55 protein-coding genes and 3 pseudogenes (1 of these 58 only partly in view) are annotated in these 56321 nt (G+C 52.2%); 31 read left to right on the forward strand and 27 right to left on the reverse strand.

The window, feature by feature from the left end:
* On the forward strand, positions 1 to 361 hold the 3' portion of the coding sequence (smpB, locus tag RDY34_RS00245; protein WP_010358325.1) for an SsrA-binding protein SmpB. 86 nt of this gene lie to the left of the window's left edge; the window shows 361 of its 447 coding nt (coding positions 87-447); its start codon lies off the left edge, out of view; it ends in the stop codon at positions 359 to 361.
* 104 nt (positions 362 to 465) lie between these two features.
* On the opposite strand, the gene RDY34_RS00250 is transcribed toward smpB, so the two are convergent.
* The 4 genes from RDY34_RS00250 to RDY34_RS00265 form a co-directional block, all read right to left on the reverse strand.
* Complete coding sequence (locus tag RDY34_RS00250; RefSeq protein ID WP_003708686.1) at positions 466 to 696, reverse strand: hypothetical protein; 231 nt, start codon at positions 694 to 696, stop codon at positions 466 to 468.
* 90 nt (positions 697 to 786) lie between these two features.
* Positions 787 to 1287 carry a YfbM family protein gene (locus RDY34_RS00255; RefSeq protein WP_239991872.1) on the reverse strand — a complete coding sequence of 167 codons (501 nt, stop codon included), beginning with the start codon at positions 1285 to 1287 and terminating at the stop codon, positions 787 to 789.
* 40 nt (positions 1288 to 1327) lie between these two features.
* On the reverse strand, positions 1328 to 2695 hold the full coding sequence (locus RDY34_RS00260; protein ID WP_003751238.1) for an FAD-binding oxidoreductase: 1368 nt from the start codon (positions 2693 to 2695) through the stop codon (positions 1328 to 1330).
* 109 nt (positions 2696 to 2804) lie between these two features.
* Positions 2805 to 3083, reverse strand: a complete 279-nt coding sequence (locus RDY34_RS00265) for a hypothetical protein (protein WP_042742373.1) — start codon at positions 3081 to 3083, stop codon at positions 2805 to 2807.
* A 477-nt stretch (positions 3084 to 3560) separates the two neighbouring features.
* Here RDY34_RS00265 and RDY34_RS00270 point away from each other — a divergent pair, with 477 nt between their 5' ends.
* Both RDY34_RS00270 and hpnC read left to right on the forward strand, forming a co-directional pair.
* Positions 3561 to 4043, forward strand: a complete 483-nt coding sequence (locus RDY34_RS00270) for an FKBP-type peptidyl-prolyl cis-trans isomerase (protein WP_003751245.1) — start codon at positions 3561 to 3563, stop codon at positions 4041 to 4043.
* 86 nt (positions 4044 to 4129) lie between these two features.
* On the forward strand, positions 4130 to 4942 hold the full coding sequence (gene hpnC, locus RDY34_RS00275; protein WP_308074291.1) for a squalene synthase HpnC: 813 nt from the start codon (positions 4130 to 4132) through the stop codon (positions 4940 to 4942).
* A 72-nt stretch (positions 4943 to 5014) separates the two neighbouring features.
* On the opposite strand, the gene RDY34_RS00280 is transcribed toward hpnC, so the two are convergent.
* Positions 5015 to 5485: a DUF1841 family protein gene (locus RDY34_RS00280; RefSeq protein WP_308073217.1), complete on the reverse strand. Its 471-nt coding sequence runs from the start codon at positions 5483 to 5485 to the stop codon at positions 5015 to 5017.
* Positions 5486 to 5569: 84 nt separating this feature from the next.
* Between RDY34_RS00280 and RDY34_RS00285 the strand changes: the two genes are divergently transcribed.
* Complete coding sequence (locus RDY34_RS00285; protein WP_308073197.1) at positions 5570 to 7411, forward strand: protein-disulfide reductase DsbD; 1842 nt, start codon at positions 5570 to 5572, stop codon at positions 7409 to 7411.
* A gap of 410 nt (positions 7412 to 7821) precedes the next feature.
* On the opposite strand, the gene RDY34_RS00290 is transcribed toward RDY34_RS00285, so the two are convergent.
* Positions 7822 to 9018, reverse strand: coding sequence for an acetate kinase (locus RDY34_RS00290; RefSeq protein WP_308074166.1), 1197 nt, complete (start codon positions 9016 to 9018; stop codon positions 7822 to 7824).
* Between the two features lie 348 nt (positions 9019 to 9366).
* Between RDY34_RS00290 and RDY34_RS00295 the strand changes: the two genes are divergently transcribed.
* From RDY34_RS00295 to RDY34_RS00340, 10 genes are all read left to right on the forward strand, one after another.
* Positions 9367 to 9666, forward strand: a complete 300-nt coding sequence (locus RDY34_RS00295; protein WP_025457793.1) for an HLGFF motif protein — start codon at positions 9367 to 9369, stop codon at positions 9664 to 9666.
* Complete coding sequence (gene ccoS / locus RDY34_RS00300; protein WP_003688317.1) at positions 9666 to 9851, forward strand: cbb3-type cytochrome oxidase assembly protein CcoS; 186 nt, start codon at positions 9666 to 9668, stop codon at positions 9849 to 9851. Before RDY34_RS00295 ends, ccoS begins: the two co-directional genes overlap by 1 nt.
* Entirely contained in the window at positions 9841 to 11151 is a 1311-nt protein-coding gene (locus tag RDY34_RS00305) for an MFS transporter (RefSeq protein WP_308184439.1), read from the forward strand. The genes ccoS and RDY34_RS00305 overlap by 11 nt, the downstream gene beginning before the upstream one ends.
* A 157-nt stretch (positions 11152 to 11308) precedes the next feature.
* The gene (gene dnaQ / locus RDY34_RS00310; RefSeq protein ID WP_308074168.1) at positions 11309 to 12043 is read left to right on the forward strand and encodes a DNA polymerase III subunit epsilon; all 735 of its coding nucleotides are present in this window, start codon (positions 11309 to 11311) and stop codon (positions 12041 to 12043) included.
* A complete protein-coding gene (gene ispD, locus RDY34_RS00315; protein ID WP_308074169.1) occupies positions 12040 to 12729 on the forward strand; it encodes a 2-C-methyl-D-erythritol 4-phosphate cytidylyltransferase in 690 nt (229 codons plus the stop codon). The genes dnaQ and ispD overlap by 4 nt, the downstream gene beginning before the upstream one ends.
* 31 nt (positions 12730 to 12760) lie before the next feature.
* The gene (ispF, locus tag RDY34_RS00320; protein WP_304675303.1) at positions 12761 to 13243 is read left to right on the forward strand and encodes a 2-C-methyl-D-erythritol 2,4-cyclodiphosphate synthase; all 483 of its coding nucleotides are present in this window, start codon (positions 12761 to 12763) and stop codon (positions 13241 to 13243) included.
* A 76-nt stretch (positions 13244 to 13319) separates the two neighbouring features.
* On the forward strand, positions 13320 to 13991 hold the full coding sequence (gene rpiA, locus RDY34_RS00325; RefSeq protein WP_118792281.1) for a ribose-5-phosphate isomerase RpiA: 672 nt from the start codon (positions 13320 to 13322) through the stop codon (positions 13989 to 13991).
* Between the two features lie 68 nt (positions 13992 to 14059).
* Positions 14060 to 14734, forward strand: coding sequence for a thermonuclease family protein (locus RDY34_RS00330; RefSeq protein ID WP_308074172.1), 675 nt, complete (start codon positions 14060 to 14062; stop codon positions 14732 to 14734).
* 15 nt (positions 14735 to 14749) lie between these two features.
* Positions 14750 to 14929, forward strand: coding sequence for a hypothetical protein (locus RDY34_RS00335; RefSeq protein WP_003708735.1), 180 nt, complete (start codon positions 14750 to 14752; stop codon positions 14927 to 14929).
* The gene (locus RDY34_RS00340; protein WP_308074173.1) at positions 14913 to 15659 is read left to right on the forward strand and encodes an amino acid ABC transporter permease; all 747 of its coding nucleotides are present in this window, start codon (positions 14913 to 14915) and stop codon (positions 15657 to 15659) included. The genes RDY34_RS00335 and RDY34_RS00340 overlap by 17 nt, the downstream gene beginning before the upstream one ends.
* Positions 15660 to 16558: 899 nt before the next feature.
* Here the strand turns inward: RDY34_RS00340 and RDY34_RS00345 are convergent.
* The 8 genes and pseudogenes from RDY34_RS00345 to RDY34_RS00380 form a co-directional block, all read right to left on the reverse strand.
* On the reverse strand, positions 16559 to 17977 hold the full coding sequence (locus RDY34_RS00345) for a sulfatase-like hydrolase/transferase (RefSeq protein ID WP_308074174.1): 1419 nt from the start codon (positions 17975 to 17977) through the stop codon (positions 16559 to 16561).
* Between the two features lie 573 nt (positions 17978 to 18550).
* Positions 18551 to 20269, reverse strand: coding sequence for an arginine--tRNA ligase (gene argS / locus RDY34_RS00350; protein ID WP_003751290.1), 1719 nt, complete (start codon positions 20267 to 20269; stop codon positions 18551 to 18553).
* Between the two features lie 91 nt (positions 20270 to 20360).
* On the reverse strand, positions 20361 to 21569 hold the full coding sequence (gene pncB, locus RDY34_RS00355) for a nicotinate phosphoribosyltransferase (RefSeq protein ID WP_308184440.1): 1209 nt from the start codon (positions 21567 to 21569) through the stop codon (positions 20361 to 20363).
* A gap of 107 nt (positions 21570 to 21676) precedes the next feature.
* Entirely contained in the window at positions 21677 to 23002 is a 1326-nt protein-coding gene (gene brnQ / locus RDY34_RS00360) for a branched-chain amino acid transport system II carrier protein (RefSeq protein WP_308184441.1), read from the reverse strand.
* A gap of 17 nt (positions 23003 to 23019) precedes the next feature.
* Complete coding sequence (locus tag RDY34_RS00365) at positions 23020 to 23865, reverse strand: segregation and condensation protein A (RefSeq protein WP_003751296.1); 846 nt, start codon at positions 23863 to 23865, stop codon at positions 23020 to 23022.
* Between the two features lie 170 nt (positions 23866 to 24035).
* Positions 24036 to 24476: pseudogene (locus RDY34_RS00370) on the reverse strand (hypothetical protein); the annotation flags it as partial.
* A gap of 392 nt (positions 24477 to 24868) precedes the next feature.
* Positions 24869 to 25054 (reverse strand): EndoU domain-containing protein, encoded by a 186-nt coding sequence (locus RDY34_RS00375; RefSeq protein ID WP_301005495.1) that lies wholly within the window; start codon positions 25052 to 25054, stop codon positions 24869 to 24871.
* 228 nt (positions 25055 to 25282) lie between these two features.
* On the reverse strand, positions 25283 to 26095 hold the full coding sequence (locus RDY34_RS00380; protein WP_308074175.1) for a tRNA threonylcarbamoyladenosine dehydratase: 813 nt from the start codon (positions 26093 to 26095) through the stop codon (positions 25283 to 25285).
* Positions 26096 to 26311: 216 nt separating this feature from the next.
* On the opposite strand from RDY34_RS00380, the gene RDY34_RS00385 reads away from it, so the two are divergent.
* Positions 26312 to 26776 (forward strand): universal stress protein, encoded by a 465-nt coding sequence (locus RDY34_RS00385; RefSeq protein WP_025456731.1) that lies wholly within the window; start codon positions 26312 to 26314, stop codon positions 26774 to 26776.
* Between the two features lie 81 nt (positions 26777 to 26857).
* Positions 26858 to 27583, forward strand: a complete 726-nt coding sequence (gene rph, locus RDY34_RS00390; protein WP_003751312.1) for a ribonuclease PH — start codon at positions 26858 to 26860, stop codon at positions 27581 to 27583.
* A gap of 62 nt (positions 27584 to 27645) precedes the next feature.
* Here the strand turns inward: rph and RDY34_RS00395 are convergent, their stop codons facing one another.
* Positions 27646 to 28230 (reverse strand): TetR/AcrR family transcriptional regulator, encoded by a 585-nt coding sequence (locus RDY34_RS00395; RefSeq protein WP_003751315.1) that lies wholly within the window; start codon positions 28228 to 28230, stop codon positions 27646 to 27648.
* Between the two features lie 291 nt (positions 28231 to 28521).
* On the opposite strand from RDY34_RS00395, the gene RDY34_RS00400 reads away from it, so the two are divergent.
* From RDY34_RS00400 to RDY34_RS00415, 4 genes are all read left to right on the forward strand, one after another.
* Positions 28522 to 30567: a TonB-dependent receptor gene (locus RDY34_RS00400; RefSeq protein ID WP_308074176.1), complete on the forward strand. Its 2046-nt coding sequence runs from the start codon at positions 28522 to 28524 to the stop codon at positions 30565 to 30567.
* A gap of 96 nt (positions 30568 to 30663) precedes the next feature.
* The gene (locus RDY34_RS00405; protein ID WP_003751321.1) at positions 30664 to 31062 is read left to right on the forward strand and encodes a hypothetical protein; all 399 of its coding nucleotides are present in this window, start codon (positions 30664 to 30666) and stop codon (positions 31060 to 31062) included.
* A 100-nt stretch (positions 31063 to 31162) separates the two neighbouring features.
* Positions 31163 to 32386: an MFS transporter gene (locus RDY34_RS00410; protein ID WP_003751323.1), complete on the forward strand. Its 1224-nt coding sequence runs from the start codon at positions 31163 to 31165 to the stop codon at positions 32384 to 32386.
* A 93-nt stretch (positions 32387 to 32479) separates the two neighbouring features.
* Positions 32480 to 33697: an aspartate kinase gene (locus RDY34_RS00415; RefSeq protein WP_036469608.1), complete on the forward strand. Its 1218-nt coding sequence runs from the start codon at positions 32480 to 32482 to the stop codon at positions 33695 to 33697.
* 270 nt (positions 33698 to 33967) lie between these two features.
* Here the strand turns inward: RDY34_RS00415 and RDY34_RS00420 are convergent, their stop codons facing one another.
* The 3 genes from RDY34_RS00420 to RDY34_RS00430 form a co-directional block, all read right to left on the reverse strand.
* Entirely contained in the window at positions 33968 to 34528 is a 561-nt protein-coding gene (locus RDY34_RS00420) for an rRNA large subunit pseudouridine synthase E (protein ID WP_308074179.1), read from the reverse strand.
* A 237-nt stretch (positions 34529 to 34765) separates the two neighbouring features.
* Complete coding sequence (locus RDY34_RS00425) at positions 34766 to 34960, reverse strand: YbdD/YjiX family protein (protein WP_002222250.1); 195 nt, start codon at positions 34958 to 34960, stop codon at positions 34766 to 34768.
* Entirely contained in the window at positions 34950 to 37031 is a 2082-nt protein-coding gene (locus RDY34_RS00430; RefSeq protein ID WP_308074180.1) for a carbon starvation CstA family protein, read from the reverse strand. The genes RDY34_RS00425 and RDY34_RS00430 overlap by 11 nt, the downstream gene beginning before the upstream one ends.
* A gap of 515 nt (positions 37032 to 37546) precedes the next feature.
* Between RDY34_RS00430 and RDY34_RS00435 the strand changes: the two genes are divergently transcribed.
* Positions 37547 to 37927: an MliC family protein gene (locus tag RDY34_RS00435; RefSeq protein WP_308074181.1), complete on the forward strand. Its 381-nt coding sequence runs from the start codon at positions 37547 to 37549 to the stop codon at positions 37925 to 37927.
* 60 nt (positions 37928 to 37987) lie between these two features.
* Here the strand turns inward: RDY34_RS00435 and RDY34_RS10610 are convergent.
* From RDY34_RS10610 to RDY34_RS00450, 3 genes and pseudogenes are all read right to left on the reverse strand, one after another.
* Positions 37988 to 38176, reverse strand: a pseudogene (locus RDY34_RS10610) (hemagglutinin repeat-containing protein); the annotation flags it as partial.
* Positions 38177 to 38210: 34 nt separating this feature from the next.
* A complete protein-coding gene (locus RDY34_RS00445) occupies positions 38211 to 38843 on the reverse strand; it encodes a hypothetical protein (protein ID WP_308074183.1) in 633 nt (210 codons plus the stop codon).
* A 157-nt stretch (positions 38844 to 39000) separates the two neighbouring features.
* Positions 39001 to 39492 (reverse strand): contact-dependent growth inhibition system immunity protein, encoded by a 492-nt coding sequence (locus RDY34_RS00450; protein WP_308074185.1) that lies wholly within the window; start codon positions 39490 to 39492, stop codon positions 39001 to 39003.
* 332 nt (positions 39493 to 39824) lie between these two features.
* Between RDY34_RS00450 and RDY34_RS00455 the strand changes: the two genes are divergently transcribed.
* The 5 genes from RDY34_RS00455 (at position 39825) to RDY34_RS00475 (ending at position 45697) form a co-directional block, all read left to right on the forward strand.
* The gene (locus RDY34_RS00455; RefSeq protein WP_308074186.1) at positions 39825 to 41258 is read left to right on the forward strand and encodes an NAD-dependent succinate-semialdehyde dehydrogenase; all 1434 of its coding nucleotides are present in this window, start codon (positions 39825 to 39827) and stop codon (positions 41256 to 41258) included.
* 109 nt (positions 41259 to 41367) lie between these two features.
* Positions 41368 to 42153: a fimb protein gene (locus RDY34_RS00460; protein WP_118783195.1), complete on the forward strand. Its 786-nt coding sequence runs from the start codon at positions 41368 to 41370 to the stop codon at positions 42151 to 42153.
* Positions 42154 to 42261: 108 nt separating this feature from the next.
* On the forward strand, positions 42262 to 43818 hold the full coding sequence (locus tag RDY34_RS00465) for a TerC family protein (protein ID WP_003710595.1): 1557 nt from the start codon (positions 42262 to 42264) through the stop codon (positions 43816 to 43818).
* Between the two features lie 13 nt (positions 43819 to 43831).
* On the forward strand, positions 43832 to 44578 hold the full coding sequence (gene surE / locus RDY34_RS00470; protein WP_003751355.1) for a 5'/3'-nucleotidase SurE: 747 nt from the start codon (positions 43832 to 43834) through the stop codon (positions 44576 to 44578).
* A 102-nt stretch (positions 44579 to 44680) separates the two neighbouring features.
* A complete protein-coding gene (locus RDY34_RS00475) occupies positions 44681 to 45697 on the forward strand; it encodes a peptidoglycan DD-metalloendopeptidase family protein (protein ID WP_308073169.1) in 1017 nt (338 codons plus the stop codon).
* Between the two features lie 398 nt (positions 45698 to 46095).
* Here RDY34_RS00475 and RDY34_RS00480 read toward each other — a convergent pair whose 3' ends face one another.
* The 4 genes from RDY34_RS00480 to RDY34_RS00495 all read right to left on the reverse strand — a co-directional run bounded on the left by RDY34_RS00480 (position 46096) and on the right by RDY34_RS00495 (position 48191).
* Positions 46096 to 46578, reverse strand: a complete 483-nt coding sequence (locus RDY34_RS00480) for an acyl-CoA thioesterase (RefSeq protein WP_101122846.1) — start codon at positions 46576 to 46578, stop codon at positions 46096 to 46098.
* 152 nt (positions 46579 to 46730) lie between these two features.
* Positions 46731 to 46892 carry a hypothetical protein gene (locus RDY34_RS00485; RefSeq protein WP_003674702.1) on the reverse strand — a complete coding sequence of 54 codons (162 nt, stop codon included), beginning with the start codon at positions 46890 to 46892 and terminating at the stop codon, positions 46731 to 46733.
* A gap of 73 nt (positions 46893 to 46965) precedes the next feature.
* Positions 46966 to 47427 (reverse strand): recombination regulator RecX, encoded by a 462-nt coding sequence (gene recX, locus RDY34_RS00490; protein ID WP_308074187.1) that lies wholly within the window; start codon positions 47425 to 47427, stop codon positions 46966 to 46968.
* 56 nt (positions 47428 to 47483) lie between these two features.
* Positions 47484 to 48191, reverse strand: coding sequence for a phosphoglycolate phosphatase (locus RDY34_RS00495; RefSeq protein WP_308074189.1), 708 nt, complete (start codon positions 48189 to 48191; stop codon positions 47484 to 47486).
* A gap of 400 nt (positions 48192 to 48591) precedes the next feature.
* On the opposite strand from RDY34_RS00495, the gene RDY34_RS00500 reads away from it, so the two are divergent.
* Positions 48592 to 49857 (forward strand): Glu/Leu/Phe/Val family dehydrogenase, encoded by a 1266-nt coding sequence (locus RDY34_RS00500; RefSeq protein ID WP_039853869.1) that lies wholly within the window; start codon positions 48592 to 48594, stop codon positions 49855 to 49857.
* A 57-nt stretch (positions 49858 to 49914) separates the two neighbouring features.
* On the opposite strand, the pseudogene RDY34_RS00505 reads toward RDY34_RS00500, so the two are convergent.
* Positions 49915 to 50100 (reverse strand): annotated as a pseudogene (locus RDY34_RS00505) (DUF4198 domain-containing protein); the annotation flags it as partial.
* 107 nt (positions 50101 to 50207) lie between these two features.
* On the opposite strand from RDY34_RS00505, the gene RDY34_RS00510 reads away from it, so the two are divergent.
* Entirely contained in the window at positions 50208 to 50417 is a 210-nt protein-coding gene (locus RDY34_RS00510; protein ID WP_002223595.1) for a tautomerase family protein, read from the forward strand.
* An 88-nt stretch (positions 50418 to 50505) separates the two neighbouring features.
* Positions 50506 to 51720: a pyridoxal phosphate-dependent aminotransferase gene (locus RDY34_RS00515; protein ID WP_308028752.1), complete on the forward strand. Its 1215-nt coding sequence runs from the start codon at positions 50506 to 50508 to the stop codon at positions 51718 to 51720.
* A 71-nt stretch (positions 51721 to 51791) separates the two neighbouring features.
* Here RDY34_RS00515 and clpB read toward each other — a convergent pair whose 3' ends face one another.
* The gene (gene clpB, locus RDY34_RS00520) at positions 51792 to 54365 is read right to left on the reverse strand and encodes an ATP-dependent chaperone ClpB (protein ID WP_308074190.1); all 2574 of its coding nucleotides are present in this window, start codon (positions 54363 to 54365) and stop codon (positions 51792 to 51794) included.
* Positions 54366 to 54624: 259 nt separating this feature from the next.
* On the opposite strand from clpB, the gene trpS reads away from it, so the two are divergent.
* Together trpS and RDY34_RS00530 are read left to right on the forward strand one after the other, a co-directional pair.
* Positions 54625 to 55635, forward strand: a complete 1011-nt coding sequence (gene trpS / locus RDY34_RS00525) for a tryptophan--tRNA ligase (protein WP_308074191.1) — start codon at positions 54625 to 54627, stop codon at positions 55633 to 55635.
* A gap of 67 nt (positions 55636 to 55702) precedes the next feature.
* The gene (locus tag RDY34_RS00530) at positions 55703 to 56248 is read left to right on the forward strand and encodes a hypothetical protein (RefSeq protein WP_308074192.1); all 546 of its coding nucleotides are present in this window, start codon (positions 55703 to 55705) and stop codon (positions 56246 to 56248) included.
* The last annotated feature ends 73 nt before the right edge of the window (positions 56249 to 56321 follow it).

Genomic DNA, 56321 nt, shown 5'->3' on the forward strand with positions numbered 1-56321 from the left:
AGTCAAGGCGATCCGTGCTGCACGCGTACAGCTTAAAGAGAGTTATATCTATTGGAAAAAAGACGCGTTTTATCTGGTCGGTTGCCATATTACCGCGTTGCCCACTGCCTCGACACACATCAAACCTGATGCCGTACGCCCGCGCAAGCTCTTGTTAAAACAGTCGGAAATCAACAAATTAATCGGAAAAACGGAACGTGCCGGTTACACCATCGTGCCGCTGGATTTGCATTTTTCACGCGGAAAAATCAAGATGGAAATCGGTTTGGCAAAAGGTAAGAAACAACACGACAAACGCCAGAGTATGAAAGAGGCGGATTGGAAACGTGAAAAACAGCGGTTGATTAAGCATACGCGCTGATGGGGGATGCGGTTTCAGACGGCATTTGAACAATGCCGTCTGACGGTTGTTTAGACAATGGTGTTGAAATACGAAACGGAAAAACAGGGCGGTTGCCCTGTTTTCTATTTGCGTAAAAGATGCGGATGACGGGAAGCGGAAAAACGGAAATGCCCGTCTTTGGCGAAATCGTAAACGTTGCTGACTGCCCTGATATGGTGGGGTGGTTCTTTTCCTTGTTTCAGACATTCGCGCGCTATTCTCCGTAATTTCCGGTTGGCAAGACGTTTGTCCTGTTTTTCGCTGACTGCCGTGGTTATAGGGGAAAAGGGGTGTTTTCTGTAACTTTTACTCATGATGGTCTCCCAGGTTGAAATACCTAGGTTTCCTTGAGTGCGATTCCGTACTTTGTCTTCATTAAAGTTTCCGTGATGTTTGAAATATATTTAGTAAATGCTGACCAGTACATTGCTATTTGAATGCCGGGCGGTTTTGTAAAAATTGCCGATTTTGTAAAAGTAGTCGGTAATTTCTTCTTTTATATCATCAATTTCATCTTCATAATCCCAAATATCGGGGTAGATATGATGCTCTTTGCACACCTGCATACTGAAATGCTCCATTGCACTTTTTATGTCGAAGCCTTCCAAAGCTGAGACGATTTCATGGATTTGGGCGGATTCGATATAAGCGGCGTATCCGTCGCCGTCCGAAATGGGTACCGTTCCGACGATTGATTCGGATAACAGATTGCCCTTTAAGGGATTTTCTGCACTTTTTCCAGTCAGTACAAAATGCAAAACATCCCACATTTTATCGATGTCGAGGCAAACGGCAGCCTCATCCTCCAAATCTTCCAGTTCTTCAAACAATTCCTGCCATTCGGTATCGGTATTTTTAAGCAAAGCCAGTTTTTCATTATCGACCAGTTGATAGGTTGCTGTCATTCCCATGATATTTCCTATAATTTCATTTTGAATTAGTTATTTATGGAAGAAGTTTGCCCGGGTTCATGATGTTATATGGATCAAGGTGTTGTTTGATGTTTTTCATCAGGGCGATTTCGGCAGGGGTGCGTACTTTGTCCAGCCACTGTTTTTTGATGATACCTATGCCGTGTTCGGCAGCAATTGTACCGTTGCAGGCAAGAACGTTGCAATAGACTGTGCTGTTGATGTCGTTTTCGTAACGATAGACTTCATTGCTGAGGATTTCGGGCAGGAAAGTATTGTAGTGCAGGCTGCCGTCGCCCAGATGTCCGAAGCAGACGATTTGTATGCCTTTGAAATTCTGTTCCAAATCTTTGGCGCACCGGCGGACAAAGTCGGCAACGCGCCCGATGGGGACGGCAATATCGTGTTTAATGCTGGTTCCCAGTTTGCGTTGTGAAGCGGAGATGTTTTCGCGCAACGCCCACATATTGATACGTTCTTGTTCGCTTTGTGCCAATACGCTGTCGGTAAAGCCTTTTTTATAAAGAAATTCGACGAGCCAATCATTAAGATTGCTGTCGGGTAATGAGTCGGTCAACTCAAGTAAAATATGCCATTCTGAATGTGTCGGCAGGGGGAGTTTGCTGAATTCGGAAGACAACTCGGCGGCAAAACGTCCGACCAGTTCAAAACTGCATAGGCGTTCGGCAAAGTGCGCTTGGGTTTCGGTCAGCAGGCGGACGGCGGATTCGATGTCGGGAATGCCGACCCAGGCGGTCGCCTTGTCTAAGGGGCGGGCAAAAAGCTTGAGCGTGGCTGCAGTGATAATGCCCAATGTACCTTCGCTACCGATAAACAAATGGCGCAAATCGTAACCCGTGGTGTTTTTGTGTAGCGGGTGAAGATGGGAAATCAGTTCGCCGTTGGGGAGGACGACTTCCAAACCGATAACCAGGTCGCGCATCGTGCCGTAACGCAATACGTTCAAACCTCCGGCATTGCAGGCGATGTTGCCGCCGATTTGGCACGAGCCTTCGCTGGCGAGACTGAGTGGAAACAGCCTGTTTGAGGCTTCGGCTGCCTGTTGGACGGTTTGGAGTACGGAACCTGCTTCGACGGTTATGCAGTTGTCTGACAAATTGATACTGCGGATGCGGTTGAGTTTGGAAAGGTTCAGCAATACGCCGTTTTCCGATACTGCCGCGCCGCACAAACCGGTATTGCCGCCTTGCGGCGTAACCGGAATGCGGTGTTCGTAACAAAAACGCATAATGGTTTGCACGCTTTCGACGCTGCGCGGCTGCAAAATGATGTCTGGTGCAGACGTAAAGCGGTTGCGCTGATCTTTTAAAAGCGTCGGAGAAGGTTCGGCAATCTCGTCTGCCGGCAGGAGTCGGGAAAATTCGGTATGAAGGTCAAGCATGTTTGTCGGAAGGGTAGGGAGAAGATTGAGGAAGGGAATCTGATGCCGTCTGAAAAATCAAAAAAGCAGGATACTGAACGTATCCTGCTTTTTTGCAAGCGGAAAATGCTTATTTTGCAGCTTCGGAAGCAGCTTCGGCAGCAGGAGCTTCAGCGGCAGGAGCCTCAGAAGCGGCAGCTTCGGCAGCAGGAGCTTCAGCGGCAGGAGCTTCAGAAGCGGCAGCTTCAGCGGCAGGGGCTTCGGTAGAGGAAGCTTCAGAAGCGGCTGCTTCGGATGCAGGTGCTTCAGTAGCGGGAGCTTCGGCGGCAGGAGCTTCAGCGGCTTTTTCTCCGCCACAGGCGACCAGGGCCAAAGACAACAAAGCAGCGGCAAACAGGGATGTTTTCATTTTAGTAACCTTTAAAATCAATTTAAATCAAATTAGGGTAAAACGGTCATTATCGACCATCATTACAAACCAAGTTGAAAATTCATTGTTGAATTTTGCGTAATTATGCACCACGAAATAGGGGATTGCAACGGTGTGCAAATGGGAAAGCAAGTTTGAATGAAAAGTTTTCTGGCGGGCGGATTGATAAATCCTGTAAAACGGTTTTGCTGTTAAAAATTCGATAGGGATGAATATTATAGAGATTAATATAATTCAGTATCTTGTATGATTTATTAAGGCAGATTGGGGAAGTCGGCAGACAGGTCGGAATGGTTTTTAAGAATGTTGTAAAAAAGTTACACCGCAATAAAATAACAAAAATTTACATTGAAATATGTGCTGTACAGTTTATGAACAGGTTAACGGTAATCGGCCGGTGCGGCGGTTGTGTTAGAATGCGCCTGTAATCAATCTGCTGTTCCTGAAAGGACAAATATGGCTATCGTGAAGAATTCCGTGGTTTCGCTGCATTATGAGATGTATGATGCCAACAATCAGCTTTTGGACAAAACCGAAGAACCGATTGCGTATCTGCACGGCGGTTACGACGGCATTTTCCCTTTGGTGGAAGAGGCGTTGCACGGTAAGGATGTCGGCGATACGGTCGATGTGGCGCTTTCTCCCGACGATGCGTTCGGCGAGCAGGATCCGGAGTTGGTCCGTATTGAAGATGTGGGCGTGTTTCCTGTTGAAGTCGAAGTCGGCATGATGTTTGAAGCCGACGATCCTGAAACCGGCGATGTTGTCGTCTATCGTGTAACCGATGTTGCCGACGGCAAGGCGGTGGTGGACGGCAACCATCCTTTGGCAGGCATGAAAATCCGCTTTAAGGCTACGGTTGAAAGCGTGCGCAATGCATCCGATGAGGAAATCGCACACGGTCATGTCCACGGTCCGCACGGTCATCACCACCACTGATTGCCGGCAGCTTGGAGGTATCTGATGCCGTCTGAAAAGGGTTTGTTCCGTTTCAGACGGCATTTTGTTTGATGGATGGAGAAGGTATGTCGGTTGGGCATTATGAGAATTTTCCCGTCGGTTCGCTGATTTTGCCGCGCAGGTTGAGGAAGCCGGTTCACGCGGTGTACGCGTTTGCACGGACGGCGGACGATATGGCGGACGAGGGCAGTATGCCGTCTGAAGCCAGGTTGGCGGGGTTGGAGGGTTTGCGGCGCGAGTTGGACGTGTTGGCATCGGGCGGCCGGTCGGCGCATCCTTTGATTGCACGATTGGATGCCGAGGCGGTTGTGCCGTTCGGTTTGGATTTGCAGCCGTTTTATGATTTGCTTTCGGCGTTTTCGCAGGATGTGGTCAAAACGCGGTACGCGCATTTCGGCGAGCTGGCCGATTATTGCCGACGTTCCGCCAACCCTGTCGGACGCATTATGCTGGCTTTGTACGGGAAAACGGATGCGGTGTGCGTGGCGCAAAGCGACGGCATCTGTACGGCTTTGCAACTGGTAAATTTTTGGCAGGATGTGGCTGTGGATTGGCAAAAGGGCAGGGTTTATATCCCGCAGGACGATTTGTTGAAATTCGGTGTTTCCGAAGGACAGATTGCGGAGGGTAGGGCGGATGCGGCGTTTCAGCGGCTGATGGCGTATGAGTGCCGGCGCGCATTCCGTATGCTGAAGGCGGGTTCGCCTTTGGCGCGCGAATTGAAAGGGCGTATCGGTTTGGAACTCCGTATGATTGTGTTGGGGGCGCAGTTGATTTTGCAGAAACTGGACGCGTGCGGCTACGATGTGTTTGCACAACGCCCCGTTTTAGATAAGAAGGATTGGTTGATTATGCTGAAACGCGCGTTGTGGAAATAATTTGGGGAAAATGAGTGCCGTCTGAAAGGGGTTGTTCCGCTTCAGACGGCATTTTGCAGGCGGTTGGTATGGTCAGGCGATTTCATGCGGGTTCAACCTGGCTTGATCTTCTGTACCCAAGCCGATGAGTTTGCGCAGTCGGGTCATGTAGAAATTGACATCCAAACCGGTGCCGTAGCGTTGCGCCGTCCACAGTGTTTCCGCCAGTGCCTCCATCATTTCGTGTTCGGCTTCCAGCCGACCGCGTTTGGCGCACAGGGTGTCGTGGATGGCGCGTATGCCGTGCGGCTGGTCTATGCCCGCCTGTTCTTGGACGGACAGATGCAGTGACATATGCAGGAAGGGGTTGCTTTCACCGTTTTCGGGCAGCCAGTCGGTGTCCAGATGGTCTTCGATGCGTTCGAGATAGCGGTGGTATTCGGGATGGGCTTCGACAATGCGGAGGGCTTTCTGTTCCAGTGTGCTCAGTTGCAGTGGATTGAGCCGCTGCTGCCACACGCGGGCGAAAAAGCGGCGGACATCGTGGGTGTTTACATCGTACATAATGTGTTCGGCAAAAATGCGTATAGGCTGGGACAATGGGGGTTTTACATAAATTAAATCTTACCGTCAACCTTACCTTTTATAATGTGGACAAATTATTTGTCTGAAACGGATTCGATTATGAAAAAACTGATTTGCCTGTTCGCCGTATTTTTGATGTTGTGCGGACGGGCTTTCGCGCTGGATGCGAACGATCTGCTGCCGCCGGAAAAGGCATTCGTGCCGGAGCTTGCCGTTGCCGACGACGGTGTGAACGTCCGTTTCAAGATTGCCGACGGATACTATATGTATCAGGCGAAAATCGTCGGCAAGACCGATCCGGCGGATTTGTTGGGACAGCCTTCTTTCAGCAAAGGTGAAGAGAAGGAAGACGAGTTTTTCGGCAGGCAGACGGTTTACCATCACGAGGCGCAGGTTGCCTTTCCTTATGCAAAGGCTGTCGGCGAACCGTATAAATTGGTTTTGACCTATCAGGGCTGTGCCGAAGCCGGCGTGTGCTATCCGCCCGTGGATACCGAGTTTGATATTTCCGGCAACGGCACTTACCATCCGCAAACCGACGAACCGGTATCTGCCAAAGACCGCTTTTTGCAGCCTTCTGCCCCAAACGGCAGCGGGGCGTTGCCGCCCCTGAAGGGGGACGAGGGCGGCGACAGCCGTTTCAAGCTGTCTTGGGATACGCTCAACGCCAATCTTTTGGCGTTTTTTCTCGCCGGTTTGGGTCTGAGTTTTACCGCCTGTATGTATCCCCTGCTGCCGATTGTTTCCAGTATCGTGGTCGGTGACAAAAAGGCGGGCAAGGCGCGGGCGTTTGTGCTGTCCGTCGTTTATGTCCAAGGTTTGGCTCTGACTTATACGCTGGTCGGCATTGTTGCCGGACTGACGGGCGCGTTGCTGACTGTATGGTTGCAGCAGGCTTGGGTGGTGTTGGCGGCATCGGCTTTAATGGTCGTCTTGGCACTGTCTATGTTCGGGCTGTTCAATATCCAGCTTCCCAACACCGTGCAGTCGTATTTCCAAAACCAGAGCAGCAAACTTTCAGGCGGTAAAATCGTTTCCGTCTTTATTATGGGCATATTGTCCGCGCTGATTGTCGGGCCGTGCGTCGCCCCGCCGCTGGCATTTGCTTTGGGCTACATCGGTCAGACGGGCGATGCGGTTTTGGGCGGTTTGGCACTTTACACTTTGGCGTTGGGCACCGGCGTTCCGCTGATTGCCATCGGCACGTTCGGCGGGCATATCCTGCCTAAGGCGGGCGATTGGATGAATGCCGTCAAATACGCATTCGGCTTCATCCTGCTAGCCGTCGCCGTTTACCTTGCCACGCCGCACTTGCCCTATTATCTCGTCGTCGCGCTGTACACGCTGCTGATGCTGGTTCCTGCCTTTATGCTGCTGGTCAACGGACGCAGGCAGAAACGCCGTCCGAAAGCTGCGGCATTCGCATTGGGCGGCATATTGCTGATAGGCGGCGCGTGGTTCGGCTGGCAGGGCGCAAACGGCAAAACAACCGCGCTGCACCATTTCCTGACCCTCAATCCGCCGGCCGAAGCAGGCAAATCTTCGGAACACGGCAAAATGTTTGCCGATACTGCCGCGCTGAAGGCGGCGATGGATACGGCGTTGAAAGAACATCCCGACAAACCCGTCGTTTTGGATTTTTATGCCGACTGGTGCATTTCCTGCAAAGAAATGGCGGCATACACGCTCAATCAGCCGGAAGTGCATCAGGCTGTCGATATGGAACGCTTTTTCCAAATCGACGTAACCGCCAACACGCCGGAGCATCAGGCGTTGTTGAAAGAATACGGTCTGTTCGGGCCGCCGGGCGTGTTTGTCGTCCGCGCCGACGGCAGCCGCAGCGAGCCGCTGCTGGGTTTTGTCAAAGCAGACAAGTTTATCGAGTGGTATGAACAAAACCGCTGATTCCGATGTTTCAAATGCCGTCTGAAGTTCTCAGACGGCATTTTTGTCAGAAAGGAAAACGGCAATATCCACTATACACACGGAAGCAGTCCAAAGATGTGAAAACTATGTGTATAAGTCGGTTTGATTATTGAAATTAAAAGATAAAAATACAATGATTAAAAAATAGGCATAAGAAAAGATAAACACAGCCGGTGTTTGCCGGTGTGTGTATCTTTTGTGGGTAAATGTTTTAAGAATATGTATTTTATAGAGAATAATAGACTGATTAAAAAATAGTCAGTCATCCGGCAGGAATGTGTGCTGGCAAACGTAATGCCTCGGCGGCGTAAAGTGCCGTATCGTTCGGACGCAGGGGGCAGAAAAAAACTGCCTCCGTTTCCGGAGGCAGTTCGCGTGAGGATAAAACCTTACAAGCCGCTCAAACGGGCGGTATCGTGGGCAATCATCAGCTCTTCGTTGGTCGGAATGACCACGGCGACGGCTTTGCTGTCGGCAGTGGTAATCACGCCGGCGTTGCCGAAGCGGGCTTTCAGGTTGGTTTCTTGGTCGATGTTCAGACCGAGGAAGCCCAAGTAGCCGATCACGCGTTCGCGGATGATGTCGGAGTTTTCGCCGATGCCGCCGGTAAAGACCAGTGCGTCCAAGCCGCCTGCGGCAACCGCCATACTGCCGATGTATTTGGCAAGGCGGTAGATAAACATATCCAAGGCCAATTTCGCACCTTTATGCCCCTTGGCGGCTTCTTCTTCAATGGTGCGGCAGTCGTTGGACAGGCCGGAAATGCCGAGCAGGCCGGATTTTTTGTTCAGCATTTCGGTGATTTGGGCGATGGTCATATTGGCGTTTTCGGCGAGGAAGCCGAATACGGAAGGATCGATGTCGCCGCTGCGCGTACCCATTACCAGCCCTTCCAGCGGAGTCAGGCCCATACTGGTGTCGCGTGATTCGCCGTTGGCGACGGCGGTGATGGACGCGCCGTTGCCCAAGTGGGCAATAACCATACGCAGGTCTTTTTTGTCTTTGCCGAGGAAGCGCGCGGTTTCGTCGGCGACGAAGCGGTAGCTGGTACCGTGCGCGCCGTAGCGGCGCAGGCCGTATTTTTCATAGTATTCTTGCGGAATGGCGTATTTGTAGGCGTGTTCCGGCATGGTTTGGTGGAAGGCAGTGTCGAAAACGACGACGTTGGGCAGGCCTTTGAAAATGCTTTGTGCGGCACGCAGACCCAAGAGGTGGGCGGGGTTGTGCAGAGGGGCGAGCGGGATGCATTTTTCGATGCCGGCAATGACTTCGTCGTTAACGAGGATGGATTCGCTGTACAGTTCGCCGCCGCTGACGACGCGGTGGCCGATGGCGCCGATGCGGCTGTCGAGGCCGTGGGCTTTGAGTTCTTCCATCAGGGCTTCGACTGCGCCGGTGTGGTCGGGCTTGGCAGACAGGTCGACTTTGTGTTTTTCGCCGTTTACTTTGAATGTGATGTACGCGTCGGGCAGGTTGAGTTTTTCGGCAAGGCAGCTGAGCAGGACTTCGCCGCTGCCGTTATCCAGGACCGCGCCTTTGAGGGACGAGCTGCCGCAGTTCAAAACCAAGATCAATTTTTGGGACATTTTCTTACTCCGGAAAGTTTCAGACGGCATTGGAATCGAACACGGATACTAACCGGATTCGTGCCGAATCCGTTTTGCCTTCCTTGACGGGAAAGTAGTGGGGCCGTCTGAAACGGTTGATAAAAGAAGCAGGCTATTCTAGCAAAAAATCTTTGCAATTGCTTGGCTTAATCGGGCGTTTGCGTGAAAATGGCGGAAGTCGGGTATTTTGACGGGGAAGGGAAAATATGCGGTTTGCCGGTGTTTTTCGAGGTTGCGGAGAGGATTCTTTGCATTTTTCCCATTCAAGCTGGTACATTCGCCCTGTTTTTAGTTGATGCCGTCTGAAAAAAGGCGGGTGGGGAATTTATGCATTATTTCAGTATTCATGACCAATCGGGACAGCATATAGGCTTCTTTGTCTTGCTTGCCGACGATGAATCGGAGGCGCGGCCGCAGAGTGGGCGTTTTGCCGTTAAATTGGAAGATGGGGCGGGCAACCATGTCCTTTCGCCGTTTGCCCAGACGGAAATTCCCCAATATTGGCGTGTCGTCAAAGACCGTATCGAGCTGTTTTTTGACGAAGCGGCCGTAGGGACTTTACGCAATGAGTATTTGAACGTGTCGGGGCAGACTTTTATTCTGACCGACCTGACCGGAGCGGTGTAATGGAAAGTATGTTTATTCTGGTGCCTATCAGCATTATTTTGGCATTTGTTATCGGCTGGTTTTTTTGGTGGTCGGGTAAAAACGGGCAGTTTGACGACTTGGAAGGGCCGGCGCACCGCATTCTGATGGATGATGATTCGACAAGTAAACTGATTGAAAAAGAGAAGGAAAACGATGGACGCTAAAAAAGGCGGTTTGGGACTGGTTAAAAGCCGCCGTTTCGCCCCGCTTTTCGGCACGCAGTTTCTCGGTGCGTTCAACGACAATGTGTTTAAAACCGCGCTGTTTGTGATGATCAGCTTTTACGGTTTGGGAAAAAATGGCGTTCTGCCTGCCGGACAGATGTTGAATTTGGGTGCATTGCTGTTTATCCTGCCGTATTTCCTGTTTTCTGCACTGTCGGGACAGTTGAGCAATAAATTCGACAAGGCTGTTTTGGCACGTTGGGTCAAGGTGCTGGAAATCATCATTATGGTGGTGGCGGCATACGGGTTTTATATCCGGTCTGCCCCGCTGCTCTTGCTCTGCCTGTTTTGCATGGGCGCGCAGTCGACGCTGTTCGGCCCGCTGAAATACGCCATCCTGCCCGATTATCTCGACGACGAAGAGCTGATGATGGGCAACAGCCTGATTGAATCTGGTACGTTTATCGCCATCCTGTTCGGTCAGATACTGGGGACTGCGGTGGCAGGTGCGCCGCCTTATATTGTCGGGATACTGGTTTTGCTGGTCGCCGTCGGAGGCACGGCCGGCAGCCTGCTTATGCCGTCCGTACCCGCCAAGGCTGTCGATACCCAAATCGAGTGGAATATTGTCCGGGGTACAAAATCCCTGCTTCGTGAAACGGTGCGGTACAAACCCGTCTTTACCGCCATTATCGGTATTTCGTGGTTTTGGTTTGTCGGCGCGGTCTATACTACGCAACTGCCGACCTTTACCCAAATCCATTTGGGCGGCAACGACAATGTTTTTAACCTGATGCTTGCTTTGTTTTCCATCGGTATTGCCGCCGGTTCGGTACTGTGTGCCAAGTTCAGCAGAGAACGGCTGATGTTGGCTTGGGTAACGGTTGGTGCGTTGGGTTTGACGGTTTGCGGCCTGGTTTTGGTGTGGCTGACGCACGGACACCGTTTTGAAGGGCTGAACGGCATTTTTTGGTTTTTATCGCAAGGATGGGCATACCCCGTCATGCTGGTGATGATGCTGATCGGCTTTTTCGGCGGCTTCTTCTCCGTACCGCTCTATACTTGGCTGCAAACCGCCAGCAGTGAAACTTTCCGTGCCCACGCTGTTGCCGCCAACAATATCATTAACGGTATCTTTATGGTTTCCGCCGCCGTTTTGAGTGCGGTACTGCTGTTTTTGTTTGACAGCATTTCACTGCTGTATCTGATTGTCGCCTTGGGCAATATTCCGTTGGCGGTATTTTTGATTAAGCGCGAAAGGCGGTTTTTAGGCGCGGCGGCAATCGGGGAAAAACGGTAAATGCCGTCTGAAAAAATCGTCCCCAAAATACACAATACGCCTGCCCAATGTTGTGAACACGCTGTGAATAAGTGGGTTTGTGCATTGAAATGAAAATAGAAAAATACGCTGCCTAAAAAATAGTCAGCAGATGGAAAATTTGAAGAAAGAAGCAGATATGATTCAACGCCAAATCATCCTCGATACCGAAACCACCGGCCTGTATGCCGACGGCGGCGACCGCTTGGTCGAGTTTGCCGGTCTGGAAATGATCAACCGCCAAATGACCGACAAAAACCTGCACCTTTATGTCCACCCCGAGCGCGATATGCCCGAAGAGGTGGCACGCGTCCACGGCTTGACGATAGAGGTTTTGGAAGGGAAAAACGCGCCGCCGTTTGCAGAGGTCGGCAGGCAGATTGCCGATTTTCTGCGCGGTGCGGAACTGATTATCCACAATGCCAAATTCGACGTGGGCTTCCTCAATATGGAGTTCCGCCGGATGGGGCTGCCGACTGTCGAGGAACTCGGCTGTACCGTTACCGATACCCTGGCGATGGCGCGCGAGATGTTTCCGGGGCAGAAAGCGAGTCTGGATGCTTTGTGCAACCGTTTTTCCGTCGACCGCAGCAAGCGCGTCCTGCACGGCGCATTGATTGACTGCGAACTTTTGGGCGAGGTCTATCTTGCTATGACACGCCAGCAGTTCGACTTGATGGGGGAGACCGCAGAGGAAAAAATGGAAACCAAACCCGTGGCGCATACCGAAACCAAACGCAGCGGCAAACTGAAAGTCATCAGGGCGGACGAAAACGAGTTGGCGGAACACGGGCAATATTTGGACGGCTTGGGCGAAGCCTGTATTTGGCGTAAGGAAGCCGTGCCGTCTGAAAACGGCGGGGAAAACGCATGAAACGCAAAAATATTGCCCTGATTCCCGCTGCGGGCATCGGGGCGCGTTTCGGTGCGGACAAACCCAAGCAGTATGTCGAAATCGGAAGCAAAACCGTTTTAGAACATACGATTGGGATTTTTGAACGGCATGAGGCCGTCGATTTGACCGTCGTTGTCGTCTCGCCCGAAGACACGTTTGCCGATAAGGTTCAGACGGCATTTCCACAGGTTCGGGTGTGGAAAAACGGCGGACAGACCCGCGCCGAAACTGTCCGCAACGGTGTGGCAAAACTGTTGGAAACCGGTTTGGCGGCGGAAACCGACAATATTCTGGTACACGATGCCGCCCGATGCTGCCTGCCGTCTGAAGCCCTGACGCGGTTGATAGAACAGGCGGGCAACGCCGCCGAAGGCGGAATTTTGGCAATTCCCGTTGCCGATACGCTCAAGCGCGCAGAAGGCGGACAAATCAGTGCCACTGTCGAGCGGACGAGTCTTTGGCAGGCACAAACGCCGCAGCTTTTTCAAGCGGGTTTGCTGCACCGCGCATTGGCTGCGGAAAACTTGGACGGCATTACCGATGAAGCCTCCGCCGTCGAAAAATTGGGCATCCGCCCTTTGCTGATACAGGGCGACGCGCGCAATTTGAAACTGACGCAGCCGCAGGACGCATACATCGTCAGGCTGCTGCTCGATGCCGTCTGAACTTCAATTCAAACCATCAGGAACACAAACGATGACAAACATCCGTATCGGACAGGGCTACGATGTCCACCAACTGAGCGAAGGCAGAAAGCTGATACTCGGCGGAGTTGAAATCCCATTTGAAAAAGGACTGCTCGGACATTCCGATGCCGACGCGCTGCTGCACGCCGTTACCGACGCGCTGCTCGGCGCGGCAGGTTTGGGCGATATCGGCAGCCATTTCCCCGACACCGCCGCAGAGTTCAAAGATGCGGACAGTCGCGCCCTTTTGCGTGCGGCGTATCAAAGCGTTCAGGCGCAGGGTTGGCAGGCGGTCAATGTCGATACGACCGTGATTGCACAGAAACCCAAACTCGCGCCGCACATTCCGCAAATGCGTGCCAACATCGCCGCCGATTTGGGTATCGATATTTCGTGCGTCAACATCAAAGGCAAAACCAACGAAAAACTCGGTTATCTCGGGCGCATGGAAGGCATAGAGGCGCAGGCGGCGGTATTGCTGGTACGGATTTGAACGCGGCGGGCAGGACGTGCAAAAAAATGTTAAGATGGCGGCTGTTTGTTGATACGGTTTCCCAAAGGACAAAAATATGACGACACAAGACGAACTCAAGCGCATCGCCGCCGAAAAAGCAGTCGAATTCGTACCCGAAAATGAATATATCGGCATCGGTACCGGCTCGACCATCAACTTTTTCATCGAAGCCTTGGGCAAAAGCGGCAAAAAAATCAAAGGCGCGGTATCTACTTCCAAAAAATCCAGCGAACTGCTTGCCCAGTACGACATTCCCGTCGTTTCTTTGAACGAAGTGTCCGGTTTGGCGGTCTATATCGACGGTGCGGACGAAGTCAACCACGCCCTGCAAATGATTAAGGGCGGCGGCGGCGCGCACCTCAACGAAAAAATCGTCGCCAGCGCGTCCGAAAAATTCATCTGCATTGCGGATGAAAGCAAATATGTTTCACGTTTGGGCAAATTCCCACTGCCCGTGGAAGTCGTCGAAAGCGCGCGTTCGCTCGTGTCGCGCCGCCTGCTCGCTATGGGCGGACAGCCCGAACTGCGTATCGGCTACACCACGTTTTACGGTAACCAAATCGTCGATGTCCACGGCTTGAATATCGACAAACCGCTGACGATGGAAGACGAAATCAACAAAATCACCGGCGTGCTCGAAAACGGCATATTCGCCCGCGATGCCGCCGACGTGTTGATTTTAGGTACGGAAGAGGGCGCGAAAGTCATCTATCCCTGCCAAGGGTAATCCTGACGTTAAGATGCCGTCTGAAATCCGGTTCCGATATGTTCAGACGGCATCGGCATTTGAAAAATATGCAGATTAAAAAAATCATGAAATGGCTTCCCGTCGCCCTGTCGCTTTTGGGCGCGTTGGGTTATACGGGATACGACAGCGAGCTTGTCCGTACCGGTATTGCCGTACTGAATGAATTGGGTGTAGAGGAGGGTGCGGGTAGGTATGAAACACCCGTTCGCCGACGGGCATCGGCAAAATCCGGGCGCAGCTACACAGGCACGGTGTCCAAAGTCTATGACGGCGACACCCTGCACGTCATCGACGGCGACGGCGCGAAACACAAAATCCGTATGGCGTATATCGATGCGCCGGAGATGAAGCAGGCTTACGGCACGCGTTCGCGCGACAACCTGCGCGCGGCGGCGGAAGGCAGGAAAGTCAGCGTGCGCGTGTTCGATACCGACCGCTATCAGCGCGAAGTGGCGCAGGTTTTTGTCGGCAAAACCGATTTGAACCTGATGCAGGTGCAGGATGGGGCGGCGTGGCATTATAAAAGTTATGCTAAAGAACAGCAGGATAAGGCGGATTTTGCCGACTATGCCGACGCTCAAATTCAGGCGGAAAGGGAACGCAAAGGATTGTGGAAAGCTAAAAATCCGCAAGCGCCGTGGGCGTACCGCCGGGCAGGCAGGAACGGCGGGGGCAATAAGGATTGGATGGATTCCGTGGGCGAATGGTTGGGCATTTGGTAAAGACACCGCACGGCTTTGAACGGCAAATGCCGTCTGAAAACCGCGCGTCCGGCATTTTTGCGGAAACGCGCAACCGCCGTCTGCCGCGATAAAAAAGTTCAGGCGGCGGTTTTTACGGTAAAATGGCGGATTATTTTGAAATGGCGGCAGTTTCGCCGGTTTTTGATACGGACACTATATGGATTTTCGTTTTGACATTATTTACGAATACCGCTGGATGTTCCTTTATGGCGCACTGACGACACTGGGGCTGACGGTCGTGGCGACCTCGGGCGGTTCGGTATTGGGGTTGCTTTTGGCATTGGCGCGCCTGATTCACTTGGAAAAAGCCGGTGTGCCGATGCGCGTGCTGGCGTGGGCGTTGCGTAAGTTTTCCCTGTTGTACGTTACCCTGTTCCGGGGCACGCCGCTGTTTGTGCAGATTGTGATTTGGGCGTATGTGTGGTTTCTGTTTTTCGTCCATCCTTCAGACGGCATTTTGGTCAGCGGCGAGGCGGCAGTCGAGCTGCGTCGGGGATACGGCCCGCTGATTGCCGGTTCTTTGGCACTGATCGCCAACTCGGGGGCGTATATCTGTGAGATTTTCCGCGCGGGCATCCAGTCTATAGACAAAGGGCAGATGGAGGCGGCGCGTTCTTTGGGTATGACTTATCCGCAGGCGATGCGCTATGTGATTCTGCCGCAGGCATTGCGCCGTATGCTGCCGCCTTTGGCAAGCGAGTTCATCACGCTCTTGAAAGACAGCTCGCTGCTGTCGGTCATTGCCGTGCCGGAGTTGGCCTATGTTCAGAAAACGATTACGGGCCGGTACTCGGTTTATGAAGAACCGCTTTACACCGTCGCCCTGATTTATCTTCTGATGACGACTTTCTTAGGCTGGATATTCCTGCGTTTGGAAAAACGTTACAATCCGCAACACCGCTGATTGGAGTCATATCAACAAAAAGCCGCCCCGGTATTCATTTGAGGCGGCTTTTTTGTGGCAAATTTATAGTGGATTAACAAAAACCAGTACGGCGTTGCCTCGCCTTAGCTCAAAGAGAACGATTCTCTAAGGTGCTGAAGCACCAAGTGAATCGGTTCCGTACTATTTGTACTGTCTGCGGCTTCGTCGCCTTGTCCTGATTTTTGTTAATCCACTATAAATTCAAAGAGAAAACGCCCTATGCCGTCTGAAAGCCTTTCAGACGGCATCTGTCAGCCTCACGCAAGAGGGAATCTCAGTTGTTTGGTTTCAATTTTTTGGGGTGATGTATGAGCCGTCATTCCCGCGCAGGCGGGAATCCTGTCCGTTCGGTTTCCGTTGTTTTTGAGTTTCGGTTTTTCCGATAAATTCCCGTGGCTTTGGATTCCCGCTTTCGCGGGAATGACGAATCCATCCATACGGAAACCTGCACCACGTCATTCCTACGAACCTACATCCCGTCATTCCCACGAAAGTGGGAATCCAGAACGTAAAATCTGAAGAAACCGTTTTATCCGATAAGTTTCCGCACCGACAGACCTAGATTCCCGCCTGCGCGGGAATGACGGCGGAGGAGTTTCAGTTATTTCCGATAAATTTCTGTGGCTTTGGGTTTCTGGATTCCCGTTTTCGCGGGAACGACGGCGGAGAAGTTTCGGTTTTTCCGATAAATTCCCGTGGCTTTGGATTCCCGCCTGCGCGGGAATGACGGTGGATGGTTTCTGTTTTTTTGATAACTTCCTGTGATTTTGGATTTTTGGATTCTTACAAAGCGACGATGAAAAAAGTGGGCTTGAGGGGGTCGGCCTGTCTGCAAAATGCCGTCTGAAGGCTGTTGGTGCGTTCAGACGGCATTGTTGTTATTTGATTTTGAAGTGCAGCCAGGCGACGTGCCCCTGTTTGAGGTAGCGGAAGGTTTCATTGAGGTTGCCGACGGGCGGCGGATGGTCGCCGACGATGATGACTTCCGTGCCTTTCATTTCGGGGCGTCGGATTAAATCCGCCAGTTGGTCGAAGAATTGGGTGTGCAGGCTGAAATTGCGGCAGAGGTCGGTTTCGGCGGGCAGGCCGTATTCGGTGCATTTGAGCCTGTGGTTGAAAATGTCGGATTCGGGATAGTCGGCGTGGCTGGTCAGCGTCATCCAGTAAAACAGTCCCTTGTCGTGTTTTTTGAAAAATGCCGACACTTCGCCGAACAGCTCGCTGTCGCACACGCCGCTGAAAATGGCGCAGGTTTTTTTACCGATCAGGTTTTCGGCGGTTTTGATTTCTTGAAAGCCCGCCCTCGGATACCAGCTGAAGCGGTCGTAAAGCGAACTACCCGCGCCGTGCATCGCAAAGGTGGCGTAACCTTCTTGTTTCAAACGGTTGGGGAGGCAGCGGGCAAATTTTTCGTCGGGCGCGCGGCGCAGTGCAAACCCGCGCAAACCGCCGTAGGCGCACAATTCGCGCATTTCGCCTTCGACCGTCGCGCCGATAAAGGGAAAACTGCCGCTTTCCCAAACTGAAAAACGGTCTTTTTGCGCCAGCAGTTTGGCAAAAGTGGCGTTTTGAAGTTCGGGATTGGCCGGCAGCCCCCAAGATTCGGCGACGATAAAGAGGATTTTTTGAGATTTCGGCTCGTTCAGATGCGTGGCGGCACGCTGTTGATTGCCCAAGGGGAGGAAGACGGGATCGACCAGGCCGGCGGTAATAAAGTCGGCATTCTGGCTGACGGTGTAGAGCATCGCCTGACTTTTGGCGTAATAGAAGTTGTTTGCGCCGAAGATATTGGCCATCCGCCCCCGGTCGTAGTAACTCAAATGGCCGGTGAAATAGCCGGCTGCCGCCACAACGGCGGCGCAGACGGCAAGGTGTCGGAAGTCGGTTTTGGCGGTGGCTTTCTGCAACACAAACGGCATCGCCAGCATATACAGCAGCAACAGCCCGGTCATTATCTGATAAGGGGCGGGGGCGGTCAGGATGAAGGGGACGAGGTTGATGGCGCCGATGAGGTCCATAAAAGGGAAAAGCTGGATCACCATCATCAGCCCGTCAAACAAAACTGCCAGCCAAAACGCCAATACGCCGGTAATTTTGACGAAACGCCAAGGCAGGGCGATCAGCAGCGCGGCGGGAAGGTAGTCCAAATTGACAATCGGGCGGGCGGTGGCGGTCAGCAGTGCCAAAACCCAAAACATCGCATTGGGAGCCAGCAGTATCAGCAGGGACAGCAGCAGCCGTTTCGGCAGGAATGGCGGCAGCGTCCATTGTTTGGAGAGCAGGGCGTGAATATTCATCGTATTTCCTTTTCGGTTGAAACCCCGCCACTCGGACATCTGTCCTTCGGGGCGGCAGGATCAGACTTTATTTGGGAGGCGTAACCCCTTCCAAATCAGGGCAACACATAGGGCGGTGCTTTATGTGTCGTCCTGTGTGTTGAAACATCTGCATTTCTTTCTGAAACAGGGGTATTTAAAACAGAGAACCGGATGGCGGAACGATGCCGTCCGGGCGCGAAAGTGCAGCACAGTGCGGCAGGGGGCGCGCACGCGTGTCGGGGAAAGGAAAACAGGGAAAAGAGGCGGGCTGAAACCCTGCCTGAAGAAAAGGCGGATTTGAGGGGCGGGAAAAGGGGAATGCGCCGCGCGGAAAGTGCGTGCGTCGGCAGGAAGGGGGTTATAATTTTTTGCTTGCTTGCTTGCTTGCTTGCTTGCTTGCTTGCTTGCTTGCTTGCTTGCTTGCTTGCTTGCTTGCTTGGCGTTTGTTTGTTTCGCATTTTGGGAGGGGCGGCGGATACGGTGTATCGCGCCGCTTTTTTCAGATTCGGATAAGGATGGCGAGGCTGTTGTCCGCAATCGGGCGGTGCGGTTTTACATTACGTCCAACACATCGATGCCCAGCAAATCCAAGCCTTGTTTCAGCGTGTCGCCGGTGAGCTTCGCCAGTTGCAGGCGGCTGTTGCGGCTTGCGCCTTCGGCTTTGAGTATCGGACAGGCTTCGTAGAAGCGGCTGAACAGGGTCGCAATTTGATAGAGGTAGGCGGCGAGGTAGTGCGGATACGCCGTGTCCGCCACGCTTTGCAGTACGTCTTCAAATTTCAGCAGCTCGGCGGCAAGCTGTTTTTCCAGCGGTTCGGTCAAAACGGTTGGCGCGGTTGCGTCCCATTCACCGGCTTTGCGGAACACGCTTTGCACACGGGTATAGGCGTATTGCAGGTAGGGGGCGGTATTGCCTTCGAACGAAAGCATGGCGTCCCAGTCGAACACATAATCGCTGGTGCGGTTTTTGCTCAAATCGGCGTATTTAACTGCGCCGATGCCGACGGTTTTGCCGATTTTACCTGCTTCGTCTGTGCCCAATTCAGGGTTTTTCTCTTTCACCAAAGCGGTGGCACGTTCAACGGCTTCAGTCAGCAGGTCAACCAGTTTTACGGTGTCGCCGCTGCGCGTTTTGAACGGTTTGCCGTCTTTGCCCATCATGGTACCGAAGCCGATAAACTCGGCTTTTACATCTTCCGGCAGATAGCCTGCTTTGCGGGAAGTGGTAAAGAGTTGCTCAAAGTGCAGGGCTTGGCGGTGGTCGACGACGTACAGCAGGCGGTCGGCTTTCAGACGGCCTATGCGGTAGCGCAGACACGCCAAATCGGTGGAAGCATAAAGGAAGCCGCCGCCTTGTTTTTGCACGATAAATGCGGCAGGTTCGCCTTCTTTGTTTTTAAACTCGTCCAAGAACACGACTTTCGCGCCGTCGTCTTCGACTGCCAGGCCTTTTTGAACCAAATCATCGACTACAGGTTGCAAATCGTCGTTGTATTTCGATTCGCCTGCCACGTCTTCGGGGCGCAGCTTCAAACTCAGCGTGTCGTAAACGGCTTGGGCGTGCGAGAGCGAAATATCGACAAACTGTTTCCACAACGCCAAAACGGTTTCATCGCCGCCTTGCAGCTTCACAACGTATTCGCGTGCGGTGTCGGCAAAGGTAGGGTCTTCGTCAAAGCGCACTTTGGCGGCGCGGTAAAATTGCTCCAAATCCGCCAGCTCGAATGCGGCATTGTCTTTTTGCTGTTCGACCAAATAAGCGACCAACATGCCAAACTGCGTACCCCAGTCGCCGACGTGGTTTTGGCGGATAACGGTGTTGCCCATAAATGCCAACACGCGCGAAATGCTGTCGCCGATGATGCTGGAACGGAGGTGTCCGACGTGCATTTCTTTTGCCAGATTGGGCGAAGAATAGTCGATGACGACGGTTTGCGGTTTGTCGGTTTTCGCTATGCCGAAACGTGCGTCGTTCAAGGCCGTCTGAATGTTTCGGGCGAGGAATTCAGGACGCAGGCGCAGGTTGATGAAACCCGGACCGGCGACTTCCGCGCTTTCGATGACGGCGTTGCCCGCCAATACTTCGGCAACTTTTTGCGCCAATTCGCGCGGGTTTTGTTTGGCTTTTTTTGCCGCACCCATCACGCCGTTGATTTGGAAATCGCCGTGTTCGGCATTTTTGGTCGGCTGCAAGACAACGGGGCTGCCGGCGATGCCTGCGGCGGCAAAGGCGGCGGCGGCTTCGTGTTCGACGGTTTGATGTAGGTTCATGAAGTTCGGTCTTTCGGTTAAATTCAAATCAGGCGGTATTTTAAAAGATTTTATGCGGCAGAAACAGGAATTGTGCGCTTTTTCTGCCGGTTTACGGCGTTTCGGGTTCGGGTACGTCGAACACTTGGCGCAGGTAGGCGAGGAAGGTGCTGTTGTTGGTCATGGTTTTGCCCGGAGAGTCGGACAGCTTGGCGACGGACTGCCCGTTGCATTCGACCAGTTTCAACACGATATTCAAAGGCGTATGCCCCATATCGTTGGTGAGGTTGGTGCCGATGCCAAAGCCGGTTTTGAAGCGGTCTTTGAAATATTGGTGCAATGCCCAAGAGCGTTCGATGTCCAGCCCGTCGGAGAAGGTCAGCATTTTGGTCCGGCTGTCGATTTTGAGTTTTTTATAGTGCGTGTAGGCTTTGTCCCCCCATTCGTAGGGGTCTCCGCTGTCATGCCGCAAACCGTCGAAGAGCTTGGCGAAATAAAGGTCGAAATCGCGCAGGAAGGCATCCATGCCGACCACGTCGGTCAATGCGATACCGAGGTCGCCGCGGTATTCGTGTACCCAGCTTTCAAGCGCGGCTTTTTGGAAATTCCGCAATTGTACGTCGAGGGCCTGGAATGCCTGCAGGAACTCGTGCGCCATGGTGCCGATGGGGGTAATGCCGAGTTTTTTGGCGAGATAAACGTTGCTGGTCCCGCGTACGATGCCGGGGGCGGCTTCAAGCAGGGTGCGTATGACGTGTTCCTGCCATGGGAGGTTGTAGCGGCGGCGTGTGCCGAAGTCGGAAATCAGGAAGGGCGGATCGTCCGGATTCTGTGTGGCGGCTATTTCTTTCAGACGCGCGGCTTTGGCTTGAAGCCGGCGTTCGCCTTCTTCTATGACTGCAGGGGTTTCCAGGCGGCGGAAGTAAAGTTCATTGACTATGGCAAGGATGAAGATTTCAAAGAACATCGCTTGAATCATGGGGCCTTCGATACGGATGTTCAGACGGCCTTCGGCATCGGTGCCGACTTCAACAAAGCGGCGTTGGAGCTGGAAGAGTTCGAGATAGTCGACAAAATCGCTTTTAATGAAACGCAGGCTGCGGAGGTAGCCGAGTTCGTCATGGGTAAAGCGCAGTTGGCAGAGTGCGTCGAGTTCGGCTTCCAAGTCTTCCTTGATATCGGCAAGCGGATAGGGAGTCGAGGCATTGCGGCATCGGAATTCGTAAAGGCTGTGTGTCTGCGGAAACTGGTGCAGAACCACTTGCAGCATAGTGAATTTGTAGAGGTCGGTGTCAAGAAGTGAATGTATGATGCCGGTCATATGGCGTGTCTCCCGATTTCTGGTGGCGGCTTAGGACGTATTAGAACACATCACATTTACCCTGTGTACCGAAAATGCCGTCTGAAGGTCTTTCAGACGGCATGGTTTCAGGATTTTTTCCTTACGGCCGCATTGAGCAGGCAGCCTAAGGCAAAGCAAGTTAAAGAGGGAATAATCCAGCCCAGTCCTATGCTGTATAGGGGAAGGGCTTTGTCGATGGCTTTTGCTGCCGTTTCGCTGAAACCGAAGGCGGTTTTGTAGGCATCGAGCAGGCCGACCGCCAGTGCGGGCATCATGGTGCAGAAATAGACGATGCGGCTACCGCCGAACAGCCTGTCGGTCAGGGTCAGCAGGATGAGTACGATGGTCAGCGGATAAAGCAGCATGAGCATGGGGACGGAAATCTGCAGGATGGCTGACAGCCCCTTGTTTGCCAAGACGATGGAAACCAGCGTATTGATGATGACGAAGGTTTTATAGGAAATGCCTGGACAGAGGCGGTTGAAGTATTCGGCACACGAAGTAACCAGACCGACCGCCGTGGTCAGGCAGGCTAGCAGTACGATGATGCCGAGCAGCAGGTTGCCGCCCAGTCCGAAATAGTATTGTGCCGATTTCGACAATACCAGCGCACCGTTTTTCTGCAAACCGATTCCCACCACACTGGCCGCCCCCATATAGCCTATCAGCAGGTAAACCGCAGCGAGGCAGCCTGCAGCCATCAGACCTGATATGGCGGTGGTTTTCAGCAGGTCCGAACGGTTGTCGACACCCATGGCGCGGACGGCGTCGATAACGATAATGGCAAATACGAGCGAGGCGAGGGCGTCCATCGTGCCGTAGCCTTCCAAAATGCCTTTAATCATCGGGCGGCCGGCAAAATCGCCTTGTGCGGCAAGCGGTGCGCCGATGGGGTTGAGTGCGGCATAACCGACCAATACGGCGATAGTCAGCAGGAGTGCGGGCGTCAGGATTTTTCCGATGCGGTCAACCAATTTGCTCGGAGACATCGAAAGCCAGTAGGCCAGGCCGAAAAAAAGCAGGCTGAATACTGCCTGAGCCATATTCGGGGGAAGATTGCCGATCAGCGGTAAAACGCCGATTTCAAAGGAAACTGTCGCCGTTCGGGGCAGGGCGAACAGCGGGCCGATGGCAAGGTAGAGGGAGGCGGCAAACGCTATGCCGTACCAGGGGGCGACACGCGAGGCGAGTGCTTCGACATCACGGGAACCCGAGTAGCCGATGGCGATTACGCCCAATAGCGGCAGGCCTGCGCCGGTCAATAAGAAGCCGGGCATGGAAATCAGCCAGTTTTCGCCTGCCTGCTGACCGAGATAGGCGGGATAAATCAGGTTGCCCGCACCAAAAAACAGGGCAAACAGCATCAGTCCGACCGCCCATAATGAGGCTTGGTTTTGTTTGCTTGTCATCATGTTCCTTTTTAAATAGGTCAATCCGGTGTTTCTGTCCCGGTCATGCCGTCTGAAGGCGTTTCTTGATGATTGAGGCTGATTCGGATTTCTCCGAAACCGACTTCCTGCACGATTCTGACCAAGCCTTCCTTTGCAAGCTCTAGCAGCGCGATGAAGTTGACGACCACGTAAGCCGCACCCTGTTCGGGATTGAACAGGTCGTGAAACCTGCATATTCCGTGTCCGTTCAAACGGCGCAGGATTGCCGCCATTTGCGCGCGCACGGAAAGGGTTTCTTGGATTACTTCGTGGCTGCGTGTGTGTTTTGCCCGAGAAAGAATGCCCAACCATGCCCGCGTCAAATCGGCGATGTAAACCTCGGGCAGCTTCGTCTCGACGGCAATTTCCAGCGGCAGGTAAGCCCACGCGAAATCCCGTCCAGCTCGGGGCAGCGCGTCCAAACCCTGCGCCGCCAGCTTCATTTGCTCGTAGGCAAGCAGACGGCGCACCAGTTCGGCACGCGGGTCGGCTTCTTCGTCTTCGACGGCTTCGGTACGCGGCAGCAGCAGGCGCGATTTGATTTCAATCAGCATTGCCGCCATCAAAAGATATTCTGCCGCCAAATCAAACTGGTAGGCTTCCATTTGGGCGATGTAGTGCAGATACTGCCCGGTAATTTCCACCATCGGAATATCGAGAACATCGATATTCTGTTTGCGGATAAGGTAGAGCAGCAGATCCAAAGGGCCTTGAAAACTGCCCAATACGACTTTCAGCGCGTCGGGCGGGATAAACAAATCCTGCGGCAAATCGGTAACGGGTTGGCCGAATACCCATGCGACGGTGTGCTCGGATGGTGCAGATGGGGCAGGGATGGGCGGCATGGCGTGAATCGGTAAGTGGATTTTAATATAAGTTTACAAAAGAAAACAATCTGCCGGCATTCACGCGTAATGTGGTCGGGCAGATGTTCAGACGGCATTATAACGGCTTTTAAATGCAAATGTTTTGAAAAGGAGCAGGTTGTGAATACGGTTTTGCTAAAACCTCTTAATTAATATAAATGTCTGAATTTTAAGTTTCTTGAGACAATATAATCAGTACTGGCTCTATCTATATAACCAGTAGCTTCTTTTACTTCAATATTATCTACATTACCGTATATTACAGGTAGCGACCCATAAATGATAAATTTATTCCCCAAAATTTTTTTACTAATTGATATATCATCTTCCATAAGTAATTCAGCGTAATTTTTAGCTCTTACTTGAAATCTAAACAATATTTTTCCTGCGTAAATTCTCGCATATGTGGGAGAGTTTATACCATAATCTTTGTATAGATGAACAATAGAAATACATTGTTTATCTATGCAATAATAAGCTACTTTTTGTTGGTCAAGATAACGGCAATATATGTAATACATACTGCAAAGTATTACCACTAATAATGTAAAACTTGTTCTTAGGATACATATTTTGCGATAACGTATCTTACCCTGCGCTTGCTCAAATTCGGTGGTATAATTTTTCTTAATAAAATTAATACATTCTTTTAATTTTTCTGTAAAAATTTTTGTTGATATCACAGAAACAATTTCATCAGTTAGCAAGCTATCTATTTGTACTATGTCGCCATTAATAATGACCCCAAAATTTTCTCTATATTGATAAATTTCTTCTTGTGATGATGCATTTTCTTGTATTTCTTTTAATAAAGATTCTGACATTTTTAATAAATGCAAAACTCCTACTCCACCATCATCCATTAAAAAACTACCTAGCCAAGCTAAATTATCATTAGTTTCAAAAACACCAAACCTATCATTACTTCCATCTTTGAAAAAATCTTTAGTAAATATTAAACTCATACTTATTTCTTATTAATTTACATTTTAGGATAAACAGTAATATTTGGTTCTAAATAACCTTCAACTTTTACACCATTTGGTGTAATGCCTTTCCATATTCGAGTAGGTTTTCCACCGCGCAATTCTATACTAATTGTTTTATTTGCAAATGCATGTTCAACTTCATTTTTGATGCGAGCACCATCCCATGATTTTGGAAACATTGTTGAAATTCCACCATTGTTTGTTTTTGGAACCCATCTTCTGGTATATACCATATACTACAAAAAATATCGGAATAAGCATTAGTAATAAAAATGAAAAAAATAACTAAATTATTAACGAATTCCATTAAATAGCTCTCCGATACTTGGTATATTATTAGGAATCATATATTTTATGTTATTTTTTATCCGTATCCTTTTTTGTCCTAAATCATAACCATAGTTTGTTCAAATGCCGTCTGAATCCTGTTTCAGACGGCATTGCTTATTTTTGCCCGCGATGTGTTCCACCGCCGCCTGTGCGCAATACAGTCCGAACGAAGCGGTAACGAGCATACTTGCACCATAGCCCGCGCATGACAAGCCCTGAGGCGCGGCATCGGCAGAACACGCCGCACCCGATTGCGGCGGTGTGATGTTTTCGGTTGAGAACACGCACGGCACGCGCATTTTTTCCTTAGTATCGCGGCTGAAGCCGTAGCGTTTCCGCAAGGTATAGCGCAGGTTGGCAAGCAGGGGGTCGTGGGTGGTGCGGCTTAAGTCGGCGGTTTGGATCAGGGCGGGGTTTTTCTGTCCGCCCGCGCCGCCGCTGATGATAAAAGGCTGACGGTTTTTCACAAAATAAGCCGCCATTGCCGCTTTGACGCGCACTTGGTCGATTGCGTCGATGACGAAATCAAAACCTTTTCCGAAGTATTCCGGCAAATTGTCTTCGGTAACGAAATCTTCAATTTCAAATACTTCGCATTGCGGATTGATTTGTGTAATACGTTCGCGCAAGGCGGTAACTTTTGCTTTGCCGAAGTCGCCGGTCAGGGCGTGCAGCTGGCGGTTGACATTCGATTCGGCAACGTTGTCCAAATCAATCAAAGTCAAACGTCCGATGCCCGTCCGCGCCAAAGCCTCGACCGCCCACGAGCCGACACCGCCCACGCCGATTACGCAGACGTGTGCCTGTGAAAAGTGCGCCAAGGCAGAGTCTCCGTAGAGTCTGGCGATGCCGCCGAAGCGTCGCGAAGAGGTCAAAGCGTTGTCGGACATGGTCGAATCCTGCAAGATTGCGTCAAATCAAAAAGTGAACGAAAGCCGGCAAAAAATGCCTGACTGCACGGAAGCGGCATATTATACTGGAAAGCGGTCAGGCTGTTCGGCTGTTGTATAAAGCCCGACGGCGGGTCTATAATGAAACGGCGCAAACTGTCTCTGCGCCCATCCGACAAGACGGCACCGCGAGGCGGTGCAAAAGGAGAATACGATATGTACAAACATCTGGTCGTTGCCGTTGACGGCAGTGAAACTTCCATCAATGCCCTGAAACATGCCGCCGAACTTGCAGGAATCAACAGCGCGCGCTTGACTTTGGTGCACGTTGCCAATCCTGCCGAATATATGGCGCTTGCCCCTGAATTTTTGCAACACGAGAGTTACGAGGCAGCCGCCATTGCACAAGGTAACGAGGTTTTGGATGCCGCCGAGCGCACCGCCCGGGAACTGGGTGTGGAAAATACCGTTAAACACCTGCTGGTTGCCAATAAGGGTGCGCGCGAAATGGCGCAGGATTTGGTCGATTATGCCGATGAAAACGGTGCCGACCTGCTGGTGTTGGGCACGCACGGGCGCACCGGCCTGATGCACCTTTTGATGGGCAGTTTCGCCGAAACGGTAATGCGCCAAAGCCACCTGCCGCTTTTGATTATCCGCAGCAAAGCCGAAGAGGCGTAGAAATTTTCAGTTTGAAGGCCTTAAATGTGATTTTTCATATTTAAGGCTTTTTAATTTATCTGTTTTTAACGGGAGGGCAGTATGCCTGATTACATCCGCACCTCACGCGCCGCCGACAGCCTGCGCGATATCAAAATCACCCCTCATTTCCTGCCGCATACGGACGGTTCGTGCCTTATTGAATGCGGCAACACCAAAGTCATCTGCACAGCCTCCATAGACGAAAACGTCCCGCCGTTTTTGCGCGGTAAAAACCAAGGCTGGGTAACGGCGGAATACGGGATGCTGCCCGCCTCAACCGCTTCGCGTATGCGCCGCGAAGCTTCGGCAGGCAAACAGTCGGGACGCACACAAGAAATCCAACGCCTTATCGGACGGTCGCTGCGCGCGGTCGTGGATATGGAAAAACTCGGCGAACGCCAAATTTTGATTGACTGCGACGTGATTCAGGCAGACGGCGGCACGCGCACGGCTTCGATTACCGGTGCGTTTGTCGCGCTGCAAATCGCCGTCGGCAAACTGGTTTCAGACGGCATATTGACCGAAAACCCCATCCGCGAAGCCGTTGCCGCCGTATCCGCAGGCGTAGTGAACGGCGTGCCGCTTTTGGATTTGGATTATCCCGAAGACTCCGGTTGCGACAGTGATGTGAATATCGTGATGACCGCATCGGGAAAAATTATCGAAATACAGGGAACGGCGGAAGGCGCGCCATTCAGTTTGGAAGAATTGGGCAAACTGATCGGACTGGCGGAAAAAGGCATAAGAGAGCTGGTGCGATATCAGAAAGCTGCTTTGAATATTTGACATAGTATTTTTAGAAGAATACGACCATCCGGGAATAGTGTGGGGTTTCCGGATGGTTTTCTTTATTTGTCTTGTTTGCCTGTCAGGCCGTACAGAAGCATACCTAATATGGTCTCCAGTAATTTGTCTGGTTTGTTTGAATACAAGGTTGTCAAGGTGGGATGACGCATCAATATATCCGCTTGACGGATGAACAGGTCGATGAGTTCTACCGGCAAATCGGGCTGTATCAGGCGGCGTTGTTGCAAGGTGTGGAAGAAACCGCGCATAAAGGCGTATTTTTCTTCGTTCAATTCGTGGAAAAACCGCTCCAGCTCTAAATCGGTATTCTCCTCGATGTCGCGCAGGAAGTCGGCTGAATAAAGCTCGTCGAACGATTGCCGTTGCAGGGAGAATACGGCTTCGGCGGCTTCGTGCAGGCTGCATTGCCGTGCGAGCAGTGCCTCAAATTCGGCACGGACGCGGTTTTTCTGCTCGGTAACGATTTCTTGCAAGAGCGCGTTTTTGCCGCTGTAATATTTGTAAAAGGTAACGCGGCTGACGGTGGCCTCGGCGCAGATGCCGCTCACGGATACGGCGGAAAAGCCGTGTTCGCGGAACAGGCGGCGGGCGGTTTCGATGATGGTTTGTTGTTTACTGGTAGTCATATAGGCAGAAGGGATTTGATTTTTTTTATAAAAGGTGGTTATTGAAATGATTTGAAAGTCGGATGCTTCATAATATATGGTTGCCCATTATATTTTCCTACGGTAGCAACAAAAACAGCAAGTTGATTTTAATGATAAACACTTGCATTTCTATTTTTTATTTCTTATACTTTACATTAATAGTTCGTTTTATGTAAATCTGTAAATAATAGATATTTACATACTGCCGGAGCGGTTGGATTGCTTGATGTTCAATCCGCTCCAACGTATGCCGTCTGAAAGGATAAGGAAATGCAGAAACCTACCCTCCGCCGCCTGCCGCTGCTGCTTGCCGCCGCTTTCGCCTCCGAATGGATTTATGCCGTCGATGCGGTGCAAGACGCGGAAAAAGTGCAGTTGGAAGAAGTCGTCGTCACCGGTGAACGCACCAACCGCAGCGGCTTTGAAACCGGCACGTCCAACCGCGTTTTCTCCACGCCGAACATCGACCGCAGCGGCCACAACCTTTCCGCAACCGACCTGCTCAAACAGACTGTGAACACGGTGGACTTGGGCGGCGGCAACGATTTGCCGACTGTGCGCGGCGTGGACGGCTCCGGCCCTGCCGTCGGTGCGGTGGCGTTTTTTGCGGGCACGCGGCCGCGCCTGAACCTGTCCATAGACGGCCGCTCCGCCACTTACAATGAATTTGCCTTCGGCACGCAGTCGCTGTGGGACATGCAGCAAGTGGAAGTCTTGCGCGGGCCGCAAAGCCATGTGCGCGGGCAGAACGCGGTGGTGGGCGCAGTGGTGATGCGTTCCAAAGACCCGACCGACGAATGGGAAGGCGCGCTGCGCTTGGGTTTGGGCAACCAGAAAACGCGCAACATCGCCGGCGTAGTGTCCGGTCCGATTGTGAAAAACAACCTTGCCTTCCGCTTGAGCGCGGAGCGGCAGCAACGCGAAAGCTATGAGCCGTTCGTGTCCTATGAGCCGACCGGCAATCCGCGCCGCGTGGAAAACTCCAACGTGCGCTTCAAACTCCTGCTCACGCCCGAAAACCATCCCGATTTTTACAGCCGCCTGACGCTGAACCACATCCGTTCGCGCGCGCCGCAAAACGAAATCATGGGCAACACCGCCAGCCGCCGTTTTTTAAAAGAAAAGCCCGTGTTCGTAACCGGCTCGACATCGGGCATCTGGGACGTATCGTGGCAGCTTAACGACTATCTGAAACTGGAAAACAAACTGGTTTACGGCCGCTACCACAACGAGCGGCTGCACCTGCCGATGACCGTCAGTCCGCAAGGCGTGCCCGCCGAACTCAAAGGCCGCGAACTGCAATGGGAGCCGGTACTGCATTTTTCCAACAAAGGCCGTCTGAAAGGCCTTGCCGGGCTGCACTACTTCCGCAGCAAACAAGATGAATGGGTGGACATCCGCAGCGTCGGCGGCCGCAACACCTTTGACGACCGCAACAGCGTGCGCGCCCTGTTTGCCGAAACCACATACAGCCTCAGCGAAAAATGGGACATCACGGCCGCCGCCCGCCTTGAAAAAGAAACGCACAAACGAAGCGGCGGCAGCGGCGCACTGCACCTTGATTTAGACAAAGGCCAGACCGTGTTCCTGCCAAAAATCGACATCGCCTTCAAACCCACCAACCAATGGGTCAGCGGCATCAAAGCCGCGCGCGGCTATAACCCTGGCGGCGCAGGCATCACCTTCGGTCGCCCCGTCGTAACCTACACTTATAAACCCGAATATGTGAACAACTACGAGTGGTACACCCGCTGGCGCAGCGCAGACCGTCGCCTGCAACTCACCGGCAACCTGTTCCTGAACCACTACCGCGACATGCAGCTTCCCTTCTATCTCGGCACCAATTCCGTCATCATCCGAAACGCCAAAAAAGTCCACACCTACGGCGCAGAACTCGCCGCCGACTGGCAGGCGACCGACAGCCTGAAACTCACCACCGGACTGGGACTGCTCAACACCAAAATCAAAAGCTATCCCGACAGCGGCATCGAAGGCAACAAACTCGGCCGCGCGCCCAAATACACCGCCAACATCGGCGTGAAATACCTGAACGACAAAGGCTGGGAAGCCGGCGGCGACGTGCGCTTCTACGGCGGCTACTACTCCGCTGCCGACAATGCCGAATCAGGCAAAATCGGCGCATACAACCAAGTCAACCTCTACACCGCCTACAACTTCAAACAAGGCCGCGTCTCGCTCTACGCCGACAACGTGTTCAACCGCCGCCGCCCCATATTCATTTCCAGCACCGACCGCCAAGACGCACTCTACCAACGCCCCAGAAGCGTAGGCGTGAGCGCGGAATGGAAGTTTTAAATGAAGCTGAAATGATAGAGGCAGTCTGAAAAAACATAGGTCGGACATTTATGCCCGACCTACCGTTTATTCCTCCAAAACACCCAAAGGAATCCCATGCACTACTTCACCCCCGCCAAAACCCTGCCCGAAGGCACCATCTACCTGACCGACCTGACCCACGTCGCTGACTTCGCCGACTGGCTGGCCGAATTCGAAACCCTGTTAAACCAAAACCCCCGCTTCACCACCGTCTGCACCCCAATGCGGCGGCAGGTAAGCGATGAACAACGCATTGCCGACCGCAAAACTTACATCGAATGGATAAAGGCACATCGGCCGCAACTGTCCGAACGCTGCGCCGCCATGCTCCTTATCGAACCCGACGCGGCGCAACTGGCGTTCTTCCGCGAACAATCGTCCAAACTCGGCCTCGCGCTGGGCGTGAACTACATCGTAGAAGCAGATGAAACAACTGCCCTGCTTCGCGCAGAAGAAGCGTTGAAGGCCGTCTGAAAAGATACTAAACCTATTTAAATACAAATCAAGTATTGCCACCCAATATGTTCAGACAGCCTTGTCCCTTTATTTGCCTCATCTTCAAAAGAATCATGTGATGTCCGACAATCAGACTTCCCCAAACTCACGCGACTGGCTGCTGCTTATCGGCGGCAGCACTTACAAATTCACGCTAACCGGTTTTTATCTGGTCGCGCTGGTCGCTATTTTGAAAAATCACAGTTACAGCCTGAACCAACTGAGCTGGATACATTTAATCGGCGGTATCGAAGCGGCGAAGGTATTGTTTGCCGCGCTGATGGAGCGGCGGCCGGCAGGGCGGTTCGGTCGGTTTCGCGGCTGGCTGCTGGCGGCGACGCTGGGGCTTTCGGCAGTGTTCGGGCTGATGGCCTGTACCGACATAACGCAGAACTTCGCGCTGCTTTTGACCTGCTGCGTACTGCTCTCGGCGATGTCGGCGGTGTACGGCTGCGCGATGCTGGGTTTGTCGTGCATCGTCCTGCCGCACCGCGAACGCGGTTTCGGCGGCGTGATTCAGACGATGGCGGCGCGCGGCGGTAAGATGATCGGCGGCGCACTGGTGTTGTGGCTGTATCAGGAATACGGACAGACGGCGGCAGCGGGCTTTATGCTTACGTTCAGCCTGCTGATGTTGCTGCAACTCTTGTACTACCGCGAGCCGGAAAGTCCGACTGCGCAAGGCAGTTGGACGGCGTTGGCAGCGCGGCTGGTTTCTTTTTGGCAGCAACCTGAAACAGGCTGGCGGTGGCTGGTTTTGCTGTTTGCCGTTGCCGCACCTTATGCGTTTATGGCGGCAACTTTTGTACCCAAACTGGCGGATTTGGGCTTCACTCCGAAACAGACGGGCGGGATTCTGGCGGTGGGCATTCCTGTTGCCTGCCTGATTGTGACGCCGCTGTCGGGCTGGTTTTCGCGCAATTATCCACGCCGCAAACTCGTGTTCTTGCTCTACGTGCTGCAACTGCCGCTTTTGGCGTCCATGACCGCCATCGATACGCTCGCACGTGTCCACCCTTGGCTGCCGCCCGCGCAAATCATCGCCCTGAGCCTGAGCTACACGCTGCTGCTGCCGGTGATACTGGCGTTGGTGATGGACAAATCCGACCATGCCACCGCCGTACTCGACAGCAGCCTGCAATTTTCCGTGGTATTGCTTAGTAGCTATATATCCGGATTTGCTGCACTCAAGATAGCCGTCATATTGGGTTATGGAAGAGTTTATTGGATGGGGGTAGTGCTTGCTGTATGTGTTGGTGCCATTCTTTATGCATGCAGGGGGATTTATTCGAATACTCTGTAACGGTTCTTGAATTTCAAGTAAAAAATAGTAATAATAAGCCCTTTTCCAGCAAACCATGCTGCCCGACCAACCCTACACAAGAAAGCACGAAACATGGCGTTAATCGTACATAAATACGGCGGCACATCCGTAGGCTCGCCCGAACGCATTAAAAACGTAGCCAAACGTGTCGCTAAAGCCCGCGCCGAAGGACACGATATCGTTGTTGTCGTATCCGCGATGAGCGGCGAAACCAACCGCCTGGTTGCGCTGGCGCACGAAATGCAGGAGCACCCCGATCCGCGCGAATTGGACGTTGTCCTCTCCACCGGCGAACAGGTTACCATCGGCCTTTTGGCAATGGCATTGAAAGACATCGGCGTGGATGCCAAAAGCTACACCGGCTGGCAGGTCGCCCTCAAAACCGATACCGCCCACACCAAAGCCCGCATCGAAAGCATCGATGATGAAAAAATGCGCGCCGACCTCGCTGATGGCAAAGTCGTCATCGTCGCCGGCTTCCAAGGCATCAGCAGCGAAGGCGATATTTCCACGCTCGGACGCGGCGGTTCCGACACTTCCGCCGTTGCGCTCGCCGCAGCCCTTAAAGCGGACGAATGCCAAATCTATACCGATGTAGACGGTGTTTATACCACCGACCCCCGCGTCGTGCCCGAAGCGCGCCGCATGGATACGGTAACGTTTGAAGAAATGATCGAACTGGCCAGCCTCGGTTCGAAAGTTTTGCAAATCCGTTCAGTAGAATTTGCCGGAAAATACAAAGTGCGCCTGCGCGTACTGAGCAGCCTGCAAGACGGCGGCAACGGCACCTTAATTACCTTTGAAGAGGACGACAATATGGAAAGAGCTGCCGTAACCGGTATCGCATTCGATAAAAACCAAGCCCGCATCAACGTGCGCGGCGTACCCGACAAACCCGGCGTCGCCTATCAGATTTTGGGCGCGGTCGCCGATGCCAATATCGAAGTCGATATGATTATCCAAAATGTCGGCAGCGAAGGAACGACCGATTTTTCTTTCACCGTACCGCGCGGCGATTACAAACAGACTTTGGAAATCCTGTCGGAACGCCAAGACAGTATCGGCGCGGCCTCTATCGACGGCGACGACACCGTGTGCAAAGTCTCCGCAGTCGGTTTGGGTATGCGTTCGCACGTCGGCGTAGCCGCCAAAATCTTCCGTACACTTGCAGAAGAAGGCATCAACATCCAAATGATTTCAACTTCTGAAATCAAAGTTTCCGTATTGATTGATGAAAAATATATGGAACTGGCAACCAGGGTATTGCATAAAGCCTTTGATTTGGGCTGATGTTTTACGGTTTGAAACGGACAACGGCACTGCCTTTATCGGGCAGTGCCGTTTTGTCTGCCGCCCGAACGTTCGGACGACATATTTTTAATCCTCCCGACGGAGAAAACCATTTCTGCTTTTAAAATTTGTAGCTCATCGTGATTAAAGATGTTTCAATCGGTAAAAAATTTGAGGCCATCTTAGATAATTAGAATAATCCCTTGCTTTACTAATTGTTTTAAGCGTTAAGCGGCAGGGGCAAAAGGATAATGGCAGGACAGTGCGGCTTTATGGTCTGAACGGGGCGTATGCCCATTCCCCGGGTTTTAAATCCAAATCAAACAGTTTCAGTCTGCCGCTTGCCACTCTGATCAGACGCAGGCAGGGATAGCCCGCCTTGGCGGTCATTCGCCTGACTTGGCGGTTTTTGCCCTCAGAAATGGTAATTTCAATCCAAAAATCGGGAACGGTTTTGCGGACGCGTATCGGCGGGATGCGCTCCCATAACGAATCTGCTTCGCCGTGTTTCAAGATGCGGACGGTTGCCGGACGGGTAACGAAATCGCCCAAGTCTATCCCTTTTCTTAGGCTTTCCAATCGGCTTTCGTCGGGCAATCCCTCCAGTTGCGCCCAGTAGGTTTTGGGGTGTTTGAATTTGGGGTCGGTAATTTGTGCTTGAAGTCTGCCGTCGTCGGTCAGCAGAAGCAGCCCCTCGCTGTCGGTGTCGAGCCGTCCGGCAGGATAGAATCTGGGCAGGTTGATGAAGTCTTTGAGGCTTTTGTGTTTTTCGTGCGGTGAAAATTGGCAGATAACGCCGTAGGGTTTATTGAAGATGATAAGGTTTTTCATGGTTTGTTTACCGGCATTTCATTAAGGGTTGCAAATCCGCCTTTCGGAGCGGCGGTAACAGAGGGGCGGAAAGGGGCAACACACTGACTGTGCCGTATGGTTATTTTTGTGCGGAGAAAACACGGTTTGCCGACGGACGAACCTGCCCGATATGGCGACCGTTTGGCTTGCGGGGCGGGATTTCAGCATAAAATGCCGTCTGAAATTGGTTTCAGACGGCATTTGTTTCAAGCAGGTTTAACAGCAGCGTCCGCCGTTTGCGCCGCAGCGGCGTTTGCGGCAGTAGTCTTGAAATTGCAGCTTGGTCATCACGGGGGCGTTGGGATTATGTTTGCGCTGCTGTGCAACGTAGTTTTCATAATCGGGCACGCCTGCCATGAGGTTGGCGGTCAGTTTGGCGGTTTCCCACCAAGCAGCGAGTTTACGCTTCACCTTGTGCCTCCGGCTGTTTGCCGTCGCGGTACACCGCCGGGATTTCTTTGGCGGTCGGCCAGCCGACTTTGCGTGCTTTGAGGGCGGTACGCAAACCGTACGCGGCGACAATCACGACAACTGACAAGAAGAGAATGGTCAGACCGGCATTAATCTTGTCGTTGAAGATGATTTGCGCCATTTCGCCGATGTCTTTAGCAGGCGCAAGGACTTCGTTTTTAGCCAATGCGTCGCTGTATTTGCCGGCATGGGCGAGGAAGCTGACGCGCGGGTCGTTGTGGAACAGTTTTTGCAGACCGGCGTAGCAGGTTACAAACAGTACGCCGACGGCGGGAACGAGTGCCACCCAGACATAACGATCGCGTTTCATCTTAATCAACACAACGGCGCACATAATCAAGGCTACGCCCGCCAGCATTTGGTTGGCGATGCCGAACAAAGGCCAGAGCGAGTTGATGCCGCCCAGCGGGTCGGTTACGCCGGTGTAGAGGAAGTAGCCCCACAATGCCACGGCGAAGAAGGTCGCAATCAGGTTGGCAGGGATGGAGTCGGTGTTGCCGAAAGGTTTGTAGAAGATGCTGCCTAAGTCTTGAATCATAAAACGTGCGACGCGCGTACCGGCATCGACGGCGGTCAGGATGAATAAGGCTTCAAACAACAGGGCGAAGTGATACCAGAACGCCATCATCGCCTCGCCCGGAATCAGGCGGCTCATAATGTGCGCCATACCGACTGCGAGGGTAGGCGCACCGCCCGCACGGGAAAGGATGGTGTTTTCGCCCACTTCCTTAGCGGTGTGCAACAGGGTTGCCGCATCGACAGGGAATTGCAGCTTGGTGGTAATCACTTCGGCGGCGGTATTAGCATCCGTACCGATCAGGGCGGCTGGGCTGTTCATGGCGAAGTACACGCCGGGATCGAGCGATGCGGCGGCGGCAAGCGCCATAATGGCTACGAAACTTTCCATCAACATACCGCCGTAACCGATCATGCGGACGTGGGTTTCGTTTTCCAGCATTTTCGGCGTAGTGCCGGAAGAAATCAGCGCGTGGAAGCCCGAAACCGCACCGCAGGCGATGGTAATGAACAAGAATGGGAACAATGCGCCTGAGAATACCGGACCCGAACCGTCGATAAAGTGGGTTACGGCAGGCATTTGCAAAGCGGGATTGACGATGACGATACCCAAAGCCAAGGCCGCAATCGTACCGATTTTCAGGAAGGTGGAGAGATAGTCGCGCGGAGTGAGCAGCAACCATACGGGCAATACGGAGGCGACAAAGCCGTAAATCATAATCGCCCAAGTGAGCTGGATGCCGTCAAGGTCGAACCAATGCCCGATGGAACTTTTCGCCACATCTTCGCCGTAAATTACCGCCAGCATCAGCAAAATAAAGCCAACGATGGAAATCTCGCCGATTTTGCCCGGACGGATATAACGCGTGTAGATACCCATAAACAGGGCAATCGGCATAGTGGCGGCGATGGTAAACGTACCCCAAGGGCTGTGAACCAATGCTTTCACAACGATCAACGCCAACACCGCCATAATGATGACCATAATCATCAAAATACCGATGGAGGCAATCACGCCGGGGACAGTGCCGAGTTCCTGTTTCACAATATCGCCCAAAGACTTACCGTCTCGGCGCATAGAGACGAACAAGACCATCATATCCTGTACCGCACCGGCAAATACCACGCCGAAGATAATCCACAAAGTACCGGGCAGGTAACCCATTTGCGCCGCCAAAACCGGGCCGACCAAAGGGCCCGCGCCCGCAATCGCGGCAAAGTGGTGTCCGAACAATACGCCTTTGTGCGTCGGAACGTAGTCCAAGCCGTCGTTGTGGCGTTCTGCCGGAGTCAGGCGGTTAGAATCGAGCCGCATTACGCGGTTGGCGATGTAGAGGCTGTAAAAACGGTAGGCGATGCAGTAAACGGATATGGCGGCGGTAACCATCCATACCGCGCTGACCTGTTCGCCTCGGCTGAGAGCCAGAGTGGTAAAGGATGCTAAGCCGACCAGTACCACTATGCCCCAAATGAGGAAGGTTTTGAGTGATTTCATCGAATAAATCCTTATCTCACACTGTCGGAATATGCCTGAACGGCGGGAAACGGCCGACCGCCTGCCGGCACGGGCACAAACCGGAGTCTGAATGATTGACGAAGTATGAAACAGTGCGCTTGTCGGGATTTGTGCCTTATGCCCGCATCAAACAGTGCAGGGATGCGGGCGCACAAAACGTTAAACGCCGAATAGGATTTTAACGCAAATTAGCACACTGATAGCGGTTTTTACTTGGAATTTGGAAAAAATTTACATTTTTCCGGCTAGCGGGCAGGTTCAGACGGCATCGTCAGGCAAAAGGCGGAGCCGGAAGACGGGTAAAGAAGGGGCGCGCAATCCGGATTATTGATTCATCGTGTTTCCTTTTCGGTTGAACCTCAGCCCTTTGGGGCGGTAGAATCAGACTTTATTTTGGGGGCGCAACCCCTTCCGAATCAGGACGGCACATAGGGCGGTGCTTTATGTGTCGTCCTGTGTGTTGAAACATATTTTCTTTTTATTTGGGAGCTTTTATGAATATCAGGTTTTTCGCACTGACCGTGCCGGTTTTGTCTTTGGCGGCCTGTGCCGTGCCGGAGGCGTATGATGGCGGCGGACGCGGGCATATGCCGTCCGTTCAAAACCAAGCCCGCCCGGCAGATTTTCGGGCATTTTCCTGCGAGAACGGTTTGTCTGTGCGCGTCCGCCGTTTGGACGGCGGCAGAATCGCGTTGCGGTTGGACGGCAGGCGTGCCGTCCTCTCTTCCGACGTTGCCGCATCCGGCGAACGCTATACCGCCGAACACGGTTTGTTCGGAAACGGAACCGAGTGGCATCAGAAAGGTAGCGAAGCCGTTTTCGGTTTTACCGATGCCTACGGCAATTCGGTCGAAACTTCCTGCCGCGCCCGTTAAACGGGGCAGCCTGTTTGAACCGCCGTCCGGATTTTTCGGACGATTTTTTGTGTCGGATTTGTTTTGCAGTTCGGCCTCCAGCAGGGTTCGGGCTTCCTGATACCGTTCGTAACTTCGGGTTTTGCCGAGTTTGTCTGCAACGGCCGCTGTGGCTTGGGTGGCGTTTTTACCAAACTCCTGCGTTACTTCCCTTTGCAGGTTGATCTCTTTGGCAACCGCGTCTTTGTCGAAGCTGTTTTTCAGACGGCCTTTTGAATTCATACAAGCTATGGTTTGCTTATCTTTATATTTGCATAAATTTCCAATAATCCCGTCCTTCAATTTTCCAATAACAAAATTCGTCCGGTATTAAATACCCAAAATCCATCGCTTTTGAAAACCAGCCATCATAGACATAATCTTCATGACATCTGTCCCAATCCATATGTAAGTACACTTCAGTGTCAAAATTGACATAGAATAAAGGCAGCCTCGAGGAAATCTGATTGATTTTTAAGAAATCATTTTGCTGGCCGGAGTCTGAGATAGGATCATTGTACGACAGCTTGTTCTCAACAACGGAATATAACCCTACCGCTTCATCAGAAGTAAACCCCTGAAACATCAGTTCCTTCAATTCATCCTTTTTTAATACAATGACTGAATCTGATTGAAGATAGCTTTCAAAATTGTCCTTAGTTAATTGCCAGATACCGTTTCGGTAATAACAACTATTCATTTCATCCTGATATTGTTCTAACGTAATATTCCCGTTTTTAAAATCAAAATCTAAATCCAACTTCATGTTTAATATGAAATTTTCCTTATAATCAATCAAATAATATATCTTTTTCTTGTGGACAAAAATAGATATGCATTGAATGTACTCAAAAATGTTATCCAATAATTCAGATTTAAATTTCTCAATCTTTTCCATATTTGCTAAATTTCTTAATAACTTTATCTTCAGCAAGCCGTAGCCCGCATTAAACCTGTGCAGGTAAGGTGTGTGCGGTACGCACGCAGGCTTTGAGTGTGATAAAAAAGATCGTCTGAAAAAAGTTTCCGGCTTTCAGACGACCTTTTATCAAATATTATCGGCAGCGGCTCAATGCCAACCTTAAACCTGCTCCGATTTCTTCAGGGCTGTTATCCAATGATAAAATGACATCGTCTGCATCAATGGCATCCCACGCTTCCAGCTTGACATGGCGGCTCGGGCTGATTTTCAGGCAGCCGTTGTGCAGCCGAATATCCACGCTCATCATGTTTTTAAATAGGGCGCGTTTGGTTTTATAGCCCAAGTTCCCGCATAGCTTGGCAACCCAATCCTCATAGCGTGGTTTAAGATTTTCCTGTTTTAAAAAATCAATACGTTCAGCTTCGTTGTCTAACGTCCTGCTGTTTGCCAACGCTTGCAAGACCGTCGTGCCTAAAGTTTCATTGTCGGTATCCAATGGCAGGATATGGGGGGGATATAGGTGGTCTATTGCCGTTAACCCCAAACCTGAATATGTTTGAACAATCAGAGCTTCTTTATTAGCATCAAAAACTGCCCAATAATTTTGATTCTGTTTAAAAATCATTATTTGATCTCCGTAATTTTGACTGTAATGTTTAGATTTTTGCCATACTCTACCACACCTTGTAACTGCAATCTTTGCTCCTTATATATTGCACCCCATCAAAGGGCTGCATTACTTTTCTTTTTAAAGATTACCATTGTATAAAAAGTATTTTTCTTAAACGACAGGGATTGCGCCCGCGCCATATTCAGACACCGCCCGGATGTTGCGCTGCCCGATCGGATGCTTCAGACGGCATCGGAAGGGTTTGCAGTTTTGGAATATGAAGATGATAATGTCCGCGAGATTGACGGCATTTGAAAGCGGTTATTCCGCATACCGGAGGACACGAAATGAACGAATATTACCAATTAATCAAGCATCCCGATATTTCCCTTTCCCCGATTTCAGACGGCATCGGGGTCGGCAATCCGGCAACGGGCGAAATTTTGGCGTATGTCCGCAATACGGGTTCGGACAAACTGAAAAACCTGATTCAAAAGGCGGCGGCAGCGCAAAAATTATGGGCGGCGAAAACTGCTTTGGAACGCGCCGACATATTGTGGCGTTGGTATTTTTTAGTTAAAGAAAACAAAGAAGCACTGGCGCGCCTGATGACGATGGAGCAGGGCAAAAGCCTGACCGAGTCGCGCGGCGAAATTGATTATGCGGCTTCGTTTGTGCGCTGGTTTGCGGAAGAGGCGCGGCGGATTGACGGCGATGTGCTGACAAGTGTGAAAGCGTCGCAAAAACTGGTTGTGTTGAAACAGCCTGTCGGCGTTACCGCCGCGATTACGCCGTGGAACTTCCCATCTGCGATGATTGCACGCAAGGCCGCGCCTGCTTTGGCGGTGGGCTGCGCGATGATAGTCAAACCAGCATCGCTCACGCCTTTGAGTGCGTATGCGTTGGCCTTGCTGGCTTACGAAGCGGGCGTGCCGCAGGATTTGTTGCCCGTCGTCAGCGGTCGCGCTTCGGAAATCAGCCATGAATTTGCTACGAACCCGACTGTACGCAAAATTAGCTTCACCGGCTCTACCGAAGTCGGCGCGAAAATTTTTGCCGACAGCGCGGCGGACATTAAAAAACTCAGTTTGGAACTGGGCGGCAATGCGCCGTTTATCGTGTTTGACGATGCCGATTTGGACAAAGCCGTCGAAGGCGCGCTCGTCAGCAAGTTCCGCAACAGCGGTCAGACCTGTGTCTGCACTAACCGCGTTTACGCTCAATCCGGCATTTACGATGAATTTTGCCGCAAATTAAGTGAAAAAGTAGCCGCGCTCAAATTGGGCAACGGCTTGGAGGATGGCGTGAACCAAGGGCCGCTGATTGAGGAAAAAGCGGTAGAAAAAGTCGAGCAGCACATCGCCGACGCGCTCTCAAAAGGCGCGGTCTGTCTGACCGGCGGCAAACGCAGCGCATTGGGCGGAACGTTTTTTGAGCCGACTGTCTTAAGCGGTGTTACGGCGCAAATGGCGGTGGCTCACGAAGAAACCTTCGGGCCTTTGTGTCCGGTGTTCCGTTTTGAAACCGAAGCCGAAGTCATCGCGGCCGCCAACGATACGGAATACGGTTTGGCTGCCTACCTTTTCACTGCTGATACCGCCCGCCAATGGCGCGTCGGCGAAGCATTGGAATACGGTATGGTCGGCATCAATACGGGCTTAATCAGTAATGAAGCGGCACCGTTCGGCGGCGTGAAACGCAGCGGTTTGGGACGTGAAGGTAGCAAATACGGTGCGGACGAATATCTGGAATTGAAATATCTGTGCATTGATGTCGGGTGACGGATGCCGTCTGAACAGCAGGTTTTCAGACGGTGCCGCATTTCAAGCAGCCTTTATCTGTTGTACAATGCGCTCTGTTTTTACGGTTATTTTTGATTTGAATTAAGATATGATGGAAAACGGAAAAACAGCCTCGAGATGGCGTTTTGCCTTGAAAAGTGCGGGCTGGCACCTCTTAATCAGCCTGTCGGTTGCAGGGCTGGCGGCATTGCTGGTTTTTAAGGTTTGGTATCCTTATCCTTATGCCGAGCTGACGGGAGGGCTGTCGCTTTATAAGCTGGTGGTGGCGGTAGACATCGTGTGCGGCCCGCTGCTGACGCTGATATTGTCCAGCCCGAAAAAGACAGGCAGGGCGCGGATTGTGGATTTTTCCCTGACCGGTGCGATCCAGCTTGCCGCATTGGCGTACGGTTTGCACAGCGTTTCTTTGGCGCGTCCCGTGGTGGAGGCGTTTGAAAAAGACAGGATTAATGTTGTGACCGCCGCCGAAGTGGCGGTTGAAGACCTGCACAAAGCGCCGGAAGGGCTGCAAAGCCTGTCGTGGTTCGGCATCCGCCGCGTCGGTCTGAAAGAGCCGGATACGGAGGACGAACAAAACAAAACCTTGGATTTGTCTATGCAGGGCATAGAGCCGAGTATGCGCCCGGACCGGTGGCTGCCGTATTCCCGCCAAGAGGCGGAGAAAATCCGTAAGGCGATGAAGCCGCTGAAAAAATTGGCAGATGCGAGAAAAATCGCCGTTGCCGATATTTTGAAGCAGGCAGATATTTCCGAAGATAAAGACTGGTATTTCCTGCCCTTTACCGGCAGCAGGCAGAAAGATTGGATTGTGGTACTGGACGCGCAGGGAAATGCCCGGGGCTATGCGCCGATAGACGGCTTTATCGCCGACTGAGCCCGATGCCGTCTGAAACCGGCGTTCAGACGGCATCCCTGATATGCCGGACATTGCAAACACAACGGCAGCCCCGCCGCCGCCGTATCGTTGGGGAACACAAAAATTATGGATTTCAGTTGGTTGGCAGAACCGCATACTTGGATAGGTTTTGCCACGCTTTTGGTGTTGGAAGTCGTGTTGGGGATAGACAACCTTGTCTTTGTGGCGATTTTGGCAAACAAGGTCCAGCCCGCACGGCGCGACCGCGCACGGATTACCGGGCTGGGGCTGGCAGTCGTCATCCGCATCATTATGCTTGCCTTTATGGCGCACATCATCACGCTGACCGAGCCGCTGTTCCAAATCGGCGGCCTCGCCGTTTCCGGCAAGGACATGATTATGCTCGCGGGCGGTATTTTCCTGCTGTACAAAGCCACCACCGAACTGCACGAACGCCTCGAAGGGCATAACCGTTTTACCGTTGCCGACAGCCGGAAAAAACACGCGCCGTTTTGGGGCGTGGTCGCGCAAATCCTGATACTGGATGCCGTGTTTTCCATCGATTCGGTCATCACCGCCGTGGCGATGGTCGATCACATCGTCGTCGCGATGGGCGCGGTCGTCGTCGCGATGGCGGTGATGATTTCCGCCAGCAAACTCTTGACCGAATTTGTAGACAGGCATCCCACCGTCGTGATGCTCTGCCTTGGTTTTTTGTTGATGATCGGTTTCAGCCTGATTGCCGAAGCCTTCCATTTCCACATTCCCAAAGGCTACCTCTACGCCGCCATCGGCTTCTCGATTTTAATCGAACTGTTTAACCAGATTTCCCAGCGCAACAGCCGCAAAAACGACTACATCGGCAGCTCGTGGCGCAAGCGCACCGCCGAAAACGTCTTGGGTATGATGGGCATACGCGAAAGCGTGCTTGCCGACGCGGGCGGCGAATCCGGGGACGACGCGCATTTTGAAGAAAACGAAAAATCGATGATACGCAGCGTGCTGACGCTTGCCGAGCGTCCGATTATGGGGGTGATGATCCCACGCCGCGACATCGAACGGCTGGACATTTCCCAAAGCCGCGAAGAACAGTATGCCCAACTGCAAAATACGCCTTACAGCCGCCTGCTCGTTGTCGGAAAGGCGGGCGTGGACGAACCTTTGGGCTACATCAACAAGAAAGACCTGCTCGCCCAACTGCTGGAAACAGGCGGTCTCGACATTCAGACGGCATTGCGCCAGCCGCTCGTTTTGCCCGACAGTACCACCGCGCTGGGGGCAATCGAGCTCTTCCGCCAAAGCAGCGCGGATTACGCTTTGGTGGTGGACGAGTTCGGCGCGGTGTTGGGTATGGTAACGATGAAAGACCTGCTGGAAGCCATTGCCGGCGACTTTCCCGAAGAATTCGAGCGCGAAGAAGAACCCGCCGTTCAGGGGAATCCTGATGAAAGCCTGACGGTGGAAGGCGCGTTGGAATATGTGGAGCTGGCATCCCAACTCAATCTGCCGCAACAGGAGGAAGATACCGATTTCCATACCGTTGCCGGGCTGATTATGGAAGAATTGCAAACCATCCCCGATGTCGGCGATTTTGCCGATTTTCACGGTTGGCGGTTTGAAGTGCTCGAAAAAGAAGGGCAGCGCATCGAACGGGTCAGGATTACCAGACTGTCCGAAGAATAAGGTGGGATACGGAATGAATGTTTTGATTTCCAACGACGACGGCTACCTCTCCGAAGGCATCGCCGTTTTGGCGCGCGTTACGGCGGAATTTGCCAACGTCAGGGTGGTTGCGCCCGAACGCGACAGGAGCGGGGTCAGCAATTCGCTGACGCTGGAACGCCCTTTGCAGTTGAAACAGGCGCAAAACGGGTTCTACTATGTCAACGGCACGCCGACCGACTGTATCCACATCGGGCAGTCTGTATTTTCGGATTTTCAGGCCGATTTTGTCTTTTCGGGCATTAACCGGGGCGCGAATATGGGGGACGACACGCTTTATTCGGGGACGGTTGCGGCGGCAACCGAAGCCTACCTTATGGGCATACCCGCCGTGGCGTTTTCCTTAAACGACGCTTCCGGACGCTATTGGGCAACCGCAGAAAAGGCACTGTGGACATTGTTGGCGCATTTTTTCAAAAACCCCCCGCAGTCCCCTATTTTATGGAACATCAATATCCCCGCCGTCGCGCCGGAAGATGTGCGGGGCATTAAAATCGCCCGTTTGGGCAGGCGGCACCACGGTCAGAACGTCATTCCGGCGCGCAATCCGCGCGGCGAACAGATTTATTGGATAGGGCCGGTCGGCGAAGTTTCCGATCGGGAAGAGGGGACGGATTTCGGTGAATGCGGCGCAGGTTTCATTACCGTAACGCCGCTGCAAATCGACCTGACCGCCTATCCGGACATGGCGGAAACGGCGGCGTTCTGGCATACGGACTGACCGTTTTATCAAATACCGTCGGGCTTTGCGCTTGAGAAGAACGCGCATTTTTATTATGATATACCGCATTCAGGCTATATATCGGAACATGAAGGTTATCTTATGTTGAAACAAACGACACTTTTGGCAGCTTGTACCGCCGTTGCCGCTCTGTTGGGCGGTTGCGCCACCCAACAGCCTGCTCCTGTCATTGCAGGCAATTCAGGTATGCAGGACGCGCCGTCTTCGGCAGTTTACAACAACCCCTATGGCGCAACGCCGTACAATGCCGCTCCTGCCGCCAACGATGCGCCGTATGTGCCGCCCGTGCAAACTGCGCCGGTTTACACGCCTCCTGCTTATGTTCCGCCGCCTGCACCTGCCGTTTCGGGTGCATATGTTCCTTCTTACGCGCCCGTCGACATCAATGCGGCGACGCATACCGTTGTGCGCGGCGACACGGTGTACAACATTTCCAAACGCTACCATATCTCTCAAGACGATTTCCGTGCGTGGAACGGTATGGCCGATAATACGTTGAGCATCGGTCAGATCGTGAAGGTCAAGCCGGCAGGATATGCCGCACCGAAAACCGCAGCCGTAGAAAGCAGGCCTGCCGCGCCGGTACCCGTACCAACCCCTGTGAAACCCGCCGCGCAACCGCCCGTGCAGTCCGCCCCGCAACCTGCCGCGCCCGTTGTAGAAAATAAAGCGGTTCCTGCCCCCGCGCCTGCCCCGCAATCTCCTGCCGTTTCGTCATCCGGCACGCGTACGGTTGCTGGCATTGTTTGGCAGCGTCCGACGACGGGCAAAGTGATTGCCGATTTCGGCGGCGGCAACAAGGGTGTCGATATTGCGGGAAATGCGGGACAACCCGTTTTGGCGGCGGCTGACGGCAAAGTGGTTTATGCCGGCTCCGGTTTGAGGGGGTATGGCAACCTGGTCATCATCCAGCATAATTCTTCCTTCCTGACCGCATACGGGCACAACCAAAAATTGCTGGTCGGCGAGGGCCAGCAGGTCAAACGCGGGCAGCAGGTCGCTTTGATGGGCAATACCGATGCTTCCAGAACGCAGCTTCATTTCGAGGTGCGGCAAAACGGCAAACCGGTTAACCCGAACAGCTATATCGCGTTCTGACTTTCTGCCTGAAATCAAGTTGGAAATGCCGTCTGAAAGGTCTTCAGACGGCATTTTTGTTTTTGGCGGCTGTGTTTTCAAATCATTCAGAAGGGATAAGGCGTATAAATTTGTTTGACTGTGTTTGGGTATCCGCTTGATTTCATCCGTTTGCAATGGAAAAGCCGCTTATTTCTGTTCGGGGGGCGGCTTTATCGGATAAAAGGCATTTTGTCCGATTGATTAGGGCTGCATCAAGGGAATATGAAAACACAGCCGTTTATTTCCACAGCTGTGTTTCAAAACGGCGTTGAAAAACGGATGGGTCGGAATCAGACGATTTTGCTTCAATAAATCAAACCATTATGCCGAATGTTGGAACAATGCTTGTCCGGTATTGCAGACGGCATAGTCCGCCGTCAGCAGCCGCAGGACATGTCTTCAGAGGCTTGCAGGCTGATGTTTTTACGTTTTTTGGCTTTTTCGTAGCGGCAGCGTTGACGGTCGGTCAGGATTTCCAGTGGCGGTACGGGAACGGGTTTGCCGTCTTTGACTGCAACCATGGTGAAGTAGCAGCTGTTGGTATGGCGGATTTCTCCCGTACGGATGTTTTGTGCTTCGACACGGATGCCGATTTCCATAGAGGTACGCCCCGTGTAGTTTACGCTGGCGTAGAAAGTAACCAGGTCGCCGACATGGATGGGTTCTTTAAACAGGACTTTGTCTACTGAAAGGGTTACGCAATAGTTGCCGCTGTAACGGCTGGCACAGGAATAGGCAACCTGGTCGAGCAGGAGCAGGAGTTCGCCGCCGTGTACGTTGCCGCTGAAATTGGCGGTGTCCGGCATCATCAGTTCGGACATAATGAGTTCGTGGGAAGGCAGTTGGCGTTGTTGTGTCATAGTGTACCTGTTTTAAGAAAGGATATTTTGAAATGGGTGTGGAAAAATTTTAGGGAATGGGAAAGTGGAATTCAAGCTAAAAAAAGCTATGATGGGATAGCCTGCCGAAATGGGCTGCCGATGCCGTCTGAAGATTTCAGACGGCATTTTGTTTAGGAAAGCCAAAAACGGAAGACCAGGAAAAACACGAGTGCCAATACGGCGGCCCAAACGACGAGCATGAATCCGGCAACTGCCTGACCCATACGGTAAACCGGGTTTTTGCGTTCATCTTCAAGAAGTGGGTTGTGATTTTTCTCGGATTGTTCGGACATTTTGTTCTCAATCGGAAAAGTTGGAAATGGGCGTAAGGTTACGCCGTCATGCAAAAAGATTCAAGGATTCAGTTCAGCAGTCTTCCTCCCAGCCGTCATCCCAGGCATGTTTCAATGCCGTCTGAACGGTATCGGCATCGAATCCGCGATAGGCGAGGAAGCGTGCCTGTTTTTGTTTTTCTTTAAGGTTGGTGGCCGGATGTTTGAATTTTTTACGCAACACGTCCATGGCGGTCTGTTTTTCACTCAACCTGTCCGGAAGCAGCTTTCGGCTTGTCTCTTCGTCTATGCCCTGTTGAGCCAGGGCTTGTTTCAGGCGCAGGGAGCCGTGTTTGCGGCTTTTGCTGTGGATATAGGCTTCTGCATAGCGTAAATCCGACTGCCAGTTGCGTTCGGAAAATTCGTTCAAGACGTTTTCCAACTCTTCTTCGCTTTCGGCATGGGGGGCGAGCTTGCGCTTCAGCCCGAGGCGGCTGACTTCTTGGCGCGAGAGGATGTCCATCGCGCGGGCGCGTAGGGATTTTTGCGGTTTCATGGCGGCGGTTTCGGCGTGCGGCAGGTTTCAGACGGCATAGCGTGCCGTCCGAATGCCTACTCTTCTTTATTTTTCTGCGGTTGCAGGTTTTCGTAAATTTCGGGCAGCGAGCCGATAATCCAGTCGGGACGGGTCGCATCATCTTGCGAGAGCAGCGTCATATCGCCGTAACCGAAGGTAACGCCGACGCTCAGGCAGCCGGCGGCTTTGGCGGCGATGATGTCGTTGCGCGAGTCGCCGACCATAATCATATTGGCAGTATCGATGCCCAACACTTCGGCAGCGTGCTGCAGCGGCAGGGGGCTGGGTTTTTTTTCGGGCAGGCTGTCGCCGCCGAGTATCAGGCTGAAATAGTCGGTAAGTCCGAGCTGCTTCAACAGTTCGGCGGCAAGGATTTCATTTTTGTTGGTAATGATTACCAGCGGGATGCCCAAAGATTTGAGCAATGCCAGCCCGGCTTCGGTTTCGGGATAGGGGCGGGTGAAGACGCTCAAATGGTCGCGGTAGTATTTCATATAGAACACGAAACCTTTTTCCCACAGTTCGGAATCGGCTTCGCGGTCGCGGTCGTTGGTGAGGACGCGGTGAACCAGTTTGCCGATGCCGTCGCCCACATAGCTTTCGACCACTTTTGCAGGCAGCGGTTTCATACCGAGGTGTTCCAACATCGCTTCTGCGGCGGCGGCAAGGTCGGGGACGGAATCGCACAGTGTGCCGTCCAAGTCAAAGGCAACAGCTTGGACATGTTCGATAGCAGCATTCATAGTTTGGCTTTCTGTAGATTGCAATAGTTTATTTTAACATTGTTTGCACAGAGCTTCTAATGTATGGATTGTTAACAATCGCAACAGGTTTTGCAGGCGGTGTTTTCGGATTTCGGAACGGAGTCGGATAAGGTGTGCAAATCCCGGCGATGTTCCAATTAAATTTTTAAAAAATAAAAGGATGTTTATATCTTTATTTAATTGGACATTTGCTTTTCGGATGCGTGTGCTGCTTTTTTCAGACGGATTCCGTGCGGCTTGGGAAATAAAATCATATATAGATTAATCAAATCGGGCTGATTCCGACTACACGCTATTACATTTTGTCGGGAAATTGGTTATAGTTGCGAACCTGATGGCTTGTTCCATTCCGAACCTCTCTTTGTGAAAAGGAAGCAAAATGTCTCATGCTGCTGTAAAAGAAACCCTCAATCCGTTTGAAATCGCCCGCAAACAGGTGAAAACCGCCTGTGACCAACTGAAAACCGATCCGGCTGTTTATGAAATTCTGAAAAGTCCGAAGCGCGTTTTGGAAGTTACCTTTCCTGTCAAACTCGACAATGGCACGGTTAAAACCTTTACCGGTTACCGTTCGCAACACAACAACGCCGTCGGCCCCTATAAAGGCGGCGTGCGCTTCCATCCCGGTGTGAATTTGGACGAAGTCAAAGCTCTGTCGATTTGGATGACCATCAAATGCTGCGTGGCCGGTATTCCTTACGGCGGCGGCAAAGGCGGCATTACCTTGGATCCGCGCGATTATTCCGAAGCGGAACTGGAACGTATCGCACGCGCTTATTCCGAAGCCATTTCTCCGCTGATTGGCGAGAAAATCGATATTCCCGCACCTGATGTGAACACCAACGGCAAAATCATGTCTTGGATGGTGGATGCCTATGAAAACGTGGTGAAACATTCTGCACCGGGCGTATTTACCGGCAAACCGGTTGAGTTCGGCGGCTCTTTGGCGCGTACTGAGGCTACCGGTTACGGCGTGAATCTCGCTGCCGTCCAAGCTTTGGAAAAACTGGGCAAAGACGTGAAGGGTGCCACTTACGCCATTCAAGGCTTCGGCAATGTCGGTTATCACACAGGTTATTACGCGCATCAATCCGGCGCGAAAGTCGTTGCCGTATCTACTGTTGACGTTGCTATCTACAATGAAAACGGCTTGGATATGGAAGCTCTGTTTAAAGAGTTCCAAGAAAAAGGTTTCATCACCAACGAAGCCGGTTACGGCAAAGAAATTACCAACGCCGAGCTTTTGGCTTTGGATGTGGACGTACTCGCCCCTTGCGCGCTGGAAAACCAACTAACTTCTGAAAACGCCGGTAAAGTCCGCGCGAAAATCGTGGTTGAAGGCGCGAACGGTCCGACTACGCCCGAAGCCGACGTTATCCTGCGTCAAAACGGCGTATTGGTCGTGCCCGATATTTTGGCGAACTGCGGCGGCGTGGTGGTATCTTATTTTGAATGGGTACAGAATCTGCAAGGTTACTACTGGGAGTTTGACGAAGTTCAAGAGAAAGAAACCGTTGTCCTGCGCCGTGCGTTCCGCGATATTTGGAACTTGGCGCAAGAGTATGATGTCGATTTGCGAACCGCGTCTTATATGATGAGTATCCGCCGTGTTGAAAAAGCGATGAAGCTGCGCGGCTGGTATTGATGTTTGAACAAAGGATGCCGTCTGAAGCCTTCAGACGGCATTTTTGTGCGGGCGGGATTAATGGTACGAATGGCCGATTTGGAAGGTTAAAGTCGAGTAGTTCGCCTGTTTTTGACACACGGTTTGATCGGGGAAGTCGGCTTTGTGTTCGACACTGGCTTTCCAAAAGCCTTGGCGCAAGGGGATGATGTCTGCTCCGTCTTTGTCGTCTGTGCTGTCGGAGAAAGCCTGTGCTTCGGTGCTGATAAATAAATTATTGTCTGATATATGATTTTTGAGAAATGAAAAAGCCGGTTGGGTGTAACGGGCTTGTCTGATAAGATGGCAAAATTTTTGAATGGAGAGAAAAGATGCCCTATGTCAATATTAAAGTAACCGGCGGCAGCGAAGCACCGACTGCCGCGCAAAAAGCGGAATTGATCGGCGGCGTAACCGAATTGCTGGCACGCGTGCTGGGCAAAAATCCCGAAACAACGGTTGTCGTGATTGACGAAGTGGATACCGATAACTGGGGCATAGGCGGCAAAAGCGTCAGCGAACGGCGCAAAGAGGGCAGGTAAAAAGCCTGAAAACCCTGCCCTGATGCTTTAAATTCCGCGTGAAAAAGAGTACATTCCCACCCATTGCCCAAAATTTACGGAACACATTATGGATAAGTTTCCCAAGTCTGCAAAGCTCGACCACGTCTGCTACGACATACGCGGGCCGGTTCACAAAAAAGCCCTTCAGTTGGAAGAGGAGGGCAATAAAATCCTTAAGCTCAATATCGGCAACCCTGCGCCGTTCGGCTTCGAAGCGCCTGATGAAATCTTAGTCGATGTCATCCGCAACCTGCCGACTTCGCAAGGCTATTGCGATTCCAAAGGGTTGTATTCCGCCCGTAAAGCCATTGTTCACTACTATCAGACCAAAGGTTTGCGCGATATTACGGTAAACGATGTCTATATCGGCAACGGCGTGTCCGAGCTGATTACGATGTCTATGCAGGCATTGCTCAACGACGGCGACGAAATTCTGATTCCCGCGCCCGACTACCCTTTGTGGACGGCGGCGGCAACGCTTGCGGGCGGTACGGTACGTCATTATCTGTGCGACGAAGAAAACGGCTGGTTTCCCAACCTTGCCGATATGGAAGCCAAAATTACGCCCAAAACCAAAGCCCTCGTCGTCATCAACCCCAATAACCCGACAGGCGCGGTGTACAGCAGGGAAATCCTGTTGGAAATCGCCGAACTGGCGCGCAAGCATGGTTTGATTATTTTCGCCGACGAGATTTACGACAAAATCCTTTATGACGGCGCGGTTCACCACCACATCGCCGCGCTTGCCCCCGACCTTTTGACGGTAACGTTCAACGGTTTGTCCAAAGCCTACCGCGTCGCCGGATTCCGCCAAGGCTGGATGGTGCTCAACGGGCCGAAACATCATGCAAAAGGTTACATCGAGGGTTTGGATATGCTCTCGTCCATGCGCTTGTGTGCCAATACGCCGATGCAGCATGCGATTCAGACGGCATTGGGCGGTTATCAGAGCATTAACGAATTCATCTTGCCCGGCGGACGGCTTTTGGAACAGCGCAACAGGGCGTGGGAACTGGTCAACCAGATACCTGGAGTGTCCTGCGTCAAACCGATGGGCGCGATGTATATGTTCCCGAAAATCGATATCGAAATGTACCGCATCCACGATGATATGAAATTCGTTTACGATTTGTTGGTGCGCGAAAAAGTCTTGCTGGTACAGGGAACGGGGTTTAATTGGATTAAACCCGACCATTTCCGCATTGTTACGCTGCCTTACGTCCATCAGATTGAAGAGGCGATGGGCAGGTTGGCAAGATTCCTGCAAACCTACCATCAGTAGGGTTCTGATAAAAAATGCCGTCTGAAACGGAGATTCCCGTTTCAGACGGCATTTTCAACAGCAGGAACGAATCAGGCAAATTTCAGTCTGTCGCCGTCGGCTTCCACCCTGATTTCGCTTTCGGGCGCATAGTTTCCGGCAAGCAGGGCTTTTGCCAGCGGGTTTTCGATTTCCGACTGGATGGCGCGTTTGAGCGGACGTGCGCCGTAAATCGGGTCGAAACCGGCTTTGGCGATGATGTCCAGAGCGGCATCGGAAACAGTCAGACGGAGGTTTTGTTTTTCCAAACGTTTTTCCAAACCTTTAAGCTGAATTTTCGCAATGCTGCGGATATTGGCCTGATCCAAACCGTGGAACACGACGACTTCGTCAATACGGTTGATCATTTCAGGACGGAAATGTTCTTTCACATCCTCCATCACGACTTCTTTTACCGCTTCGTAGTCTTGAGTACCCATTTGTTGGATGTGCTGGCTGCCGATGTTGGAAGTCATGACGATGACGGTATTTTTGAAGTCCACAGTTCGACCTTGTCCGTCGGTCAAACGACCGTCATCCAATACTTGCAGCAGGATATTGAACACGTCGGGATGGGCTTTTTCCACTTCGTCCAAAAGAATCACGCTGTACGGTTTGCGGCGCACTTGTTCGGTCAGGTAGCCGCCTTCTTCGTAGCCGACATAGCCCGGAGGCGCGCCGATGAGGCGGGCAACGGCGTGTTTTTCCATGTATTCGGACATATCGATGCGGATCAGATGGTCTTCGCTGTCGAACAGAAAGCCTGCCAGGGCTTTGCACAACTCGGTTTTACCCACGCCGGTCGGGCCTAGGAACAGGAAGCTGCCGTAAGGCTTGTTTGGATCGGCAAGGCCGGAACGGCTGCGGCGGATGGCGTCAGACACGGCACGCACGGCTTCGTCTTGACCGACCACTCGGCGGTGCAATACTTCTTCCATTTTCAGCAGTTTGTCGCGTTCGCCTTCCATCATTTTGGCAACGGGGATGCCGGTCATGCGCGATACGATTTCAGCCACTTCGTCCGCGCCGACTTCGGTACGGAAGAGTTTGTTTTGTTTTTTGCCGTCGGGGTTACTTTCCGCAGCTTGCAACTGCGCACCCAATTTCGGCAACTCACCGTATTCGAGTTCGGACGCGCGGGCGAAATCGCCTTGACGTTTGGCCTGCTCGATTTTGACTTTGATGTCGTCCATCTGTTTCTTGATGTCGGCGGTGCTGGACGAGGCGGCTTTTTCTGCTTTCCAGATTTCATCCAAATCGGCGTATTCTTTTTGCAGACCGTCGATTTCTTCGTCTATCAGTTCCAAACGTTTTTTGCTGGCATCATCGCTCTCTTTGGCAACGTGCATTTTTTCCATTTTGAGCTGGATAATGCGGCGGTCGAGTTTGTCCATCTGCTCAGGTTTGCTGTCCAGCTCCATTTTGATACGGCTGGCGGCTTCGTCAATCAAATCAATCGCTTTGTCGGGTAGGAAGCGGTCGGTAATGTAGCGGTCGCTCAATTCCGCTGCGGCAACAATGGCGGGGTCGGTAATATCGATGCCGTGGTGGATTTCATAACGCTCCTGCAAACCGCGCAAGATGGCGATGGTGTCTTCCACGCTGGGCTCGCCAACCAATACTTTTTGGAAACGGCGTTCGAGTGCCGCGTCTTTTTCGATGTATTGGCGGTATTCGTCCAAGGTAGTCGCGCCGATGCAGTGCAGTTCGCCGCGCGCCAAAGCCGGTTTCAACATATTGCCCGCGTCCATCGCGCCGTCGGTTTTGCCCGCGCCGACCAAAGTATGAATTTCGTCGATGAAAATCAAGGTGTTGCCGTCGTCTTTCGCCAAGTCGTTCAACACGCCTTTCAAGCGTTCTTCAAATTCGCCGCGGTATTTTGCGCCGGCAATCAATGCCGCCAAATCCAAAACCAGCAGGCATTTGTTGCGCAGGGATTCGGGTACTTCGCCGTTGACGATGCGTTGCGCCAAACCTTCAACAATAGCGGTTTTACCCACACCGGGTTCGCCAATCAGCACGGGGTTGTTTTTGGTTCGGCGTTGCAATACCTGAATCGCGCGGCGGATTTCATCATCACGACCGATAACGGGGTCAAGCTTGCCGTCGCGGGCGCGCTGGGTTAAGTCAAGCGTGTATTTTTTCAGAGCATCGCGTTGGTCTTCGGCATTGGCATCGTTCACGTTTTGTCCTCCTCGTACCGCGTCAATCGCGGCATTGATATTTTGTTCGTTCGCACCGGCTTCTTTCAGGATTTTGCCGGTCGCATCGTTTTGCTGCACCAAGGCGAGCAGGAAAAGTTCGCTGGCGATATAGGCATCGCCGCGTTTGGTTGCTGCTTTGTCCATTAGGTTCAACACCGCCTGCAATTCGCGGCTGGGCATAATGTCGCCGCCCTGTCCGGATACTTTCGGCAGGCTGTTTAAATGCTGCTGCAAACGCTGTTTCACCTGCGGCACGTTCACGCCCGCATGAGCCAAGAGCGCGGCGGCTCCGCTGTTTTGGTCGTCAAGCAGGGCTTTCAGCACGAAGCCCGCTTCCAGATAGCTGCTGTCCGCAGCCAACGCCAAACTCTGAGCTTCTGCAAGGGCTTGTTGGAATTTGGCGGTTAATTTGTCGTATCGCATTTTCGTTTCCTTTTCAAAATGTCCGCTGTCGAAGCCTATATGTGCATAATTGTGGATAACTCAAGCGTCAGATTTTAACTTTTCAGATTTAATTGCTTATCTTGTTGAATATGATTGAAATAAATTTTTTGATTTATGTGTATAACTTAATCTGTCCAATAGGGAAGCGTCCGATGCCGTCTGAACAAATATTGTGAATCGGGTATAATTGGCACATTCTTTTCCCTTTCAGACGGCATTGATGCCGTAAGGACATTTTATGAGCAAAAAAAGAGTTCTGACCGGCGTAACCACCACCGGCATCCCGCATCTGGGCAACTACGTCGGCGCCATCCGCCCCGCCGTCCGCGCGGCGCAAAACCCAGATACCGAATCCTTCCTCTTCCTCGCCGATTACCACGGTATCATCAAATGCCACGAACCGGAGATGATTCACCAATCCACCCAAGCTGTTGCCGCCACATGGCTGGCCTGCGGACTTGACCCCGAGCGCACCACCTTTTACCGCCAAAGCGATATTCCCGAAGTCATGGAGTTGAACTGGATTCTGACCTGTATCACCGCAAAAGGCCTGATGAACCGCGCACACGCCTACAAAGCCGCTGTACAGGCAAATACGGAAAACGGGCAGGAAGATCCTGATTTCGGTGTGGAAATGGGTTTGTTCAGTTATCCGATTCTGATGACTGCCGACATCCTCATGTTCAACGCCAACGAAGTGCCCGTCGGACGCGACCAAATCCAACACGTCGAAATGGCGCGCGACATTGCCGGACGCTTCAACCACCGTTTCAAAGAACTCTTCACCCTGCCCGAAGTGAAAATCGACGAAAACGTCGAACTCTTGGTCGGTTTGGACGGACGCAAAATGTCCAAATCCTACGGCAACACCATTCCGCTTTGGGAAAACGACAAGAAAACCCAAAAATCGGTCAACAAAATTATCACCAATATGAAAGAGCCGGGCGAGCCGAAACAGCCTGACGAAAGCCCCTTGTTTGAAATCTACAAGGCCTTCTCCATGCCGTCTGAAACAGCAGCGTTCACACAAATGCTGGCCGAAGGCCTGGCATGGGGCGAAGCCAAAAAACTTTTGGCGGCGAAAATCAACGCCGAGCTGGCAGAACCGCGCGAACGCTACAACGAGCTGACCTCTAATCCTTCGCAAATCGAAGACATTTTGCAGGCAGGCGCGGCCAAAGCGCGCAAAGAAGCGCGCGAACTTTTGAATAAGGTACGCGATGCGGTCGGTATCCGTCCTTTGAAATAAACCCATGCCGTCTGAACATCTATTATCCGTGTTTCAGACGGCATTTTGAAACCATCAGGAGTGTGGAATGCTTAAAACATCTTTTGTCGTGTTAAGCGGCTGCCTGCTGCTTGCAGCCTGCGGTAAATCTGAAAATACGGCGGAACAGCCGCAAAATGCAGTGCAGGGTGCGCCGAAACCGGTTTTCAAAGTCAAATATATCGACAATACGGCGATTGCCGGTTTGGCTCTGGGCGGGGTGCAAGAAGGAAAAACGGCTGAAGGCAAAAAACAGCTGACTTATCCGATTGAGGGCTTGTCGGAACAGAATGTGTTGCAACTGATCGGCAAGCATCCCAACGACTTGGAAGTCATCAGCGGCAAATGTATGGAAACCGACGATAAGGGTGGTCCGGCAGGTTGGGCGGCAAACGGCGTGTGTCATACCTTGTTTGCCAAACTGGTGGACAATGTCGCACAAGACGGCGGGAAGTTGACGGATTACCTGGTTTCGCATTCCGCCCTGCAACCCTATCAGGCAGGCAAAAGCGGCTATGCCGCCGTGCAGAACGGACGCTATGTGCTGGAAATCGACAGCGAGGGGGCGTTTTATTTCCGCCGCCGCCATTATTGAGGTATTCGGACATCCCGGAATATATTTGGGTTTTTCAAACCCTGCAGGAAAAAGTCCGCACCGTCGGGAAACT

Source organism: Neisseria polysaccharea (genome assembly GCF_963392925.1).
Taxonomy (GTDB): Bacteria; Pseudomonadota; Gammaproteobacteria; order Burkholderiales; family Neisseriaceae; genus Neisseria; species Neisseria polysaccharea.

Bases quoted from the DNA above. Each gene is read 5' to 3' on its own strand.
- RDY34_RS00395 (WP_003751315.1), bottom strand. From the start codon at position 28,230: ATGACTACCAGTAAACAACAAACCATCATCGAAACCGCCCGCCGCCTG.
- RDY34_RS00340 (WP_308074173.1), top strand. From the start codon at position 14,913: ATGGATTTTCGTTTTGACATTATTTACGAATACCGCTGGATGTTCCTT.
- clpB (WP_308074190.1), bottom strand. From the start codon at position 54,365: ATGCGATACGACAAATTAACCGCCAAATTCCAACAAGCCCTTGCAGAA.
- recX (WP_308074187.1), bottom strand. From the start codon at position 47,427: ATGAAACCGCAAAAATCCCTACGCGCCCGCGCGATGGACATCCTCTCG.
- RDY34_RS00385 (WP_025456731.1), top strand. From the start codon at position 26,312: ATGTACAAACATCTGGTCGTTGCCGTTGACGGCAGTGAAACTTCCATC.
- RDY34_RS00330 (WP_308074172.1), top strand. From the start codon at position 14,060: ATGCAGATTAAAAAAATCATGAAATGGCTTCCCGTCGCCCTGTCGCTT.
- rph (WP_003751312.1), top strand. From the start codon at position 26,858: ATGCCTGATTACATCCGCACCTCACGCGCCGCCGACAGCCTGCGCGAT.
- RDY34_RS00430 (WP_308074180.1), bottom strand. From the start codon at position 37,031: ATGAAATCACTCAAAACCTTCCTCATTTGGGGCATAGTGGTACTGGTC.
- trpS (WP_308074191.1), top strand. From the start codon at position 54,625: ATGAGCAAAAAAAGAGTTCTGACCGGCGTAACCACCACCGGCATCCCG.
- ccoS (WP_003688317.1), top strand. From the start codon at position 9,666: ATGGAAAGTATGTTTATTCTGGTGCCTATCAGCATTATTTTGGCATTT.
- brnQ (WP_308184441.1), bottom strand. From the start codon at position 23,002: ATGATGACAAGCAAACAAAACCAAGCCTCATTATGGGCGGTCGGACTG.
- RDY34_RS00495 (WP_308074189.1), bottom strand. From the start codon at position 48,191: ATGAATGCTGCTATCGAACATGTCCAAGCTGTTGCCTTTGACTTGGAC.
- RDY34_RS00445 (WP_308074183.1), bottom strand. From the start codon at position 38,843: ATGGAAAAGATTGAGAAATTTAAATCTGAATTATTGGATAACATTTTT.
- RDY34_RS00305 (WP_308184439.1), top strand. From the start codon at position 9,841: ATGGACGCTAAAAAAGGCGGTTTGGGACTGGTTAAAAGCCGCCGTTTC.
- RDY34_RS00455 (WP_308074186.1), top strand. From the start codon at position 39,825: ATGAACGAATATTACCAATTAATCAAGCATCCCGATATTTCCCTTTCC.
- RDY34_RS00290 (WP_308074166.1), bottom strand. From the start codon at position 9,018: ATGTCCCAAAAATTGATCTTGGTTTTGAACTGCGGCAGCTCGTCCCTC.
- RDY34_RS00460 (WP_118783195.1), top strand. From the start codon at position 41,368: ATGATGGAAAACGGAAAAACAGCCTCGAGATGGCGTTTTGCCTTGAAA.
- dnaQ (WP_308074168.1), top strand. From the start codon at position 11,309: ATGATTCAACGCCAAATCATCCTCGATACCGAAACCACCGGCCTGTAT.
- hpnC (WP_308074291.1), top strand. From the start codon at position 4,130: ATGTCGGTTGGGCATTATGAGAATTTTCCCGTCGGTTCGCTGATTTTG.
- argS (WP_003751290.1), bottom strand. From the start codon at position 20,269: ATGAACCTACATCAAACCGTCGAACACGAAGCCGCCGCCGCCTTTGCC.
- RDY34_RS00435 (WP_308074181.1), top strand. From the start codon at position 37,547: ATGAATATCAGGTTTTTCGCACTGACCGTGCCGGTTTTGTCTTTGGCG.
- RDY34_RS00400 (WP_308074176.1), top strand. From the start codon at position 28,522: ATGCAGAAACCTACCCTCCGCCGCCTGCCGCTGCTGCTTGCCGCCGCT.
- RDY34_RS00515 (WP_308028752.1), top strand. From the start codon at position 50,506: ATGGATAAGTTTCCCAAGTCTGCAAAGCTCGACCACGTCTGCTACGAC.
- RDY34_RS00260 (WP_003751238.1), bottom strand. From the start codon at position 2,695: ATGCTTGACCTTCATACCGAATTTTCCCGACTCCTGCCGGCAGACGAG.
- RDY34_RS00475 (WP_308073169.1), top strand. From the start codon at position 44,681: ATGTTGAAACAAACGACACTTTTGGCAGCTTGTACCGCCGTTGCCGCT.
- RDY34_RS00450 (WP_308074185.1), bottom strand. From the start codon at position 39,492: ATGATTTTTAAACAGAATCAAAATTATTGGGCAGTTTTTGATGCTAAT.
- RDY34_RS00410 (WP_003751323.1), top strand. From the start codon at position 31,163: ATGTCCGACAATCAGACTTCCCCAAACTCACGCGACTGGCTGCTGCTT.
- RDY34_RS00250 (WP_003708686.1), bottom strand. From the start codon at position 696: ATGAGTAAAAGTTACAGAAAACACCCCTTTTCCCCTATAACCACGGCA.
- RDY34_RS00365 (WP_003751296.1), bottom strand. From the start codon at position 23,865: ATGCCGCCCATCCCTGCCCCATCTGCACCATCCGAGCACACCGTCGCA.
- RDY34_RS00480 (WP_101122846.1), bottom strand. From the start codon at position 46,578: ATGACACAACAACGCCAACTGCCTTCCCACGAACTCATTATGTCCGAA.
- rpiA (WP_118792281.1), top strand. From the start codon at position 13,320: ATGACGACACAAGACGAACTCAAGCGCATCGCCGCCGAAAAAGCAGTC.
- RDY34_RS00265 (WP_042742373.1), bottom strand. From the start codon at position 3,083: ATGAAAACATCCCTGTTTGCCGCTGCTTTGTTGTCTTTGGCCCTGGTC.
- RDY34_RS00465 (WP_003710595.1), top strand. From the start codon at position 42,262: ATGGATTTCAGTTGGTTGGCAGAACCGCATACTTGGATAGGTTTTGCC.
- pncB (WP_308184440.1), bottom strand. From the start codon at position 21,569: ATGACCGGCATCATACATTCACTTCTTGACACCGACCTCTACAAATTC.
- RDY34_RS00530 (WP_308074192.1), top strand. From the start codon at position 55,703: ATGCTTAAAACATCTTTTGTCGTGTTAAGCGGCTGCCTGCTGCTTGCA.
- RDY34_RS00280 (WP_308073217.1), bottom strand. From the start codon at position 5,485: ATGTACGATGTAAACACCCACGATGTCCGCCGCTTTTTCGCCCGCGTG.
- RDY34_RS00380 (WP_308074175.1), bottom strand. From the start codon at position 26,095: ATGTCCGACAACGCTTTGACCTCTTCGCGACGCTTCGGCGGCATCGCC.
- RDY34_RS00255 (WP_239991872.1), bottom strand. From the start codon at position 1,287: ATGACAGCAACCTATCAACTGGTCGATAATGAAAAACTGGCTTTGCTT.
- RDY34_RS00510 (WP_002223595.1), top strand. From the start codon at position 50,208: ATGCCCTATGTCAATATTAAAGTAACCGGCGGCAGCGAAGCACCGACT.
- RDY34_RS00295 (WP_025457793.1), top strand. From the start codon at position 9,367: ATGCATTATTTCAGTATTCATGACCAATCGGGACAGCATATAGGCTTC.
- RDY34_RS00405 (WP_003751321.1), top strand. From the start codon at position 30,664: ATGCACTACTTCACCCCCGCCAAAACCCTGCCCGAAGGCACCATCTAC.
- ispD (WP_308074169.1), top strand. From the start codon at position 12,040: ATGAAACGCAAAAATATTGCCCTGATTCCCGCTGCGGGCATCGGGGCG.
- RDY34_RS00345 (WP_308074174.1), bottom strand. From the start codon at position 17,977: ATGAATATTCACGCCCTGCTCTCCAAACAATGGACGCTGCCGCCATTC.
- ispF (WP_304675303.1), top strand. From the start codon at position 12,761: ATGACAAACATCCGTATCGGACAGGGCTACGATGTCCACCAACTGAGC.
- RDY34_RS00285 (WP_308073197.1), top strand. From the start codon at position 5,570: ATGTGGACAAATTATTTGTCTGAAACGGATTCGATTATGAAAAAACTG.
- surE (WP_003751355.1), top strand. From the start codon at position 43,832: ATGAATGTTTTGATTTCCAACGACGACGGCTACCTCTCCGAAGGCATC.
- RDY34_RS00415 (WP_036469608.1), top strand. From the start codon at position 32,480: ATGGCGTTAATCGTACATAAATACGGCGGCACATCCGTAGGCTCGCCC.
- RDY34_RS00485 (WP_003674702.1), bottom strand. From the start codon at position 46,892: ATGTCCGAACAATCCGAGAAAAATCACAACCCACTTCTTGAAGATGAA.
- RDY34_RS00500 (WP_039853869.1), top strand. From the start codon at position 48,592: ATGTCTCATGCTGCTGTAAAAGAAACCCTCAATCCGTTTGAAATCGCC.
- RDY34_RS00270 (WP_003751245.1), top strand. From the start codon at position 3,561: ATGGCTATCGTGAAGAATTCCGTGGTTTCGCTGCATTATGAGATGTAT.
- RDY34_RS00375 (WP_301005495.1), bottom strand. From the start codon at position 25,054: ATGTTTCCAAAATCATGGGATGGTGCTCGCATCAAAAATGAAGTTGAA.
- RDY34_RS00420 (WP_308074179.1), bottom strand. From the start codon at position 34,528: ATGAAAAACCTTATCATCTTCAATAAACCCTACGGCGTTATCTGCCAA.